Genomic DNA, 56,318 nt, shown 5'->3' with positions numbered 1-56,318 from the left:
CGGAACTGCCGGTTCCGATCAGGGTCGAGAACCCGGCCTGGATGATCTACACCTCCGGCTCCACCGGCACCCCGAAGGGCGTCACCGTCACCCATCGCGGCTTGGCCGACCTGGTCGCCTCCCAGCGCACCGACCTCGCCCTCGACGAACACGCCCGAGTGATGCAGGTGGCCTCGCCGAGCTTCGACGCGTCGATCTTCGAGGCGCTCATGGCCTTCGGCTGCGGCGGCGCCTCGGTGATCGCCCCGCCGGATGTCTTCGGCGGCGCCCCGCTCGCGGAACTGATCGCCGCCGAGCAGGTCAGCCACATGGTGATCACGCCGTCGGCGCTGGCCACCATCGATCCCGCCGACGTGTCGAGCCTGCGGGTGCTCGCGGTCGCGGGTGAGGCGGTCGGCCCCGATCTCGTCGCGCGCTGGTGCGGCGGCGCCGGCGGGCGCACGATGGTCAACCTGTACGGCCCGACCGAATACACCATCTGGGCAACAGGTTCCGCGCCGCTGTCCGCTGCGGAGCCGGTGACCATCGGCGCTCCCGTTCGCGGTGCGTCCGCACTCGTCCTCGACGACCGCCTGCGCCCGGTACCCGTCGGCGTCGCGGGTGAGCTGTACCTCGCGGGCACCGCGCTCGCGCGGTGCTACCACGCGCGGCCGAGCTTGACGGCAGCCCGATTCATCGCCGACCCCTTCGGCCTGCCCGGCGAATGCCTCTATCGCACAGGTGATCTGGTCCGGTGGACTCGCACGAACACCCCGGTACACAGCGTCCGCGCCACTCGGTCCGACAGCCCCGCCCTGTCCGAGAACCCCGCTGGCACGTCTCCAGGATTGGCGCTGGAATACCTCGGCCGCACCGACTTCCAGGTCAAGGTGCGCGGCCAGCGCATCGAGCTCGGCGAGATCGATGCGGTGCTCGGCGCCGTCGACGGTGTCGATCTCGCTGTGACGCTGGGTGTTCCGGGTCCCACCGGCGCCACCGCCCTCGCCGCCTACCTGGTGCGCATGCCCGGCGCCGACCTCGACATCGCACATATCCGCGCCCTCGCCGCCGACACGCTCCCCGCGTACATGGTGCCCGCCGCTTTCGTGGTGCTGGACGAGATCCCCATCAACGCGGTCGGCAAACTCGACCGAAAAGCACTGCCGGAGCCGGTGTTCGTCACCGACGACACCCCGTACCGCGCACCGGAGACGCCGACCGAGCTGGTACTCGCCGAGGTCTACGCCGAACTGCTCGGCCGCGCACGGGTCGGCATCGACGACTCCTTCTTCGCCCTCGGCGGCGACAGCATCCTGGCCATCCAGCTCGTCACCCAGGCGAAGCTGCGCGGCGTGCACTGCACGCCGTTGCAGGTCTTCGAACACCGCACGGTGGCGGCGCTCGGTGCGGCCGTCGATGCCGCCGAGACGGTGGAAGCGCTGGCCGAACTGCCCGGTGGTGGCACCGGTGACCTGCCGCTGACACCGATCGTTCACTACATGGTCGAACGCGGCGGCGACTTCGACCGGTTCGCCCAGACCGCGGTGCTGGAACTGCCCGTCGGCATCGAACGCGCGCAACTCGTCGCCACTGTCTCAGCCGTGATCGACCGGCACGACATGCTGCGAGCCTGCCTGTGGGCAGCCGAGGACGGCTGGCGGCTGCGCGTGGCCGACCCCGGTTCGATCGAGGTCGACGCACTGGTGCACCGCACGGCCTTCGACGCCGCCATCGACCCGATCGAGCTGCGCGAATACGCCCAGACCGAGCTCGACTCCGCGATGAACCGACTGAATCCGGCGGACGGGGTCGTCCTGCAGTTCGTGTGGCTGGATCCGGTCGGCGACGCCGGCGCGCACACCGGGCCCGGACGCCTGATCATCGTCGCGCACCATCTCGCGATCGACAGCGTGTCGTGGCGAATCCTGGTGCAGGACTTGATCGCCGCCTGGGCCCAGGTATCGGCGGGCGCCACCCCGACCCTCCCGGATATCGGCACCTCGATGCGGCGCTGGTCGCACGCCATGACCGAGCAGGCCCGTTCCGAGCGGCGCCGCGCCGAACTCCCGTACTGGCAAGCGGTGGTGCACGGCCCCGACCCGCTGCTCGGCGCCCGTCACCTCGATCCTGGCACCGACCAGGGCCAGACCGTCCGCCGCCTCGACATCGAGGTCGACGACAACACCACCACAGCGCTGCTCACCACCCTGCCCCGCCTGTTCCAGGGCAGTGTCACCGACGCGCTGTTCGCCACCCTGGCCGTGGCGCTGGTGCGCTGGCGTGCGCGCAGAGGCGTGGACGAGCCCTCGGCGCTGCTGCGTCTGGAAGGCCATGGCAGACAGGAAGAAGTCGTGCCCGGCGCCGATCTGTCGCGGACCATCGGCTGGTTCACCAACCTGTACCCGGTGCGCCTCGATCTCACCGACATCGACATCGACGACGCGCTGGCGGGCGGCCCCGCCATGGGCGCGGCCATCCGCCGGGTCAAGCACGATCTGCTCGCGGTGCCCGACAAGGGCATCGGATTCAGCCTGCTGCGCTACCTGAATCCCGAAGCAGCCGAGCATCTTCCGACCCGGCTCCCCGGCCAGATCTGTGTGAACTACCTGGGCAGGCACACCTCGGTCGACACACCGCCCGGCCTGGAAGGTCTCGGCTGGCTACCCACCGACGCGCTCGGTGAGCTCGAGGCGGCCGAGCATCCGGAGGTGCCGATCATGTCGCCGATCGATATCAACGCCATGGTCGTCGGCAACCGGCTACAGGCCGACTTCGGTTACGCGGCACAGCTGCTGGATCGTGCGGACGTCGCCGAACTCGCGCAGCTGTGGGTCGAGGCGCTCGACGCGGCGGCGCGATTCGCCGAAACCCCCGCGGCCCAGCTCGCTTCGGCCGACGAAGCCGCCGCCGTGACCGCGCGCACGGCAGCGGTCGCGGAGCCCGGACCGACCGGACTCGGTCTCGACGTGCTGCTACCGATCCGCCCCGACGGCGATCGACCCGCGCTGTTCTGCGTCCACTCCTCCTCCGGAATGTCGTGGAGCTACCTGGGGTTCGCCGAACAGCTCCGGCCGGGCCGCCCGATCTACGGGCTCCAAGCACCCGACCTCAGCGGCCGTGAACCCTCCGCCCGTTCCATCGAGGAATTCGCGCAGCGCTATGTGCGCGAGATCCGAACGGTGCAGCCGAGCGGCCCCTATCACCTGCTCGGCTGGTCCTTCGGCGGACTCATCGCCCAGGCCATGGCGGTGCAACTGCAGGCGGCGGGCGAGCAGGTCGGCGTCGTGGCACTGCTGGACACCGATACCGCCGACATCGACGGCGACACCATCGAGCGCCTGTCGCCGGGTGCCTTCATCAACACCTTCGGCGCCATCTTCGGCATCGACGACGTGCCCGCCGAATCGACCGCCGAACAAGCGGCCGAGCTCATCACCGCCCGGCTCGGCGGGGTCGAGCTCATCGACGCGGCCACGATCGAGCGCATGGCGGGCTCCTACAACGCCTCCGCGGGCACCCGGACCGGATATCAGCGCCCGGTCTACCACGGCGACGTCGTCTATTTCCGCGCCACGGTCGATCCCGCCGAATGGATGGGCCCCGACGGCTGGCGGCCCTACGTCACCGGCGACATCACCGACCACGACGTCGACGTGACCCACGACGACATGACCAATCCCTACGCACTGTCGATCATCTCGCCACTGCTCGATGACCACTTGGAAGCAGGAGACCGGATATGAGCGTCGAACACACTCTCGTGCAGAGCAACCCGCGCACCGGCGGCGTCGTGGTCGAAGGGATCGAGAAGTCCTTCGGCGACGTGCACGCGCTGCGCGGCGTCGATTTCGAGGCCGCCCCCGGTGAGGTGCTCGGCATCCTCGGCCCCAACGGCGCGGGCAAGACGACGATGGTGAACATCCTGTCCACCCTCGTCACGCCCGACAGCGGGCGGGCGGTGGTCGCAGGCCACGACGTCGTCGCCGACCCCGCCGCGGTGCGCAAACGCATCATGCTCACCGGGCAGTACGCCGCGCTCGACGACATGCTCAGCGGCTACGAGAACCTCGTCATGTTCGGCAGGCTGATGGGGCTGCGCAAACCGGCGGCGCAGGTCAGGGCCAGGGAACTACTCGGCGAATTCGATCTGGAGAAGGCGGCGAATCGGCGCGTCGGCACCTATTCGGGCGGCATGCGGCGCCGCATCGACATCGCGTGCGGTCTCGTGGTGCGACCCGATGTCGTCTTCCTCGACGAACCGACCACCGGCCTCGATCCCCGCAGCAGACAGGGCGTCTGGGATCTGGTGCGCAGCTTCAAGACCGCGGGGATCACCACCCTGCTCACCACTCAGTATCTGGAGGAGGCCGACGCGCTCAGCGACCAGATCATCGTGATCGACCACGGCGTGGTGATCGCCTCCGGCACCGCCGACGAGCTGAAACACCGCACCGGCGGAAGCTACTGCGAGATCGTGCCGCTGGATCTGGAAGGGCTACCCACCATCGTCGCCGCGCTCGGCTCGCTGCTTCCCGCGGAGAACCTGGCCGCGCTCACTCCCGAATCGGATCGCATCACCATCCCCGCGCCCGACGGTGCCAAGACACTCGCCGAGGCCCTGCGGCGACTCGACAACGCCTCGGTCGAACTCGTCGACATCGCCCTGCGCAGGCCCTCGCTCGACGATGTGTTCCTGCAGCTCACCGGTCACCTCGCCTCGACCGAGGACGAATCGGCGGCCACCCCATGACCGCCATCACCTGGAACACCTCCGTGCGCGCGACACCGGAGACGGTGCAGCAGTGGTGGGTCCTGAGCACCCGGCTGATCGTGCCCTCGATCAAAACCGGCGAGTTCCTCGCCTCGGTGCTCGCGCCCGCGGCCTTCACGGCCAGCTTCTACATCCCGCTGAAAACGGTGATGACGTTCTCCGGCAACGGTTTCAGCAGTTACGCCCAATACATGATGCCGCTGGTGATCCTGCAGGCCGCCGCGTTCACCGCCATCTCGGCGGCGTTCCGCTCGGCCACCGATTCCGTGGCGGGCCTCAACCGCCGCTTCGGCGCGATGCCGCTGCGCCCGCTGGTTCCGGTCGCGGCGCGGATGTCGGCCAACCTGTTCCGGCTGCTGATCGCGCTGGCCGCGGGGATCGCCGCGGGCTATGTGATCGGCTTCCGATTCCGGCTCGACGCCGCGCACACCCTCGGCTATCTGGCATTCTCGGTACTCATCGGACTCGCGTTCACCCTCGGCGCGGATGTGATCGGCACGCTGTCCAAGAGCCCCGAAGCCACCTCGCAGGCGCTGCTGCTGCCCCCGTTGATCTTCGGCATGCTCTCGACCGGTCTCGCACCGGCGAGCCAGTTCCCGGAGTGGATCCAGTGGTTCGTGCGCAATCAACCGGTCTCCCAGTTCGCGATCGTGTTGCGCGCGCTGGCCGGTGACACCAAGGGCAACGCCGGGACGGTGACCTGGTCGCTGGTGACCCCGTCGCTGCTCTGGCTGGCCGCGATGCTGGCGATCTGCGCGCCGGTGGCCATCCGGCTGAGCTCCAGGAGGGCCTGATGGCAGAACACTCGGAGACCTCGGCGGTGTCGCTGCTGCGGCACACACTGATCCAGACCGAGCGGCTGCTGGTGCGCTGGGCACGCAACCCGGTCACGCTGCTCGAGACCCTGCTCATCCCGTGTCTGCTGCTGGTGATGCTCAACATCGTGGTGGGCGGTCAGATCGAGAAGTTCACCGGCGACGATGCCCTCTACGGCTCGGTGCCGATGGTCGCCCTCGTCGGCGCGCTGTCCGGCGCCGTCGCGAGCGGCGTGCTGCTCGGGCGTGAACGCGACGCGGGTCTGCTGGCCAGATTCTGGGTGCTGCCCGTGCATCGTGCGTCGGGCCTGATCTCGCGCATCCTCGCCGAGGGCTGCCGGATCCTGCTCGGCACCGTGACGGTGCTGATCGTCGGCTACCTGCTCGGCTTCCGCTTCCACCACGGTCCACTGGCCGGCCTGGTATTCCTGGCGATCCCTGTGGTGTTCGGCCTCGCCTTCGCCACCATGGTCACCGCCGTCGCCGTCTACAGCGCGAAGGCCTCACTGGTCGAGGGCATCACGATCCTGGCCTCGCTGATGATGTTCTTCAGCACCGGATTCGTGCCGCTCGTCGCCTTCCCGACCTGGATTCAGCCGGTGGTGCGCTACCAGCCGATGTCGGTGGCCGTCGACGCGATGCGCGGACTGTCCGACAAGGGTCCCATCGCCGTACCCCTGCTGCTCACCCTCGCCTGGTCCGGCGCCGCGCTCCTGGTGTTCGCCGTGCCCGCCGCCGTCGGCTTCCGGCGCGCGAGCCGCCGGTAGCTCGGCCCGCGGCATTCACGCCGTCGGCTACGCAGTACCCTCGTGCGCATGCTGGCGAGCGTCCGAAACCGCACCCGATTCCGTCGCACCGCAGAGCAGGGCGGGCGCGTCCGCTCACGCGGCTTCGTCGTGGCTGCCGCGTTGCTGTGCGCCGCCGTGTTCACCGCGGGATGCGCGGACAAGCACGATGACGCGAGCACGATCATCCGCACCACCACGAATATCGCCGGTGCGGGCGTGGTCGGGGCCGATCGCGACACCGCGACCGCGTGCCCGTTGCCGAGTGCGCCCGACGCGGGCCCCGGCGGCACCCGAACGGTGACTCACACCGCCGGTACCTCGCAGGTTCCCGCCGACCCGCAACGCATCGTCGTGCTCACCACCTCGGCGCTCGACGCGGCCTGCGCGGTCGGTCTGTGGGAGCGGGTCGCGGGCGCGGTGACCCTCGACGGCGACCGTTCGCAGCCGATGTACCTGGGGTACGGCGTGGTGAAGGTGCCCAGCATCGGACCGATCGGTCAGCCCGATCCGGCTCGCATCGCCGAGCTGAAGCCCGATCTGATCCTCGGCGACGTCGCACCGGCCGCGGGCGGGTACGAGGCGCTGAGCAAGATCGCCCCCACCGTGCTGATCGGTGCGGGCGGCAGCTGGCAGTCCGATTTCGCCGCTTATTCCGCGGGGATGAACCGCAACGATGCCGCCGAAACCGCCCTGCAGAACTACCTCACCGAGGCGCACGACCTCGGCCCCGCACTGAACGCGCGCCAGTCCCAAGCTTCGGTGCTGCGCTTCACCGCCGACACCACGCAGGTCCAGGGCGCCGAAACCTTCGCCGCCCACGTCCTGTCCGATGTCGGCGTCCAGCGTCCGACCGCCCAGCGCGGACCGTCCTTCGACATCACCGAAGCCGACCTCGCCACCAAAGCCGAAGGCGACGTCATCTACGTGATGTTCGACGGCCCGGACGGCGAGAAACACGGCAAACAGGTCCTGCGCTCCGACCAGTTCGAGGAACTGGGCGCCTCGACCGACAAGCGGGTCTTCGCGGTCGACGACAAGATCTGGCACACCACAGGGCTCACCGCCGCCCGCGCGGTCCTCACCGACCTGCGCAACAGCCTCAACGGTTACGTCACCGATTGACTCCCAGCTGACTCCCAGCGTCTTCGCAGTTCCAGCGCAGTCCACCTGCTTAGCGTGGTCGGCAACAAGGCAGCGAAGGAGCAGCTATGGGTGAGCACGATCTGGGACTCGGGCACGATCTTCGAGTGATGTCACGGCGGCGAGCGCTGAGTTTCCTCGGCGTCGCCGGGGTCGCGGCAGCGGCGGCGGGTTGCGCGGCCGCGACCGACAGCTCCGGCACGAGCACGAGCTCGGCCGGCAGTGCCACCTCCGCGTCAGCGCAAACACCCGCCGCGGCACCGCAGGAGACGGCGGGCCCCTACCCGGGTGACGGTTCCAACGGACCCAATGTCCTGATCGAATCCGGTGTGGTGCGCTCCGATATCACCACCAGCTTCGGCGCGTATTCCGGTACCGCCCAGGGTGTTCCGATGACACTCACGCTGAATCTGCGCGACCTCGTGAAGAACGCGGCTGGCACCGGAATGGCGGTGTACGTCTGGCATTGCGACCGCGAGGGCCGGTACTCCCTCTATACCGAGGGCGCCACCGAACAGAACTACCTGCGCGGTGTCCAGGTGGCCGACGACGACGGCACCGTACGGTTCACCTCGATCTTCCCCGCCTGCTACGCCGGGCGCTGGCCCCACATCCACTTCGAGGTCTACGACTCCCTCGCCACCGCGGTCGCGGGCGACAACGCGCGCCTCACCTCCCAGATCGCCCTCCCCCAAGACGCGTGCACCGCCGTCTTCGACGCCGACTCCGGCTACGTGAACAGCACCCGCAACCTGTCCGGCGTGACCCTCGCCTCCGACGGCGTCTTCGGCGACGGCTGGGACGCCGAACTGGCCACCGTCACCGGCACCCCGGCCACCGGCCTGTCCGTCGCACTCACCATCGGCGTAGCAGCCAAATCCCAGAACACCCAGTCCGACAACGGTTTCCCGGGCTCGCCTCCCTCCGGCAACGGGGCGCCGGGCGGCCCACCGCCCGGCGGCCCAGCACCCCGCTGACGAGTCCGCGGGTACTGACGCCGAACGGTCGGGTAGCCGTGAGCCCGCTATCCTCAGGACGCGACTCTGTCGCACCATCGCTGGGGAGGGCCGATGAACAACAGCCGCACTACGTCTTTGCCACGGCTACCGGACTGTTCGCGGCTGGCAACGTCGACCGCAGCCCTCGGTACCGCGGTACTGATCGGTGGCGTCACGCTCGGCCTCTACAGTCGGTTCCTCGCCGCGGCGAACCCGGTCACGCCACAAGACGATGCTCCAGCCGAGCTACCCGATGCCCTGGGAATGTCGGCCATCGTGGTCGGCGGCGCGGCACTGCTCGTCGTCGCTGTCGTTCTCCTGGCGGCGCGACGACTGCGCGCCGCAGGTTTCGGCAACCCCGGCGTGACGATATATCTGGTCTCGGCCGTCGCCATCGGGCGCACAGTGCAACTGCACGTTCCGTCCGTCACGGAGCAGATATTCGAGCACTACACAGCCTTTCCCCGGCTGCCCACCGCGCTCGCCGCCTGGGTTCTCGTGTGCCTCGGCATCCTTGCCCTCTGCTATCCCCTCACCATCGCACCACGTTTCACACCGACGACGCGCACGATCGCGGTGCCTGCCACGATCGGCCTGCTGCTGTGCGCACTTGCCACCAGCGCGGCGCTGTGGGCCGGTGACGACGACCGGTCCGTCGACCATCGCACCGCCGCTTCGGTCGTCGCACCGCCGATCCCGAATCGACTGGGACAGGAGCGATTTCGCATGGACCTGCAGGAAGGAAGCAGCACAGTCGTCGGTGGTCCCGGCTTCGTCGTCGGCACCACAGCCGGCATCACGGCCTATGACGGAGCGACGGGCACTGTCCGCTGGAACTACCTACGGCCGAACGCCGCCGAAAGCGGTGTTTTCCACCGCGCGGAAAACCTGCTGTCCATCCCGGCCGAGAATGTTGTCGTCACCAGCTGGAACCACCTGGGGTGGATCGCATTCGACGCCACCACCGGCGAAAAGCTCTGGACCGAATCCGAATTCGCCGATGACAGCCGATCCGAGATGCGAGTCGCCCGAGGCTTCGGCACCGCCGGCGAAACCGCGCTTGCCTTGGTCGATGACGAACTCTTCGGCGTTTCGCTCGGTAACTTCGCCCGGTACGACGCTCGCACCGGGCGACACATATGGTCCGAACCTGCCCCACCCGAGGGTTGCGCCAAGAAGGGGTCGCAGATCGCGGTCACCGCCCCCGCCGTCTACCACGTCCTGATCTGCCGCAATGCGGAGTCCGCGTGGACCACCGTTCTCGCACTCGATCCCGCTACCGGCACGCAGATCGCGAAGCGGGATCTCCCCAATCCCGACCCGATCGCGCACCGACGGTTTCCGTGCGCAAGGACGCGCTGTCGGTCGACTGGCGCTACCGGAACGCACCGCTCGACCACCTGGTCGTCACCTCTCCCGAACTGCTCAGCATTGCCGCCGTCACAGCCGGCCATGTCGAGGTGATCGCCCTCGATCCCGCGACCGGCACGGTCGTCACCATCTCCGGGGATACCGGAATCACTCTGTCGGAGGGTGGGGATCCAGCTCGGTCACGGGCCGACCCCGTAGCACGATCGGTCAGCCTGAAACCGTCCGACTCGATGCTGCTCACCGCAGAACTGGTCACTGTCAGCGGGGAGCAATTGCGTACCTGGCGGCGAGAAGACCTCGCCGAGAACCCATCCCCGGTACCCCTCGGATCCGGACAGGCTTCCCAGATCATTGCCGCACCCGGCATAATCCTGGTCCCCTTCACCGACAAATCCGCAGGCCGACAGCTGATCGGATTCGCGCCCTGACCACAGGCGCCACACAGCGACCTCAGCGCCCTGAACGGTCCGCGGCGGCGGCCAATCCCAGGTGCACGATCTCGATGAAGGCCGTGAGATCTCTGATCAGGACGTCGATGTCGCCTGTCGCGCCCGCGTCGGTGTGGAGCCAGTCGGCGACGGTTTCGAACAGGCCGCCGATCGCGGAGACAGCGAGGGCGTGCAGGTCGACGCCGATTCCCACGGGGGGCACGAATCCGTATTCGCGCCACAGGGTTTCGAGGAACTGGGCGGCCCAGCGGCGGTTGACGCGCCGCTGCTGTTCAACCTTCGCCGAAATGCCGCTGGCCTCACCGAAAGTCACCTTCGCTACCCGGGGGTCGTCGACCATCGAGTGGGCGAAGGCGCCGATCACGGCGGCGACCACCTCGTCGCGGGTGCCCGGGGATTCCGACAGCGCGGTGGCGACCCTGTCCTGCGCGCGTTCGCTCTGCTGCTGCAGCAGCGCCAGATAGCAGTGTTCTTTGCTGTCGAAGAGCTCGTAGAAGGCCTTGTTGCCGACGAAGGCGGTCTGGCAGATCTGCTCGATCGCGGTGTTGACGTAGCCCTCGGCGGCGATCAGGTCGAAGGCGGCGGCCAGGATCTGTTCGCGCCTGCGCGCGCGGCGCTGTTCGGCGTCCAGGCCCTGGATGCGCCGGGAGCGGACTTGGCTCTTGTCGGTCGACGTCACGCAGCTCAGCCTACAGATTGCCGAATATAAACAAGAACTCTTGTTCCCAACAAGACGTCATGCTGTAATCAGCATCATCTATCGAAGGAGATGCCATGCAGCGCAGCACGGCCACCCGCCGGTCGCCCCGGCTCCGACGGCTCGGCGCCCGAGCCCTGCCCCTGCTCGCGATGACGGCGCTGGCGGCAGGGGGTCCGGCGGGCGCCCAGGATTTCGAACTGCCGCCACTGCCGAACGAGGCGCAGGTGTATCCGGCGGTCGTGCCGATCCCCACACCGCAGCACGACCCCTGGTACGCCGATCCGGCCGACCTCGCCGGCTACGCCAACGGCGACGTGATCCGCAGCCGGGTGGTGCAGACCCACGTGCTCGGCCTCCCGGCTCCCGTCCACACCACCCAGCTCCTGCTCCGCAGCTCCGACGTACACGACAACCCGCTCGCCACCGCCACCACCGTGCTGATGCCGGGCATCCCGTGGCCGGGTCCCGGTGCGCGCCCGCTGATTTCGTATCAGGAGGCGATCGACAGCCTCGGCCGCCAGTGCAATCCGTCCTACACCCTGCGCGCGGGCATCCAGAAGGAGGTGGCCATCATGAGCCAGTTCCTTGCGGCGGGCGCGGCCGTGGTGGTCACCGATTTCGACGGCACAGAGAACACGATCATGTCGCCCAGCGAGGGCCGGATGGTGCTCGACGGCATTCGCGCGGCCCAGCGCGGCGGTCTTGGGCTCGACGCCGCACCGGTGGGGCTGTGGGGCTATTCCGGGGGCGGCAACGCGTCCGCCTCGGCCGCCGAGCAACGCCGCCACTACGCTCCCGAGCTCGACATCAAGGGCAGCGCGCAGGGTGGAATCCCCGGCGACAAGGTCGCGATCGCCCCGTTCGCGATCTCGGGACAGCAGCCGCAAGCCAACTTCACCGGCTGGCTCGCCGTGCTCGGACTGGCTCGCGAATACCCCGAATTCGACGCCCAACTACAGCGATACCTGACTCCGGAAGGCCGCCGAGTGGCCGACGACCTGCGGGAACGTTGTCTCTACACCTCCGTGGCGACCACCCTGCTCCGCCCGATGACGCAGTACCTGACCGATCCGGAGGCCGCGCTGGCCGCCGCGCGACCCGCACTGTCCGCCGCGAGTTTCGGCAGACCCGAGAACACCCCCGATATGCCGCTGCTGATGTGGCATTCGACCACCGATCAACTGCTGCCCGCCGAACTGGCGATCGACAAGATCGCCGCCGACTACTGCGCCCGCGGCGTGAACATGCGGATGATCCGGGTGCCGTTCTCCGAGCACATCAGCGCCGAGATCGTCCCCGAACTGGGCACGGTCGCCTGGTTGCTCGCGGTCACCGCGGGCGCCGACCCGGGGCCGCGAGTATGTTGAGCGCCGCCACGACCTCGCTACGCCAGATCCGCGCCCTGGCACGGGCCGGGATCATCGATCCGCGTCGCCCCGCGCAGATCCTGCGCACCGCCCGCACCATGCGCGCGTTCGGCCCGATCGCCGGTGGAATCCGTTCCTCGGCGCGCCGCGCACCCGACCGCATCGCGCTGATCTGCGACGGCGAGCGGATCAGTTACCGGGAACTCGATCGACGTACCGACGCACTCGCGGCCACCTGGCACGCCGGCGGCCTCGACGCGGGTGACACGGTCGGCGTGCTCTGTCCCGACGGAGTGCGGCTCGTCGAATCCATGGCCGCCACCGCGAAACTCGGCGCTCGACTGGTGCTGCTCAATACCGGCTTCGGCGCGGCGCAGTTGCGTGACGTGCTGGACCGGGAGAGGGTCAGCGCCCTCGTGCTCGACCCCGCCCTGTCGACGATGGCTCAGGATCTACCCGAACGGATAGTCCTGCTGGACAGCGTGATTCGCTCCGACGCCCCACCGATCGGCACCCCCGCACAGCAGGGCGGTTTCGTCCTGCTCACCGGCGGCACCACAGGGACGCCCAAGGGCGCACCACGGCGAGTCGAATCACCCTTGGCCGCCGCACAATTCGTCGACCGGGTCCCGCTTCGACGCGGGCAGACGGTGCTGCTGTGCGCGCCGCTGTTCCACGGCACCGCGCTGTCCCAGTTCATCCTCTCGCTGAATCTGGGGTCGACGATCGTGCTGCACGGCAGGTTCGACGCCACCCGCGCGCTCGCCCAGATCGCCGAGCATCGCGCCGACATGGTCGTGCTGGTACCGACCATGCTGCGCCGCGTCCTCGATCTGGGCCCGAAGTCGTTGTCCACCACCGATACCAGCTCCCTGCGAATCGTGTTCACCGCCGGAGCGGCGTTGCCGTCGGCGTTGGGCACCAGGGCGATCGATACCTTCGGCCCGGTGATCTACAACTTCTACGGCTGCACCGAGACCGGTACGGCCACCATCGCGACCCCGCGAGACTGGATCGACGCACCGGGCACCGTGGGCAAACCCCCGGTCGGGATCACCGTCGCGCTCTACGACGCCGACGGCACCCGGATCACCGAGCCCGGCGCGGTCGGCACCGTCTACGTGGGCAACACCATCGCCTTCGAGGGCTACTCCGGTGGCGGGTCCAAGCAACTCCGTGGCGGTTTGATGAGCACCGGCGATCTCGGTCATTTCGATTCCGGCGGAAGGCTTTTCATCGACGGACGCGATGACGACATGATCGTCTCCGGCGGTGAGAACGTCTTCCCCGGCGAGATCGAGGACCTGCTCTACCGGCACCCGTCGATCACCGAAGCGGCCGTGATCGGTGTCCCCGACGAGGAATTCGGTCAGCGGCTCGCCGCGTTCGTGGTGCCCGCGGGCGAGATGGACGCCGAGACCGTGCGCGACTACGTGAAAACCCATCTCGCCCGTTTCAAGGCTCCCCGCGACGTGTTGTTCGTCGACGAACTGCCCCGCACGCCCACGGGCAAGATCGATCGCCGCGGTCTGGCCGCGCTCGGCTGAACGGACCAGGCGGCGCCGACGAGGGGTCGACGCCGCCGGCTCGATCGAGAAAACCACTGGTAGACGGCCGATTGCTATCATGGCCAGCAGTGCTCCATGACGTCGCGACGCCGCTCGGCCACCCAGCGCCCGAGGAGGAACCATGGCTCAGCATTCCGATGATCGAGTCCCACCCGCATCCGACGACGCCGCCGATCTCGACCTGCCGTGGGCGCCCCGCGACCACCGCCCTGGGACCGCTGACTCAGCGCAGTCCGCGAAAGAACGCGCGGATGTCGCCGACCAGCAGGTCCGGCACTTCCATCGCCGCGAAGTGGCCGCCTCGATCGAACTCCGACCAGTGCACGATGTCGGCGGCGGCGTAGCGCCGGATCGCGATGTCCTCGGCGAAGACCGCGACGCCGACGGGCGTGGTCAGCGGCGTGGTCTCCCTGGAGCGGACGTGGGTGGCCTCGTAGTACAGCGCGGCCGATGAACCCGCGGTGCCGGTGAGCCAGTACAGCATCACGTTGGTCAGCAGCCGATCCCGGTTCACCGCGTCCTCGGGCAGGCCCGCGGCCGGGAACGTCCACTCCTTGAACTTCTCCACGATCCACGCGAGCTGGCCGATCGGCGAATCGTGCAGGCCGTAGGCCAGGGTCTGCGGGCGTGATGCCTGGATCGTGAAGTAGCCGTTGCCCTCGCCCTTGAACCGGGCGAGGCGCTCCAGCCGGGCGAGCTCGGCGGGCGTCATCGTCGCCTTCTCGTCGTCGGAGACCGGGCCGAACGGGATGTAACCGAAGGTCGCGGCATTGACGTGCACGCCGATCACCTTGTCACCGCCCGCGCGCCCCACCTCCGGCGTGACGAACGCGCCCCAGTCACCGCCCTGTGCGCCGTAGCTCTCGTAACCGAGCCTGCTCATCAACTCCACCCACGCCTTGCCGATGCGCGCCGGATCCCAGCCCTCCTCGGCGACCGGACCGGAGAAGCCGAAGCCGGGCAGCGACGGGATCACCAGGTGGAAGGCGTCGGCCGGATCGCCGCCGTGGGCCGCGGGGTCGGTGAGCGGACCGATCACATCGAGGAACTCGACGACCGAACCCGGCCAACCGTGCGTGAGGATCAGCGGCGTGGCGTCGGGATTCGCCGAACGTACGTGCAGGAAATGGATGCGCTGGCCGTCGATCTCGGTGGTGAACTGCGCGAACTTGTTCAGTTCCGCCTCGGCCGCGCGCCAGTCGTAGGAGGTGCGCCAGTATTCGGCCAGCTCGCGCAGGTACGCGACCGGCACACCGCGACTCCACTCGGCGCCGGGCTGCTCCGCGGGCCAGCGCGCGTCGGTCAGCCTGGCCTGCAGACAGTCCAGCTCGGACTGCGGGATGTCGAGGTGAAACGGGATGATCTCGTTGCTCATGAGGACAACGTTATGACCACAAGCGGACACCTTCTGTCCTATAGAACTGGCAGAGTCGAATTCGTGAAAGAAACTTCGGCGCGGCTGCTTCGGCTGCTCTCGCTCCTGCAAACCCGGCGCGAATGGTCCGGCGACGAGCTCGCCGCGCGCCTGGACGTGAGCACCAGAACAGTGCGCCGCGATGTCGACAAGCTGCGCGCGCTGGACTACCCGGTCCGCGCGGTGAAGGGCATCGACGGTGGGTACCACCTCGAGGCGGGCGCGCAGCTGCCGCCGTTGCAGCTCGACGACGAGGAAGCCGTCGCGATGGCGATCGCGCTGCGCACAGCGTCGATCAGCGGAGTGAGCGGCATCGGCGAGACCGCACTCAGCGCGCTGGTCAAACTCGAGCAGGTGCTGCCCGCGCGATTGCGGCACCGGGTGCACGCCATGCAGGTCTCGAACGTCCAGACCCCCGGCCGGGCTCGCGTCGATGTCGATCCGGCGGTGTTGTCCGCCATCGCGGCCGCGTGCCGCGACCGTCAACGCCTGCGATTCGACTATCGCAGCGGCGACCGCGAATCACGTCGCGAGACCGAACCGCACGAACTCGTCACCTGGGGCCCACGCTGGTACCTCGTCGCCTGGGATATCGACCGCGACGACTGGCGCACCTTCCGCGTGGACAGAATGCAGCCCACCATCCCGGTGGGCCCGCGGTTTTCGCCGCGCGAGATCCCCGGTGGCAACGCGGCGCAACACGTGGCGAAAGGTGTCGCCCAACTCTGGCCCTACCGCGCCACCGTGCGGCTACACGTCCCCGCCGACTCCGAACAAGCGCGCTCGGCCGCCACCTACGGCACCATCGAACCGATCGACGCCGACACCTGCCGCCTGGAGATCGGCGCCGACAACCCGCGCGGCCTGACCTTCCTCCTCGGCGCCCTCGACACCGATTTCGACATCGAACGCGGCCCCGAACTGACCGAGCACCTACGCCGGATCGCCGCCCGCTACTCCCGCGCGATCAGCGTGGCGCCGGAGTAGCGATGCGACGAAGCCGGGTCAGCCCGCGATGTCCAGCGCGGCCGCGTCGATCAGATCCACGACCGCGCCGGGCTGCGAGGCCAGCGAGGCATGGCTCGCGGCGAGTTCGATGGTCTTGCGCGGGTTCATCCGCGCGGCCATCCGCCGCTCGTTGTCGGGGTGGATCATCCGATCCTCGGTGGACACCTGGTACCAGGTGGGCTTCACCTTCCAGGCAGGCGCGGTCACCGTGTCACCGAACGTCGAGCCGAGTGGCGCCTTCTGCGTCACGGCCATCACCAGCGCTTCCTCGGAAGTCAGGTCCTGGCAGAAGCTTTCGTGGAACTTGTCCTGCGCGATCCACAGGTAACCGTCGGAGTCCGGCGCGATGTTCGCGAACGCGGCGGGCGGCAACTGCTCGCTGATCGCACCGGGGCTCTCCCCCGCATCGGGCGCGAAGGCCGCGACGTAGACCAGGCCCGCCACGTTGGGCAGATCACCGGCTTCGGTGATCACCGCGCCACCGTAGGAGTGACCGACCAACAGCACCGGGCCGTCGATCTGCGCCACCATTTTCCTGGTGCGCTCGGCATCGTCGGCCAGCGAGGTGAGCGGGTTCTCGACCGCGTACTGCCCCGGATAACCGCGTCGGTTCAATTCCACGATCACCTTCGCCCAGTGCGCGGCGCCACCCCAGAATCCATGGACCAGAACGATTGTCGGCTTGGCAGCCATTGCGAGGCCTCTCTCTCGGTCGGATTTCTCGCCTGCCGGATCGGCCCGATACCGCGGAGCCGATTGACGCGACGAGCACCATTGACGATATTTGGATGATGAGGCAAATACCATGACCGAAGACCCGGTATATTTTGCCGATCAACCGATCGTCGGTGATCCCCTCGCGCGAGACACCACCCTCGACGCCCTGTCGGACATCCTGCACACCGTCCGGCTGCGCGGCGATCGGCTCATCCGCTGCGCACCCCCGGCACCCTTCTCGATCGGGCTGCCCGGCGGCATCCGGCTGCTGCACATCGCCGAACGCGGGGACCTCGAGCTCCGCGTGGGCGGCCGGTCCTACACCCTGCGTGACGGTGATATGGCGCTGCTCGCGCGCGGCGACCCGCACGTGATCTCCGTGGGCACACCCTCGGTGCCCGCACGCGGGCTCACCGCCGCCGACAGCGTCCGCCGCGTCACCGAACTCGCCGATCCGGCGGCGCCACGCTGGGTCACCGGCACCTTCGGCGTCGAGGAGGCTATCGCCGATCCACTGCTGTCGGTCCTGCCGCCGGTGGTACTGATCCGGGCGGGAGGCGACGACCGTGATTGGCTGACGCCGAGTCTGCACCTGCTCGTCGTCGAGATCACCGACGCCAGACCAGGTGCCGCAGTGATGATCTCGCGCATCCTGGACCTACTGTTCATCCACGCGCTGCGGGCCTGGTCCGCCGACGACACGACCGCGCCCGGATGGCTCACCGCCGCCCTCGACCCCGCCCTCGGTCCGGTACTCACCAGGATCCACAACAATCCGGACCGCGCGTGGCCGATCGCCGAACTCGCGGCCGAGGCCGCGATGTCGCGGTCCACGTTCACCGATCGGTTCACCCGGCTGCTCGGGCAGTCACCCGGCGCCTACGTCACCGACCGGCGCCTCGAACACGCGGCCCGCCTTCTCGGCTCGACGGCCGAACCGGTCGGCCGGATCGCCGGCGCCGTCGGCTATCACTCGGAAGCCGCGTTCAACCGCGCTTTCCACCGCCGGTTCGGCATGCCACCGCTGCGGTGGCGCAAACGCGGTCAGCCGAAGACCGCGCCATAGACAACGACGGCGCACCCGAACAGGTGCGCCGTCGTTCACAGTACTGGTGCGCTCAGAACTCCCAGTCCTCGTCTTCGGTGTTGATCGCCTTACCGATGACGTAGCTGGAACCCGAACCCGAGAAGAAGTCGTGGTTCTCGTCGGCGTTGGGCGACAGGGCCGACAGGATCGCCGGGTTCACCTCGCACTCGTCCTTCGGGAACAGGCCCTCGTAGCCGAGGTTCATCAGCGCCTTGTTGGCGTTGTAGCGCAGGAACTTCTTGACGTCCTCGGTGAGGCCGACCTCGTCGTAGAGGTCCTGGGTGTAGTCGACCTCGTTGTCGTAGAGCTCGAAGAGCAGCTCGAAGGTGTAGTTCTTGAGCTCGTCGCGCTCGGCCTGGGAGACCAGCTCGAGGCCCTTCTGGTACTTGTAGCCGATGTAGTACCCGTGCACGGCCTCGTCGCGAATGATCAGCCGGATCATGTCGGCGGTGTTGGTGAGCTTGGCCCGCGAGGACCAGTGCATCGGCAGGTAGAAGCCGGAGTAGAACAGGAAGCTCTCCAGCAGCGTGGAGGCCACCTTGCGCTTGAGCGGGTCGTCGCCGTTGTAGTAGCCCAGGACGATCTCCGCCTTGCGCTGCAGGTTGCGGTTCTCCTCCGACCAGCGGAAGGCCTCGTCGATCTCCTTGGTGGAGCACAGGGTGGAGAAGATCGAGCTGTAGCTCTTGGCGTGCACCGACTCCATGAACGCGATGTTGGTGTACACCGCTTGCTCGTGCGGGGTGATCGCGTCGGGGATCAGCGAGACCGCGCCGACGGTGCCCTGGATGGTGTCGAGCAGCGTCAGGCCGGTGAAGACCCGCATCGTGAGCTGCTTCTCGTCGGGCGTGAGGGTGTTCCAGGACGGGATGTCGTTGGACACCGGGACCTTCTCGGGCAACCAGAAGTTGCCGGTCAGCCGATCCCAGACCTCGGCATCCTTCTCATCGGGCACCCGATTCCAATTGATGGCCGACGCCCGATCGATGAGCTTCATTCCGCCTCCACACCTTTCCGCCAGACCTGTTGACCCGCACCCGCCGCCGTGCGCGAAGCCCTTCACCCACAAACACTACTCGTAGTGGGTGACAACCTCGGGGAGCACTACAGCTTGTGTTGCGGCGCGCGGAACTCGACCCGACCGGCCGAACACCCACACCACACACGCGGCCCCCATTGTGCGGCACGATCGCGAACTCACCACCATCGCATCGCCAGTGATTCGCCACATGTGTGCCGGCACCCGCCGCACCGGTGAGCGCCGCCACTGCCCGGCGCACCCTGGCCCGGTGCGGATCCGGGGCGCCGATTCCGGCACACTGGGCATTCGACAGGGCTCGAACGTGAGCCGGAGGGAGGCGGGAGTCGTCCCGCGCGAGGGGGATTGTCGATGCTGTGGCGTCGTTGCGCGGTGGCCGCCGCTGTCATGATCGGGCTCACCGCCTGCCAGGAGGAGCTGCCCGGGCACCGGCCGGTCACCCCGATCGAGGCGGCGTCCGCGATGCCCGCGTACTGGAAGACGGCGCCGACCTCCGACGATCAGCGCCTCGAACTGCTGCGCCGGCTGCGCGCGATCGACCCGTGTGCGCTCATCCCCCGGACCGACCTGGCGAAGATCGGCACCTTGCTCGCGGTCGAGAACGACGGCCCGAACAAGTGCGAAGCGACGTTCGACTCCACCGAGAGCGGCAAGGGCACCTCGGTCAGCTGGGCGATCGGCGTCGCGCCGACCGGGTACGGCTGGGGACAGTCCCGGCGCGAGGAGGTCGACGGCATCACCGTCGGCGTTCTGCGCGATCTCGACAACGGCCCCCAGGTCGAAGGACAGCTCGACCGAAGTTGTCTCGCCACCGCGGCTTTCGCCAATACGACCACGCTCCCGGTCCACGTGCGAACACCACTGGGCACCGAACCGTGCCCGGCCGCCCAGTCCGCACTGGCCCGCGCGATGGGCGGACTCGCCGCCGAACCAGCACAGGGCACCTCCCCGGACACCCCGCGGACCGCGCTGCACGGCAAGGACCCGTGCGAGGTCGCCACCGCGCTCGACACTGCGGTCACCGTCCTCGACCTACGGATATGGTCCTGCCAGTTCACTTTCCGAGGTGCGGCCATCGATGTGGACTACGGCTACGAGGCGCGCGGCTACGCGGACACCGGCAAGTCCCTCTTCACCGTCAACGGCCACACAGGGTACGGCCCCAGCGACGACACGAGCGAATACGTCTCGTACACAGCGATAGTCGGCCCCAGCCTGCCCGGTCCCGGATCCGAGCTGATGGGCCCCGCCGTCCCCACCATCCGGGTCTTCGGCACGGACCGTGCCGCCCTCGAATCCGTCCTCCGTTCGACCACCGAACTCTTCCCCGCCACCTGACCGGACAAGGAGAACCCCTGTGCGACAGCTCATCCTGATCGCCACCGCAGTGCTGACGATGGTCGCCTGCGGAAGCGAACCCGCACCGGACTCCATGCCCGAGGGTGGATTCTGGTCCACCGCAGCGGTTTCCGACCAGGAGAAGGTCGCGGTTCTGCGCAAGGTCAGGGCGATCGATGTGTGCGCGCTGCTCCCCCGCGTGGCACTGGGCACCCTCGGCACCGTGCGCGACATCGAGAACGTGCATCCGAATCAGTGCCGGCTCAGTATCGCCGTGCCGGGGCATCTCACCGGCATCGACGCGACCTGGAGCACCGGGGTGATGTTCGAGGGCGAGCCGAGCATGGACGGCCCGGTGGACGAGGAGTCGATGGGCGACGTGCGGGTGCTGTTCAACGACGAGCCCGCCGCGTCGGATGATCCGCAGGTGCGCGGGGCCTGTCAGGCGTGGGCGCGGTTCGTGGCGGGCGCCGACCTGTCCTTCAGCGTGCGGGCGCCGCAGGACGCGTGCGCGACGGCGAAGACGCTGGTGCGGATCGCGTTGACCGAGTGGCGCGAGGAGCCGCCCCAGGGTTCCTCGCCGGATTCGGATCGGGCGGTGATCACCGGAGCCGATCCGTGCGCGGTCGCGCCGTTGCTCGGCGTTCGGGTGCCGGTGGCCGATCAACGCGTCACCACGTGCAAGATGAGCGTCGACGGGCACGACGCGATCGTCACCTTCGACTACAACGAGGAACGCTCGATCATCGACGACACCCCGGCCTTCACCGTGGGCTCGCGCCAGGTGTACCGATTCGATACGGCCCAGGCCGACATGGCGTCGCTGTCGGCCGTCGTCGGTCCCGGACTCGCACCGGGACCGACCGACGCCCTGCTCGGTCGGCGCGTGCCGACGGTCTCGGTCACCGCCCACTCGACGATCGCGGAGAAGGTCATGCGCGAAACCTTGCCGTTGGTTCGCTGACACCTGAGCGCCGGTGCGATGACGACAACGTTCTGAGAACGACCTGGCGTGATGTTTGCACGAGAGTTGCCGTCACGGGCAGACTCGGTGGTCGGGCGCGGGTCCGGGCCCGTATCTGTCGAGGACAGGGGTGCCGATGGATCGCAGGATGGCGCTGGCCGCTGCCGCGTTGCTCGTGTGCGCCGGATGCGGGAGTGACGACGCGGGCAACCCACCCGATTACGGGGAGCTGCCGCCGCCGCCCGCACCGGTGATACCCGCCCAGCCCCCCGAGTTCTGGTCGAAGGTCCCCCAGGATTTCGCCCAGCGAGCCGAGGTCGCCCAGGCGACCCGCCAGGTCGATGTCTGCGCGCTGCTTCCGCGCGACACGCTGGCACGGCTCGGCGAGGTCAAGAGCGTGACCGTCGGCCTGGATTCGTGCCGGGCCATCATCGGCAGCGACAAAGCCGGTGAGGGCTCGACCCTGACCTGGCACGCCACCCTGCTGAGCAGCCTGTCGGCCGGTGGCCGGGGCACCACGCGGCAGATCGGCGACGCGAACGTCCGCACGGTCCCCGACCGCGATACGGGTGAACCGCGCGCCTGCGGCGTGACCGCCCAGTTCCCGTCGAGCGCGGCCTTCTATCTCGGCCTTTCCACACCGGGCAAGAACCCGTGCGCGGTCGCCGACGAACTCGTGCCCGGCATGATCGAGCGCTGGCGTCAGTCGCCGAAACAGGGCACCTCCCCCGACACCGCGCCGACGGTGCTGCTCGGCGCGGATCCGTGCACGGTCCGGGGCAGACTGGCCGGCGCCGTCCCCGACGACGAACAGCGACTCACTCAGTGCCTGTTCGGTTATCGCGGCGAGAAGATCACCGTGAGCTACGAGTACCGCGTGCCCGAGTATCTCGCCGCCAACAGCACCGAGGACCACATCAACGGCCGCACCGTGCACCGCTCGGTCTCGGTGTACGACAGCTCGATCCCGATCTACACCGCGGCCGTCGGCCCGGAACTGCCCGCCGAATCCACCGTTTTCGGCAGGCGCATCCCCGTGGTCGAGGTGGTCGCCGCCACCGACGACGTCGCGAAAGACGTCATGGCACAGGCGCTCACGCTCTTTCCGCAGCGTTAGATCCCCAGCACGAGCTTCGCGGTCGTGAAGTAGATGATCAGCCCGGTCGCATCGACCAGGGTGGTCACCATCGGCGCCGACACGACCGCGGGGTCGATCCGGAACTTCTTGGCCAGCAACGGCATCGTGCCGCCGATGGTCGCCGCCCAGCCACAGATGACCACCAACGTGATGGCCACGACGATGGCGATCTTCGGCCCCACGAACACCGTGCCGATCAGCAGCCCGGCCGCGGCCAGCATGCTGCCGAGCACCAGCCCGACCCGGCATTCGCGCCAGATCACCTTGAACAGGTCCGAGACCCGCACCTCGCCGACGGCCAGCGCGCGCACGCACGCCGTCGCCGCCTGCGCACCCGCGTTGCCGCCCGCGCCGATCAGCAACGGGATGAACAGCGCCAGGCTCGCGGCCTGTTCGAGCGTCGTGGCGAACATGTCGGTGACACTCACGGTCAGGGTCGCCGCGAACAGCAGCAACATCAACCACAGCGCCCGATACCGCGCCAGCTGGAACACCTTGGCGGCCATGTAGTGGCCCTCCCACGGCGCCGAACCGGCCTGCTTGGCGACGTCCTCGCTGTCGGCGGCCTCGAGCACCTCCATCGCGTCGTCGATGGTGAGCAGCCCGACCACCCGGTCCTCGCTGTCGACGACCACCAGGTTGATGAGGTTGGTGGAACTCATCAGCCGGGCGGCCTTCTCCGCGGCATCGGTGGCCCGCACGAACGGCGGCTCGGTGACGACGAGCTCGGACACCATCGCGTCCGGCGCGTGCAGCACCAGCTCGCGCAGTTCGACGATGCCGGTGAGGCGGCGGCCGCGATCGACCACGGGCAGCGTGTAGACCGTTTCGGCGTTGGCGCCCTTGGCGCGCACAGAACCCAGCGCCTGCGCGACGGTCAGATTGTCCGGCAGCGCAACGACTTCCGGCGTCATGTACAGCCCGACCGAGCCCTCGGGGTAGCCGAGCAGCGTGGCGGTCATCCGGCGCTCGCGCGGGCTCAGCCCGGCGAGGACCTTCTTGGCGACCTTGGCGGGCGCTTCGTGCAGCATGCGGGCGCGGTCGTCGGGGTCCATCGCCTCGACGAGATCGCGAAAGCTCTTCTCGCGCAGGCCCTGCAGGATCTGCTGCTGGTCGACCGGCTCCAGCTCCTCGAACACGCTGAGCGCGCGCTCCTTGTCGAGCAGCCGGAACACGACACCGGCCTGCACGGCGTCCATGCGGGCCAGCGCGTCGGCGATGACGTGCGGCGGCCGGTTGTCGAGCCAGTCCAGGCCGCCACAGACCCGGTGGGTCTCGACGATGTCGCGTACCGATTCGGACAGGATCGCGAGCGCCTCGGTGACAGCGTGGTCTTCCACCGCCGCGCGGCGTGGTGAAACCACTTCGGGCACAACGGTTTCGGTGGGCACATGACGGGTGGTGACGAGATCGACGTTCGACATGATCGAGTCCTCTGGCGTGACAGCGCGCACGCCTGCGGCACGGACAGCTACAGGATGCGCGAGAAGTGGAACGAGTGACGGTGGTTCACACCGCGGGGCGTCCACCACCGAGGCCGGCACGCACAGACCGGACCGAGCAGGTCAGGATCGGCAGTACGAGGACGAAGGGGTGACGCCGCGCGGCCTTCGACTGGGAGGTTCGTTGCGCATTGCAACCCCACCTCCTCGCAGTCGCCGCGGGTGATCGCTCCGCGGATCGCTTGGAGTACCCACTCGGGCACACCCTTCCACTGATGAGACTACATGCGAGGGCCGATCGTTTCACCTTCAGCTCGCGTACCACTGGTCACAGTGATACCGATCACACCACCGACGGCAGCCCCGCGATGACCGTGTCGACGGCCTGCTCGGCGAGCGGCCACAGTTCGGCGCGGTCCAGGTGCCGCAACGGCCCGCGCAACGCCAGTTCCGCGAATCCGTGCACGGTGGACCAGCAACTCCAGGTCGCACCCGCACGCGCCGCCGGAGCGAGCTCGCCGATGTGCACCATCATGTCGAGCGCGTCGGCGAGGGCGAGGTAGGCGGGCGAGTCGACGACCGACTCGGGCGAGGTGTCACCGGCACCGAAGAACGCGACCGCGAACCAGCCGGGCTCGAGCAGCGCGAACCCGATATAGCCGAGACCGACCGCGCGCAGGCTCGCACGACCGGTCGCGGGGCCGCGCTCCATCCCCTCGGCCATCCTGGACTCGATCGCGTCCGAGACCGCGCGCAGCAGGGCACGCCGGTCGGGAAAGTGCCGGTAGGCGGCGTTCGGTGTGACGCCGACCTGGCGGGTGACCGCACGGATGGTCAAGGCGCCGGGGCCGCCGGCCCTGGTGAGTTCCAGCCCGGCCTCGACCAAGGCCGCCGCGAGGTCACCGTGGTGATAGGCCAACTCTTGAAGCCCCTTTCGCCGGAGTGTACGGTGTGAACATATCAAATGTGCACGCCGTACACATTGAAGGGTGGCTCACCATGACCGCATTGCCCACCATCGTCGATCAGGACGTCTGGCAGGCCGAACTCGATCAGCTCCGGATCCGGGAGAAGGCCGCGACCCGCGAACTCGACGCCGTCGCCGCCCAGCGCCGGCGCATGCCCGCCGTCCGCCTGCCCGACTACACGCTCACAGCCGAAGACGGCAGCGGCGTTTCACTCGCCGAGGTCTTCGACGGACACTCGCAACTGATCACCTATCACCACATGTGGACACCGGGAAACACCTGGCAGTGCCCCGGCTGCACCGGCCTCACCGCGCAGTACGCGCGACTGGACTTCCTCGACGGCTACGACGCGCGATTCGTCATCGTGACGCAGGGGCCGATGGACGAGGCACTCGCCTACAAGAAGCGCGTCGGCAACGCGATGACCTGGTATTCGACCGCCGACAGCCCGTTCGGCGCCGAAATGGGCGCGGGCCCCGGCGCGGGTTTCGCCGTGAACACTTTCCTGCGCGACGGCGACACCGTCTACCGCAGCTGGCACACCGACGGCCGCGGCACCGAACAACTCGCCTACACCTTCGGCCTCATCGACGCGCTTCCCTACGGCCGCCAAGAGGAATGGCAGGACAGCCCCGAGGGCTGGCCGCAATCACCGACCTACAGCGGGTGGCCGAGCAGCAAGGACATCGCCGCGTCCTACGGCGATCCGAGCGTCTGACCTGCGAGATCCGCGCCGACCGCACGCTCGACCGCGGGCCAGTCGGGCGTGTGGGTCAGCCACGACGGGATCGGCCCGGTCTGCGCGCCGAACAAGTACAGCCTGGGCACCAGATCGCGCAGGGTCGCGTGCACTTCGAGCCGGTCGTCGATCATGTGCGTGATGCCGAGTTCGGCGCAGTGCGGCGCCTTGCCCGCGCGAGTTCTGCAGAAGCGCAAGTGTTCTCGGGCAATGCCGGTGCGGGCGGCGAAGTCGTGATGGTCGAGCCATTGCCTGGTGCGCTGTTCGATGCGCGGGCCGCATTTCGAGATCACCCAGGCGTTGCCGTCGAAGCGGCTCACCAGCCGGTTGAGCACCGCGAACGCGTCGGGACCGGGTGGAGTGCTCATTGCTTCGTCGAAGCCGCCCGACAGGAATACGGTGTCCGCGGCGCCCGGTGTGAGCGCGGCCCCCTGAATCACTCGGCCGAAGTCGACGCCGAGGCGGGGTAGCGAAATATTGTTCATACGTCTGCAAGCATGCCCGGGTTTTCCCCGCGTGCCAACTGATTTTCGGCGCATAACGGCCGGTCCAGGGTTCAGCGCGGTGCGCGCACAATAGTTGCCTGAGCGCGTAGAAGTGGAACAGTGGATCTCGACAGCCGCGGCGTGTGGCGCGCCGCTCGAGTTCCATTCACTCCAGGAGAAAACCTGTGCGCTTCGGCATCTTCGTTCCCCAGGGCTGGCGGCTAGATCTGGTCGGTATCGAACCGGCCGACCAGTGGTCGGTGATGCGCGAACTGGCCCAGCGGTTCGACGCGGGCTCCGACTGGGAGTCGATCTGGGTCTACGACCACTTCCACACCACGCCCGTTCCCACCGACGAAGCCACCCACGAGGCGTGGACGTTGATGGCGGCGTTCGCGGCCACCACCTCCCGGGTGCGGCTGGGCCAGATGTGTACTGCCATGAGCTACCGCAACCCCGCCTACCTCGCCAAGGTGGCAGCCACCGTCGATCTCATCTCGGGTGGCCGGGTGGAGATGGGCATCGGCGGCGGCTGGTACGAACACGAGTGGCGCGCTTACGGTTACGGCTTCCCGTCCGCCGGTGAGCGCCTCGGCCGCCTCGACGAAGGTGTCCAGATCTTCCGCGAGGCGTGGAAGACCGGCCGAGCGACCCTGGACGGCAAGTACTACCAGGTCGACGACGCCATCGTGCACCCACGACCGTTGCAGGAGAACGGGATTCCGATCTGGATCGCCGGTGGCGGCGAGAAGAAGACCCTGCGCATCGCCGCCAAATACGCTGACTACACCAACTTCAGCGGCGACCCCGACGAGTTCGCCCGCAAGTCCGACATCCTGCGCCAGCACTGCGAAGAGGTCGGTACCGATTTCTCCGCCATCACCCGCAGCTCGAACTTCAACGCCATTGTTGGTACCACCGAAACCGAAGTGCAGGAACGACTCTCGACCATCGTCGACCGATTCACTCCCTTCCTCGGCGCCGATGAGGCGAAAGCCCGTGTGCACGAACAGTTCGCGACCAGCGCGGCGGTCGGCACCCCGGAACAAATCGTCGAACGCCTCACGAAGGTGAAGAACCTCGGCCTCGCCTACACCATCGTCAACTTCCCGGAAGCCGCCTACGACACCTCCGGCATCGAACTCTTCGAACGCGAGGTGATCCCGGCATTGGCGTAATCCACGGCCGGTCATAAGCGTCGCCACCTACCTTTTCGTCCATGAGCGACCCGGTGACCGTGCGGAACGAGGCGAAGGTTCTCGCCGCCGGATACGAGCGAGATGTTGACGGCCGACTGATCTTCGTTCCCGCGGTCCCCGACAAGCCGGAGCCGAAACCCGAGTTCCCGCTGCTCGCGACGAACACACACGGCAGCTCCACCTGGATGTGGCTCGCGTTCCCCATCGACATGGCACTGCACCTCGCGATCGGCGCCGCTGTCTGGTTCGTGTTCCCGACCCCGGTGGCCTTCGCGTACGGCGCCCTGGCCTGGCTGGCCGCCTCGTTCATCCACCGGACCTTCGTCCAGCGCCTCACCCGAACAACGCTCGGCAAGTCGCTGTTCGGCCTTCGAATCCGCTACGCCGACGGCACCTACCCCACCCTCGGCCGCCTCGTCGCAGAATGGTTTCGCGGCGTCGGTTGCACCATCGAACTCTGCTGCTCGTTCGGCTGAACCCAGTCGGACTCGGCTCAGGCCGGGAAGGTCGGAATGATCGAATCGCCCATGTGGCGCAGGGTGGCGCAGGCATCGGCGGTCTGCTGGGTGGGGTTGTTCACGACGACCATGCGGATGACGCCTTGGGACGCGGCGAAGAGGATGTCGCAGGAGGTAGGGGTGTCGCCGAGGCGACGGCCGGCGCGGCCCGCGACCGTGTAGTCGGTGAAAGGTGTCGGACCTGCTTCCTTCTCGAACTCCGCGAGAGTTCGCGAGGTCGAGAACACCCTCAGGTAGGCGGTGGCGCCGGTCCACTCGCAGGTCTGCCAACCGGCGGACACCGCACCTGCCGCCACCTTCGTCGCGGGGTCGACACCGGCCTTCTGTAGTGCGTCCGCGGTGACTCCGGTGCACGGCTCGAACAATGCCTTCGGTTGCGCGGCCTCGGGCTCCGCGCTCGAGCATCCGACGAGCGTCGCCAACGCCAATCCCCCGGTCGCTACCGCCATGAGCGCGCGCTTCATCCGTTCCCTCTCACCGTGCATCGCAAAACGCGGCCACGTTAACAAGGCTCGCAACCTCACCAGCGATCGTTCGACAAGACTTGGTCCGGTCACCACCTCGCTCACACCACGACTGTGACGAACACCCACACCACGCACCGGCCACAGGCCGAGGGTTACCCCCGTTCACTGCTGGCGTGATCCGACAGCGGATCCGCGATAGCCCAGCCCGCGGCCAGCAGCTCGTCGACAGCGGCGGCGAGGCAGATCGGGCATCGAACACGAAGCGATTCAGGCTCTTTCATGATTGTGGCCTTGACCACATCATGGCGGTCCGGCTATGTTCTCTCGCCAACAGACTTGGACATTTGTTCAGTTGAACGAGCGTCCACCTGGGGATCGAGGACGCAGATGATGAGGACGATGAGGCGGCCGGTGCGCTGGATGACGGCGCTCGCACTCGCAGCCGGGCTGGCTGTGAGCAGCGCCCCGGTGACCGCCGACCCCGCGAGACCGCTGACGCCCCTGCGGGCACAGGGGTCAGCGTTGATCGACGGGTACGGACGCACCGTGCTGCTCCACGGGGTGAACACCGTCGACAAGGACGCGCCCTACCTGCAACCCGGTGACGGATTCACCCTCACCGACGACGCGGCGGCGACACTGGCTCGGCACGGGTTCACCACAGTCCGGCTCGGGGTCTCGTTCGACGGACTGATGCCGACGGCGGGTGTTGTCGATACCGCCTACCTCGACCGGGTCGAGACTGTCGTGGATACCCTTGCCGCGCACGGCATCTACACGTTGCTCGACAATCACCAGGACGGATTGTCGAAGATCTGGAACGGCAACGGGTTTCCCGAATGGGCGATCCGCGCCCGGCCCGCGGACGGTGAGCCGAATCCCGGATTCCCGCTGTACTACCTGATGCCGAGCATGAATGCCGGGTGGGACGAGGTGTGGAACAACACCTACGGGGTGCTGAACCATCTGGGAGTGGCCCTGGGCGCGCTCGCCGAGCGGATGACCGGGCGCGCGAGCGTGCTCGGGATCGAGTTGCTCAACGAACCGTGGCCCGGCTCAGCGTTTCTCACCTGCTATCCCGACGGCTGCCCCGACTTCGACGTGAAATATCAACGGGCGCTGCAACAGCTGACCGATGCGGTGCGGGCACGCAATGCCACGGTGCCGGTGTTCTGGGAACCGAATGTCACCTGGAACGAGACCATGCCCAGCCACCTGGGCAAGAATCCACCGATCACCAGCCCGAACATCGTTTTCTCCCCGCACGATTACTGCATTCCCAGCCAGCTCGCGATCTACCTCGGCCTGCCCGAGGAGCTGCGCGCCCTGTGCCCGCCGCAGCAGGACCGGACCTGGTCGAACATCGACGCGTTCGCCGACCGCACCGACATCCCCACCATGGTCACCGAATTCGGCGACGGCGATCCGACCGTGTTGCGCAACACCACCACCCGGGCCGACGAACGGTTCGTCGGCTGGCACTACTGGCATTACAGCGCCCGCGACGGTGATCCTTTCCGCGGTGAACTCGGGCGCGAACTGGTCCGCACCTATCCACAAGCCACCGCGGGAATTCCCGATGGCATGGTCTTCGACTCCAGCACAGGCGATTTCGCGTATCGGTACCGGCCTCGCCAGGCCTCGGCGCCGACCGAGATCTACGTCTCGGATCTGTTCCATCCGGACGGCTACGAGGTGAAGGTCACCGGCGGCCGGGTCACCTCGGCGCCCGGCGCGCGCATCGTCACCGTGGAAGCCGACGGCACCGACCCGGTCACCGTTCGCATCCACCGCCCCGGCTCGGCGGGAGCGGATCTTCCCTCCGGCGGTGGCACCGGCTCGGCCTCCGGATTCCCCTGGCTGTCATCGGGATCCGCGGGCTGACACCGGCGGTGATCAGGTCGGCAAGGTCGGCACCGGGTGCTTGTTAAGCGGTGTCGACCACGCTGACCTCCATGAGCAACGCAGCACCGTCCCGGCACGCGACGCGGGAGCGCGGATACGAACGTGACGCCGAGCCGATGTTCGTCACATCCGAAACGCGGGAGCGCTCGACAGACGAATTCCCGCTCACCGGACGCACTTCCAGCGGCGACGAGACCGGCGTGATCCCCGCGTTCCTCATCGATATGACGCTGCACGCCGCGATCGGCGCCACCGCCTGGTACCTCGCACCCGGCCCGACAGCCGTCCTGTACGGCCTCCTCGCCTGGCTGAGCGCGTCCTTCCTGCACCGCACGGTCATCCAGCACCTCACCCGGACAACGATCGGCAAGTGCCGGTACGGACTCCGACTGCGCTACGCCGACGGCACCTACCCATCGACCTGGCAGCTCACCGTCCAGTGGTTCCGCGGCGGCTGGTCCTGCTTCGACCTCTTCGACAGTGCCCGCTGACACAAAAGGGGCGGTCTCCCTCGGGAGACCGCCCCTTTTTCGCGCTCAGCTCATAGCATGCAGCTGACGCAACCCTCCACCTCAGTCCCCTCCAGAGCCATCTGGCGCAGGCGGATGTAGTAGAGCGTCTTGATGCCTTTGCGCCATGCGTAGATCTGCGCCTTGTTCAGGTCCCGGGTGGTGGCGGTGTCCTTGAAGAACAGCGTCAGCGACAGGCCCTGGTCCACGTGCTGGGTGGCCGCGGCGTAGGTGTCGATGATCTTCTCGTAGCCGATTTCGTAGGCGTCGTCGTAGTACTCGAGATTGTCGTTGTCCAGGTAAGGGGCCGGGTAGTAGACGCGGCCGATCTTGCCTTCCTTACGGATCTCGATCTTCGACGCCACCGGGTGGATCGAGCTGGTCGAGTGGTTGATGTAGGAGATCGAACCGGTCGGCGGCACGGCCTGCAGGTTCTGGTTGTAGATGCCGTATTCCTGCACCGAGGCCTTGAGCAGACGCCAGTCGTCCTGGGTGGGGATGCGCACGCCGGCGTCGGCGAACATCTGAGCCACCTTGTCGGTCTTGGGTTCCCATGCCTGGTCGGTGTACTTGTCGAAGTACTCGCCGCTGGCGTACTTGGAGTCGGCGAACCCACCGAACGCGGAGCCGCGCTCCTTGGCGATCAGGTTCGAGGCCCGAATCGCGTGGTAGACCACGGTGTAGAAGTAGATGTTGGTGAAGTCCACACCTTCTTCGGAGCCGTAGTGGACCCGCTCACGCGCCAGGTATCCGTGCAGGTTCATCTGACCGAGGCCGATGGCGTGGGACTCGTTGTTGCCCTGCTCGATCGAGGGCACCGAGAAGATGTGGGTCTGATCCGAGACGGCGGTGAGCGCGCGGATCGAGGTCTCGATCGTCTGACCGAAGTCGGGCGAATCCATCGCCTTGGCGATGTTGAGCGAACCCAGGTTGCACGAGATGTCCTTGCCCACCTTGGAATACGACAGATCATCGTTGAATTCCGAGGGGGTGGAGACCTGCAGGATCTCCGAGCACAGGTTCGAGTGGGTGATCTTGCCCTTGATCGGGTTGGCCCGGTTCACCGTGTCCTCGAACATGATGTAGGGGTAACCCGACTCGAACTGCAGCTCGGCGATCGTCTGGAAGAACTCGCGCGCCTTGATCTTCGACTTGCGGATGCGCTTGTCGTCGACCATCTCGTAGTACTTCTCGGTGACGTTCACATCGGCGAACGGCACACCGTAGATACGCTCGACGTCATAGGGCGAGAACAGGTACATGTCCTCGTTCTTCTTCGCCAGCTCGAAGGTGATGTCGGGGATCACCACACCGAGCGAGAGCGTCTTGATGCGGATCTTCTCGTCCGCGTTCTCGCGCTTGGTGTCGAGGAAACGGTAGATGTCGGGGTGGTGGGCGTGCAGGTACACCGCGCCCGCGCCCTGACGCGCACCCAGCTGGTTCGCGTAGGAGAAGGAGTCCTCCAGCAGCTTCATGATCGGGATGACACCCGAGCTCTGGTTCTCGATCTTCTTGATCGGGGCACCGTGCTCACGAATGTTGCTGAGCAGCAGCGCGACACCGCCACCGCGCTTGGACAGCTGCAGCGCGGAGTTGATGGAGCGCCCGATGGACTCCATGTTGTCCTCGATACGCAGCAGGAAGCAGGACACGGGCTCGCCACGCTGCTTCTTGCCGGAGTTGAGGAAGGTGGGGGTGGCGGGCTGGAAGCGGCCGTCGATGATCTCGTCGACCAGGTTGCTCGCCAGCACCTCGTCGCCGGCGGCCAGCGTCAGCGCGACCATGCAGACGCGATCCTCGAAACGCTCCAGGTAGCGCTTACCGTCGAAGGTCTTGAGCGTGTACGAGGTGTAGTACTTGAACGCGCCGAGGAAGGTCGGGAACCGGAACTTCTTGGCGTAGGCCTGCTGGAACAGCTGCTTGACGAAGGGGCGGCCGTACTGGTCGAGCACCTCCGTCTCGTAGTAGTTCTCCTTGACCAGGTAGTCCAGCTTCTCGTCCAGATTGTGGAAGAAGACGGTGTTCTGGTTCACATGCTGCAGGAAGTACTGGTGCGCGGCCTCGCGATCCTTGTCGAACTGGATCTCGCCGTTGGGGCCGTACAGGTTCAGCATCGCGTTGAGGGCGTGGTAGTCGAGCACCTCGCCCGCCTCGCCGCGCACCGCCGACTGCTCTAGGCGTGCTGACTTGCCTGCCGGTGCTGTGGTTGCTGTTGCCAAAACAATCCCAATCCCTCTCGGACGCGCGCGACGTCCTCAGCGGTTCCCATGAGTTCGAAGCGATACAGATACGGCACCCCGCATTTTTGCGAGATGATGTCTCCTGCAACGCAATAGGTATCGCCGAAGTTCGTGTTGCCGGCCGCGATCACCCCGCGCAGCAGCGCGCGGTTGTGTGGGTCGTTGAGGAACTTGGCGACTTGCCGTGGAACGAGGTCCTTGTCGGGACGTTGTCCGCCCATGACGTGCCGACCACCACCGTAGGTGGGGGTGATCAGCACGTAGGGTTCGTCGATCCGCGGCGATTCAGCGGTGGTGTGTAGCGGAAGTCGAGTTGCCGGGAGACCGAGCTTCTCGACGAAACGATGAGTGTTCTCCGAAGCGCTGGAGAAGTAGACCAGCCCGCCCGGAGTCCTCTGCTCGGGCATGGCGCCTCCTTACCGGCGAACCGGTGCGAACTACGCAGCCGCGACGGCGAGCGCCTTGATGCGATCGGGACGGAAGCCCGACCAGTGATCGTCACCCGCGACGACGATCGGCGCCTGCAGGTAGCCCAGCGCCATGACGAAGTCACGCGCCTCGTCGTTCTCCGAGATGTCGATGACGTCGTAGTCCACGCCGACCTTGTCGAGAGCCTTGTAGGTGGCGTTGCACTGCACGCAAGCGGGCTTGGTGTACACGGTGATGGTCATGATGGAAGTCCCTCTCTCCTATGCCTGATCCACAGCCTGTGATCCGTATGCAATGCACGAACGGGTGATGCTGCGCAAACTCCTGGATCTAGCGAAGAAAGCCCTGCTCGCAACCCCTTCCCTTGGGCCCGATCAGTGGTGGCTCCACACCGTCTTCCAGTACGACAGACACTACACCTAGTGTCCGACAGATGGGAACAACACAAGGTGTTGCGAGTCGCACGGATGTAATTCCCACGCGGTAAGTCCCAGGACGGGCCACCGGCCAGCAGGGAAAACAGTGGTTCAGATCACGATTTCATCTACCGGCGAGTCTTCAGCAAACTCGGTGGACAGCGAAAGGGCGTCGCATCCGTGACGGATGCGACGCCCTGCCGAACGACCAGCTTACGCCGTGACCAACGTGCCGTTCACCGCGGCGACCAACTCGTGCACGGTCGCGCCGAGCTGGGTCAGCGCCTCGGCGTCCTCGGCCGGATGGGTCTGCGCGAAACGCTCGCCGATGGTCGCGAACTGCGCATGCGCCGACTCGACGACGACGCCGCCCGCCACGCCGACGGACTTGACGGTGTCGCCGTGTGCCCACGCCGCGGCGTTCGGGCTGATCGACGCGCTCACCACGGCGACCGGCTTACCCTTGATCGCACCGGCGCCGTACGGACGCGAGGCCCAGTCGATGGCGTTCTTCAGCACGGCGGGCAGGGTGCCGTTGTACTCGGGGGTGACCAGCAGGACGGCGTCGGCGGCGGCGACGGCGGCACGCAGCGCCTCGGCCTGCGCGGGCACCTCGCCGGGAACGTCGAGGTCTTCGTTGTAGAACGGAATCTCGCCGAGACCCTCGTAGATGGCGATATCGACACCGGCGGGCGCGGTCTGTACGGCAGCCTCTGCCAGGCGGCGATTGATGGAGCCCGCGCGCAGGCTTCCGACGAGAGTAAGGATGCGGGTCTCGCTCATTGCGACTCCTGGTGTACTCAGTGGAATGATCCAAGTTTCATCCGACATTAACCGGACCCCGGTCCGATTACTTCCCGCGGAGGACGTGTGAGCGGCGTGAGCTATGGCACACCCCAGTCCGACGAGCCGCCCCTGCTGGGGATCGGGCGGCCGCTGCCCGGCAGCGCGGAACCCGTCGAACGTGCCGACGCCGCGCGCAATCGCGCACTGCTGCTCGACGCGGCCCAGCAGCTGGTGCGCGAGCACGGCGTCGACGACCTCACGATGGACGCGCTCGCCAAACGCGCGGGGGTCGGCAAGGGCACGGTCTTTCGCCGGTTCGGCAACCGAACCGGGCTCATGCTGGCCCTGCTGGATCACTCCGAGCAGAAATTCCAGGCCGCGTTCATGTTCGGGCCCGCGCCGCTCGGTCCCGAGGCAGGCCCGGTCGAGCGGCTGATCGCCTTCGGGCGCACCCGGCTGCTCGATATCGAGGTCGAGGGCGATCTGCACCAGGCCGCGGAGAAGGACGGGCGTTTCGGTGGCGGACCCTACGCCCTGCACAAGGCGCACGTCATGCTGCTGCTTCGCGCGATCGGCGTCGACGGTGAGGTTCCGCTGATCGCCGACACCCTGCTGTCCACACTGACGGCGGCGCTGGTCATCCACCAGGTCGAAGTGCTCGGCTACACGCGCGATCAGATCGGCGACAACTGGGAATGGCTCGTTCGCCGGGTCGTTTCGCCTGTCCCCCAAGTAGAGTGAGAACGCATGGGGACACTGCGTGAACAGATCATTGCCGAATTGGGTGTGCTGCCCGAGATCGAGGCGAAGCAGGAGGTCCGGCGGCGCGTCGACTTCCTGAAGGACTACCTGGCCACCACCCCGGCCAAGGGATTCGCCCTCGGGATCAGTGGCGGCCAGGACAGTGCGCTGGCCGGTCGGCTGTGCCAGCTGGCCGTCGAGGAGCTTCGCGCCGACGGTGTCGAGGCGAAGTTCCTCGCGGTGCGGCTGCCCTACGGCGTGCAGGCCGACGAACACGACGCGCAGACCGCCTTGAATTTCATCGACCCCGATCGCACGGTCGTGGTGAACATCCGGCCCAGCGCCGATGCGGTGGGCATCGAGGTGGCGGGCGCGCTCGATCACGAGCGCCTGCGCGACTTCGTGCGCGGCAACATCAAGGCGCGTGAGCGGATGGTCGCCCAGTACGCCCTCGCGGGCCAGGAAAGCCTGCTGGTGGTCGGCACCGATCACGCGGCCGAAGCGGTCACCGGGTTCTTCACCAAGTTCGGCGACGGCGGTGTCGACCTGACTCCCCTCACCGGTCTCACCAAGCGCCAGGGCGCGGCCCTCCTGCAAGAACTGGGCGCCCCCTCGAGCATCTGGTCCAAGGTCCCCACCGCCGACCTCGAAGACGACCGCCCCGCCCTCGCCGACGAGGACGCACTCGGCCTGCGCTACGCCGAGATCGACGACTACCTCGAAGGCAAGGACGTCACCCCCGAGGTGGCCGCCCGCGTGGAGTCGATCTTCACCAACACCCGCCACAAGCGCACCGTCCCGGTGACACCGCTCGACACCTGGTGGCGCTAGGGGCGTGCTCCCGGCCCCACCGGATCAGCAGATCTGGGCGCCTTCACCGGACGCGGTAGCTCGCAGCAGGTCCCGAACCAGCTCGTAGTCCGGTTCTTTGCGAAAGCGCAGGCATCCTTTGCCCATGTCCTGGCTCGCGAGACGGTCGGCGAACGCCGCGCGGACGTCGGAGCGCAGGAGGTAGAAGGAGATGTAGTGCTTCTGGCCGGCGAAGGCGACCTCGCCGGTGCCGTCGCGTTCGTAGGCGGGCATCCCGTAGGACATCACCTCGGTGAAGCCCGGCAGCTCCTGGAGGCACAGGTCGCGCAGCCTGGTGAGCGCCTCGCGGCGATCCGCCGGGACTTCGGCGAGGTAGGTCGCTACGTCGGGGGCCTTGCTCTGGACCACGGCTAGCCGCCCGCGAAAGGCGGGAGAACGTCGACTCGGTCGCGGAGCATGGCCGACGGGTCGCGGGTGAGCTCGTCGCCGATGAGGAAGGCACAGACGCCGACGAGGCTGTCGATGTCGGAGCCGTAGGTGGCGGCGAGAGTGGCGCGCAGGTCGGCGACGGTGGCGCCGTCGGGGAGGTCGAGAGATTCGGTGTTCTTGCCGACCGCGTCGGCGATGGCGGCGAAATAGCGGACCTCAACCACCGATGGCTCCCATCGTGCGTTCCGGGGGGACGAAACCGGCGGCGTCGATACCGTGACCGGCCCATTTCTGCCACATGGCACCGCGCCACAGTTCGGCGACCTCGTCGTCGTCGGCGCCTGCCCGCAGCGCGGTGCGCACGTCGAACTCCTGGTCGCTGAACAGGCACGAACGCAGCATGCCGTCGGCGGTGAGCCGGGTGCGGTCGCAGCTGTCGCAGAACTTGCGCGTGACCGTGGCGATGATCCCGACTGTTGCCGGGCCACCGTCGACCAGCCATTTCTCGGCCGGGGCGGACGGGTCGGCACGGGCGGTGGGGGTCAGGGTGAAGCGCTCGCCGAGGACGTCGAGCAGGTCGGCGGCGGTCACCATGTGATCGCGGGCCCACTCGTGGTCGGCGTCGAGGGGCATCTCCTCGATGAAGCGCAGTTCGCACTGTTCGGCCAGGCACCACGCGAGCAAGTCGGCGGCGCCCGCCAGATTCTGGCGCATCAGCACGGCGTTGACCTTCACCGGCGCCATCCCCGCGTCGCGCGCGGCACGGATGCCGTTGAGGACCGACTCCAGCCGGTCGCGGCGGGTGAGGCGGGTGAAATCTTCCCGGTCGACGGTGTCGAGGGAGACGTTGACCCTGGTCAGACCAGCCGCGGCGAGCTTATGGATGCGATGTTCCAGGCCGACGCCGTTCGTCGTCATAGCCAGCGGGGTGCCGGGCACCGCCGCATGACAGCCCGCGATGATCTGTTCCAGTTCACGGCGCATCAGCGGTTCGCCGCCGGTGAACCGCACCTCCCGCACACCCAGCTCGCGCACCGCCAGCGACACCAGCCGCACGATCTCGTCGGCGGTGAGCAGTTCCTGGCGCGGGATCGGCGGCAAGCCCTCTTCGGGCATGCAATAGGTGCAGCGCAGCGAACACTTCTCGGTGATGGACACGCGCAGGTCGCGAGCGATCCGGCCGAAGCGGTCGACGAGGAACGGCGTCTCGGGCCTGCCGTCCAGGGACGGCCGCTCCGATCGCACGGCGGGTATCCCCATCTCGACCAGCGTCATCTCTACAGTATGACCCGTAAGGCCCGTCACATTCCGTGCGCCGGGCCGATTCTTCGCGAACTCGTCAGCTCACCGTCGCCCACCCACCACCGTGAGCAACGCGACCCCGACCGGCCCCGACACCGACGATTAAGCTGGCAGCATGACTCCCCGGCCCGCTACCGCGTCGGCGCGCAGCGTCGACGAGTACCGCGACACCGTCGCCGCGCTGCTGGCCCGCCTCGCCGACCGCCCGGATGAACAGGTGCCGGTCCCCGAGGCGCTCGGCCGCACGCTGTCGGCCGATGTGGTGTCGCCGATCGATCTGCCGGTGTTCCGTAACTCGGCGATGGACGGCTACGCGGTGCGGGCGGCCGATGTGGCCGTCACCCCGGTCACGCTGCCGGTGGCCGGCGTGGTGGCGGCGGGTAGGCCGGGCACCGACGCGCTGCCCGCCGGATCCGCGGTGAAGGTGATGACCGGTGCGCCGATGCCCCCCGGCGCCGACTGTGTGGTGCCGGTCGAGGATGTGCAGGCGGGCGAGGGGCGGATCGTGGTCGAACGTGGCCGCGGACGTGGCGAATTCGTGCGCGAAGCCGGTACCGATGTGCGCACCGGCGAGCTCGTCGCGCGGGCAGGCACGGTGCTCGCGCCCCGCCATATCGCCGCACTGGCCGCTGTCGGCCTGCCCACGGTGCCTGCCCTGAGCCGATTACGCGCTGTCTGCATCACCACCGGGGATGAACTCCAGCCCGCGGGCGCCGCGCTGGCCCCGGGCCAGATCTACAACTCCAACGGCATCGCGCTGGCCGCCGCGTTGCGGGCCGACGGTGTCGAGGTGGTCGAGGTCGCGCACAGCACCGACGACCCCGCGGTGTTCACCTCGGTACTGCACGCCGCGACCGCCGTCGCCGACCTGGTCTTCACCTCCGGTGGCGTGTCCAAGGGTGACTTCGAGGTCGTCAAGGATGTGCTGGGTCCGCTCGGCGGGACCTTCGGCTCGGTCGCGGTGCAGCCGGGCGGACCGCAGGGCTACACGGTGGTCGACGAGGTCCCCGTGCTCAGCTTCCCGGGCAACCCGGTGAGCACGATGGTGTCCTACGCCGTGTTCGCGCGCCCCGCCGTGCGCGCGCTGGCCGGATTGCCGGAGCTCGTGAGCGGCGAGACCACTCTGCTCACACCGCTTCGCTCCCCCGCCGGTCGTCGCCAATACCTGCGCGGCCTGCTGACCGAGGACGGGGTGGAAGTGATCTCGGGCCCCGGCTCACATCTCATCGCGGGGATGGCCTGGGCCGATGTCCTGGTCGACGTTCCCGCCGAGGTCACCTCGCTGGCCGCCGGTGTCGCTGTGCGAATCTTATCGCTATGAGCGAGTTGTCCCACGTCGACCGCGAGGGTCGCGCGCGCATGGTCGACGTCAGCGCGAAAGCCGACACCACCCGGATCGCTGTCGCCGCAGGCGAATTGCAGACGACCGCGGAAGTGATCGCGTTGGTGCGGGCCGAGGGAATGCCCAAGGCCGATGTGCTGTCCACAGCGCGACTGGCCGGAATCGCCGGTGCTAAAAAGACTTCCGAGCTGATTCCGCTGTGTCATCAGCTGGCGTTGTCGTCGGTGAAGGTGGAGTTCGGGTTCACCGAGACCACCATCACAGTCGAGGCGACGGCGAAGACCAAGGGGCCCACCGGGGTCGAGATGGAGGCACTGACCGCTGTCGCCGTGGCCGGGCTGACCCTGCACGACATGGTGAAGGCGGTGGATCCCGCTGCCGTGATGAACGGGGTTCGGCTGGTCACCAAAGAGGGTGGAAAGCACGGGCATTGGGTGCGGCCCGAGGATCGATCCGACACCGGCACACCGGCGCCCGACCGATCAGCACAGGTGGACGCGAGCGCCGGTGCCGAATCCGCGCTGCCGGCGACCACCGAATCCCAGGACGGCGCTGCGACGGAATCACCTGACGCCCCGATCTTTTCGCGGACCGCGGTCGTGGTTGTCGCGTCTACCGGTACCGCGGCCGGTACCCGCACCGACACCACCGGGCCCGTCCTCGTCGACTGGCTGACCGCGCGAGGTTTTTCGGTGCGTGGGCCACTGGTCTACGCCGATGCCGAGATCGCCGCCGGGCTGGCCGACGCACTCAGCGGGGCGCCGGCGCTCGTCGTCACCACCGGTGGCACCGGTGCCTCGCCCACCGATGCGACACCCGAGGCCACCCGCGCCGTGCTCGATCGTGAGCTACCCGGTGTCGCCGATGCCATTCGGCAGCGTGGGACCGCGAAGTTCCCCCTCGCCGCGCTGAGTCGCGGCGTTGCCGGGCTGGCCGGTGGGACCGTTGTCGTGAACCTGCCCGGTTCGCCCGGCGGGGTGAAGGACGGGACGGCGGTGCTGGAACCGCTGTTGGATCATCTGCTCGCGCAAGTAGCCGGAGGCGGCAACCATGAGTGACTTCGGTGCGGTTCGGCTGGCGACCATCAGCGATCACGACCTCGATCCCCTCGCCGTCGAAAAGGCGGTCGACGGACCGGAATTCGGCGCGGTGGTGGTGTTCACCGGCAAGGTGCGCAACCACGACGGTGGCCAGGCGGTGACTTCGCTGGAGTACTCCGCGCATCCCCAGGCCGAGCGCTTCCTGCACGCGATCTGCGCGGAAGTGGCGCAGGCGAGCGGACTTCCGGTCGCGGCGACGCATCGCATCGGGTCGCTCACGATCGGCGGGCTGGCGATCGTGGTGGCGGTGGCCGCGCCGCATCGGGCCGAGGCGTTCACCGTCTGCGCCGAGCTGGTCGACCGGATCAAGCACGAGGTGCCGATCTGGAAGCGGCAGTTGTTCGCCGACGGGCTTTCCGAATGGGTCAACGCCTGCGGCTGACGCTACTGCGTGGCGTACCGCCACACGCCGAGCATCTCCTGCTCGTCCAACGGCGTCTCACCGTCGAAGACGGTGTCGTCCAAGCGTTTCAACGCCGCGACCGTATCCAGTCCGGCACCGATCAGCACCAGATTCGAGACACGGCGCTCGCCGCGCGCCCAGCTTCCGGGGGTGACGACTACGTGCCTGCCTACCAGGTGGACTTCGAACTTGCGGCGCTCCCCTGCCACCGCGAACGCGACACATCCCTTGGCACGGAACAGTCCTGACGGCGGATCTTCCAGAAAGGCCACCAGCGCACGCGGATTCAACGCGCGCTCGCTCGTGAACGCCACCGAGACGTAGTCGTCGTGAAGGTGGCGATGGTCGGGGTCGTCGTGATCATGGTCGTCGAGCAATGTGTCGAAGCTCAGTTGCTCGGCTTTTTTCAGCTGCTCGGGTGCCCGGTCGTCGAACAGCAGACCGGGGTCGATGCGGCCGTGCGTCGTCGCGTAGACCGGCACCTGCCCGACCCAGTCGGTCAGCTGTGCACGCAAATCGGCCAGCGCCTCGGCCCCGACTCGATCGGCCTTGTTCACCAGCACCAGATCCGCCATCCGCAGATGCGTCACCAGCTCGGGATGTTGCGTGCTGGTGGCGGCGAACTGCTCGGCATCGACCACTTCGACCAGGCCACCGTAGGCGATGCGCGGGTTGGGGTTGGCGATCACCATCCGGATCAGGTTGCGCGGCTCGGCCAGTCCGCTGGCCTCCACCACGATCACATCCACCGCGCTGCGCGGCTGCGCCAGCTGCGCGAACAGATCGTCGAGTTCGGACACGTCCACCGCGCAGCACACACACCCGTTGCCGAGCGACACCATCGCGTCGACCTGCCCCGCCACCAGCATCGCGTCGATGTTCACCGCCCCGAAATCGTTGACCACTACCCCGATCCGGGTTCCCCGATTGTTGCGCAACAGGTAATTGAGCAGGGTCGTCTTCCCCGAACCGAGAAACCCAGCAACGATCACGACAGGAATCACCGCACCCATGCTGCCACCCTGTCACCGCGGCGACGTCGACCGGTCCACCACGCCGGATTCCTCCGTCCGTCCCCATGCAGCACACCACCCACCCCTGCGATCAGAGGTGGGCGGGTCGACGTGCGGCCAACGGCGGTCAGGACTGGCTGAAAACCATGCCTACCAGGGTGTACGCGAGATTGATCAGCTGGCCGGGGATGGTCGACTCGTCCATGCCGAGCGCTTGAGCCAGCGGCATGAGCAGCGTCATGACGGTGGTGATCGGACCGCCGAGCGTGCTCAGATCGAGCTCGGATTCGTTGGGCGTCGCCTGGGTTTTCGGGCTGGTGCCGCGGTTCTTCGGGGTGGTGGTGGACGGTGCGGCGGGAGCCCCGGGTGACGCGGTGCGGGCCGGGGCGCCGGGAGACGCGGTGCGGACGGGGGCTACCGGACCCGGGTTCGCGATCGGGACCCGTTGGGGGATCGGAGCAGCAGTGGCAGGCGCGTTGGCGTCGGCGGGAGCCGGGCGCTCGGACGGTGCCGTCTGTTCGCTCGGGCCGCTGGGAGGTGCGGACGAATCGGCCGGTGCCCGGTCGGGCGCGGGAGCTTGCGCGGGTGCCGGTGTGGGAGCGTGGGCGGGCGCTGTCGCTCCCGGCGTCGCAGTCGTCGAAGCGGGCGACTGGGCCGGTGTGGGTGTCGTCGTGTCGGATTCCGGCGTCGACGCGGTGGTCCCGCTGGGCTTCTTCGACGGCTGCGTGGGCTCGGCCGGATCGGTGGTGGGCGCCGGCGCGCCGTTCGTACCCTCGGTGGGAGTTCCGGCGGCGTTGGGATCCTCGGCCGGGGCGGAAGCTCCGTTCTGGCTCCCTGCCGGTCCGGGCGCGGGTGCGTCGGTGCTGGGCGTGGGGGTCTCGGTCGGGTCGGCGGCGGGTGCGCGCTGGGGTTCCTGTGCGGTCGTCGCGACCGGTATCCGACCCGGCGCGGCGGCGTAGGCGGGAATCGGCTTGTTCAGCAGGAACCCGACGACGCCGGTCGCGATGGCGACGGCGTGCTCGAGCTGGCCTTCGCGCGATTCCAGGCGGGCGGCGTCGCCGACATTGGCGCCGTTGCCCATCTCGACGAACACCAGCGGCACCTGCGTCAGCGCCGGGCCCGCCACATCCTCGCGGGTCTGCAGGCCCGCCTTGACGCCCGCGTAGTTCGCGGGTGAGAAGCCGGCCGCCAGGTAGGCGTCGCGGACCGCGCTCGACACGAGTCGCCCACCACCGGATTGCGCCTTGTCGGCGATCGAGTCGGGGATGGGGAGCTGGGGCACGATCATGTGGAAGCCGTGCTGGTCGGGGCCCGCGCTGTCGGCGTGAATGCTCACCGCCACGTCGGCGCCGGACTGGTTGGCGGCGCGGGCGCGATCGTCGACGCAGCCGCCCCACCCGGTGTCGTCGGCGCGGCTCAGCACCACATCGGCACCCAGTGCCTCCAGAGACGCGCGCACGAGCTGGGCGACATCCCAGTTGATGGTGTGCTCGGGGATGCCGTTGAGCGAGGTCATGCCGGTGGTCTGGCAGTCCTTGGTACCGCCGCGACCGTTGTCGACCTGGCGGCTCAGGTCCTCGGAATGCGCCGTCCCCTGATGACCGGGGTCGAGGAAGATCGTCTTACCGGCGAGCTGCTCGCTGGTCGCTGGTTCAGGGGCGGCGTGGGCGGTCACGGGGACCAATCCCGACAGCGACACCACCACCGCGGCGGAGACGGTAGAGCAGATTCCGGCCTTGATGATGTTTGGTTGCATGTTCGGTCGGTGCTCCGGGACCGGAGCACCCCTCCCTTCCCATTGGTAACACCTGGTAACACCAAACCCAGTGGTTCACTCTTGCAACGTTGACAACCACAGGGCAAGCACAGTTACCGAAATGTAACTGGATAGGAGTATCAAAAGACGCTGGTCGGATGCCCAGATGAGCCGTCAGCGCGCTAAGTCAGGCAACTTCTGGCAATTGGCGCAGCGACCGCAGCGCATAGTGAACCCGGGTCTTCACGGTCCCGATCGGAACGCCGAAATCGGCGGCGACTTCCCGGTAGCCGCGGTCGTGCAAGATCACCTCGGTCACGGCTGCCCGCTGCGGTTCCGGGAGTCGGGCGAGGAGTTGATCGACCAGTAACCCGTCGACCAGTCCGTCGGCGAAATCCGGTTTGCCGCAGACGGACACCTCGGTGATGTCGTCCCAGCCCACATCACCGGGGCGGATGGCTCTGGCCCGCACGATGTCGATGATGACGTTGTGTTCGATCGCCAGCAGCCAGGTCCGCACGCTGCCCTTGCGACCGTCGAAGTCGTGGCACGAACGCCAGCCGCGCAGCAACGTTTCCTGCACCGCGTGCTCCGCCAGGCCCGCGTCGCTGAGACTGCGCATGGCCCGCCAGTGCAGCAGACCGCGATCGGTGGCCAGCACCTCGGCCAGCCCTTCCCTGGTACACAGGCGCGCGCAGTGCGCACCGCAGGAGTTGTCCGTCATATGGGGTTATCGCGGCGGACCGCGACGATGACAACGCCGCGCGTTAAGCGACTCTTCAGGATCCTGCTGGGGCCGTGCCGGAAGGTAGTTCTTGCGAGCCCGGCCGGGCCTGCTCCAGGAGGGGGGAGCAGGGACGCCGGGCTCGTTCGTTTCCGGGCCCGATCATTGCGGGTTCGCGCATTCGAGCGAAGTCCAGCACGATCGGACCGGGGCGACGACAATCGCCCGCGAGGAGCGAACAAGTGGACATCCATGCATATCCGACCGACGCGCAGACGCCGGTCGACCGGGCGGAGGCCACCCGAGTGGCGGCCGAACACCTACCAGCCGACCTGCCGGGTCACGATCGGCAGATCGTCGAATTCGCCGACGGCTTCGCGGTTTTCGCGGTGCAGCCGTTGCACGCGCCACCGGATCGGCCGATCCCGATCGGCGGCTCGGTGTACGTGATCGACAAGGCGACCGGGGCGGTGTCGTTCTGGCCGACCTATCCGACCGGCGTGATCGCCGCGCACTACGCGCTGCTCTTGGCGGCGGGACAGTTGGTCGTCGCCGATTCCTGGCCCGATCAGGACTGATCGAGTAGTTCACGAGGTCTCCTCGGTCGAGTGGCCAGGGCGACGCAGGGCGGCGAGTCCGCAAGCCACAGCCAGTGCGATCGAGAGTGCGCCGAACCAGTCGCCCCAGCGGACGTAGGGAGTGCGATCACCGGCGGTGCGGATGTCGGCCAGCACCGTGTGGGTTTCGGTGATGCCGGTGCGGACCGAGGCTCGAACGGCGCCCTGTGCGTCGACGGCGGTCAGCTCGCCGAGTTGGGCGGGGCGGGCGATGGCGATGCCAGATTCGACGGCCCGTACCGCCGCCATCCGGCTGTGTAACCAGTGATCGACGCTGAAGTCCAGCGCAGGAGCGAGCAGGAGCGTCGCCCCGTCGGCGCGGTTCTGGCGAACGAGGGCCGGGTGGTCGAGGTCGGCGCAGATCGCGAGCGCCCACGGGCGGCCGGGGATCTGGACCGGGGTCGCACCGCGTTGCAGGCCGGACTCGAGCCCGGGGACGAGATAGCGCTTGGCATAGATGGTTTCGCCCGGATAGGCGATGGCGGCGTTGACGGTGCCACCCGGTTGCTCGAGTTCCAGGCCGACGACCACGTGGATGCCACGACGAGCGGCTACGGCGGTGAGCGGGTCGCGCAACAGGAAGAGTTCGGATCGTCGTGCATGCCATGCCTTCTCGGAGAACACGATGACTTCGGCGCCCTGATCGGCGAGTTCGTCGACGGCGGCGACGGCCTCGGCGATCATCCGCGCACCGTCGGGCGACGCGACAGGAACATACATCGGCGGCTGCGCGAGAGCCACCAGCCCCACCCGTGTTACCGGACCGCCGCTCGCCGCCGCGGAACACCACAGACCCGTGCCGATGGCGAAGGTTACGGCCACGGCCGTCACGACCGCTGTCCTCAGCAGGCGGGGCGTTCGGATGCCGGGTGCCGTCATCGTGCCAACGGCACCGGGCACCGCGAGCACGAGGAAGCTGATCCCCCACACCCCGGTGAACGAAGCGACACCCACGATGGGGTCGACCTCGGCCTGGGAGTAGCCGATGCTCCACCACGCGCCGATCCCGCCGACCAGACCGAACAGGAGCTCGACGGCAGTCCATGCGGCGGGTAGTGCGAGCACGGCCCACCCGAACCTGTGCTGTATCAACAGCTTTCGGAAGAGCAGCACACACGCTCCGAAGGTGAGTGCGCTGCCGACCAGCAAGGCGACGGCAGTCACCCTGGGTTGTTCCAGAGTGTCGGTGAAATAGGACCAGTACTCGGCGTTGCCGCCGAGCCAGGACAGCACCGCGGCGGCGTACGCCGCCGCGGCTGAGCGCCGCGGCGCCAGCCACAGCACCGGGAGCGGGGCGAGGAGGGCGACTCCGGGCACCGGGTGCAGGCCGGTGCCGATACTCCACAGCACAGCCGAACTCACGGTGGCGGCCGACCAAGTCGTCAGCTCCCGACCGGGCGATCGTCGGCCGATTCGCCCGGAGAACTCTTCGCGCACAGCCTCTTCAGTAGATGTCACTCGACAATCGTCACGGTGGAGCGGGGCCCCGCACATCGCCCGTGCGAGCGGACTCGTCTCCCTCTCGCGAGTGAGATCACCTCACACCACCCGGCAATCGATTGTCCCCCGGCGCCACCATTCCGGATTCGTAGGCGAAGACCACCGCCTGCGCCCGATCACGCAGCCCCAGCTTCGAAAGAACGGAGCTGACATGGGTTTTCACGGTGTGTTCGGTGACGACCAGCCGCGCCGCGAGTTCGGTGTTCGATCGGCCGGCGGCGAGTTCACGCAGAATGTCGCGTTCCCGCGGGGTCAGCATTGCCAGCTGCGCGGACGCTTCCGGGTGGGCCCGCGCGCGTCCGGCGACCTCGGCGATCAGCCGCCGCGTCACCGAGGGAGCCAGCAGTGCGTCACCAGCGGCGACGACTCTGACGCCACCGATCAATTCGGCCCTGCGGGCGTCTTTGAGCAGGAACCCGCTCGCACCCGCCCGCAAGGCGGCATAGACGTACTCGTCGACATCGAACATGGTGAGCACCAGTACTTTTGCCGCGGTTTCCGCGCAGATCCGAGCAGTGGCCGCCACCCCGTCCAGCCGGGGCATCCGCACGTCCATCACCACCACATCGGGGGTGAGCCGCCGGGCTGCCGTCACCGCTTCCACGCCATCGCAAGCCTCCCCCACCACCTCGATGTCGGGTTCGGACTCCAGGATGAGGCGGAACCCGGCACGGAACAATTCCTGGTCGTCGACAACGAGCACCCGCACCGTCAACTCCTCTGTGCCAGTGGCAGATCGGCCGACACCACGAAGCCAGCCCGCGTCGGCTCCGCCCGTAGCGAGCCACCGCACGCCTGTACCCGTTCGGCCATCCCGACCAAACCGAAGCCCGTCGGGCCTGCGTCCGCCCGCGCATGGTCCACGGCGGTGCCGTCATCGGCGATCCGCACCCCCAGCCGACCCGATGACCAACTCAGCGCCACCTCGACCCGCGTCGCCTTCGCGTGCTTGCCCGTATTGGTCAGCGCCTCCTGCACGATCCGATACGCGGCGGCATCGGCTTGCGGTGAGATCGGCACGCGGGTTCCGTGCTCGGTGAAACGCGCGGCCAGACCCCCGTGTTCGGCGAGGGCGACCAGATCGGCGATAGCCGCTACGCCCGGTTGATGCGGCGGATCGTCCTCGCGGAGCACACCGATACTGTGGCGCAGTTCCCGCAGGGCATCACGCCCACCGTCGGCGATCGCCGCGAAGGCCACGTCGGCATCCGCCCGATCCAGCAGCGGACCGGTTTCGGCGCGCACGATCATCGCGCCGACCGTGTGGGCCAGCCCGTCGTGCATATCCCGCGCGATCCGCAACCGCTCGCGGACCACCGCGGCCTCGCGTTCGTCGTCGAGACGTCGTGTCCGTTCGGCGAGCGCGTCGATCTGCGCCTGCTTCGCGCGCACGCCCGACCCGAGCGCCCATGCCGTCATGAACGACATCGCGGCATAGGCGTACGAATCAGCGGGCTCGCGTGGCACCAGCAGCGACACCAGAATTCCCACCGCGACCAGTACGAAGGTCAGCCGGCGCTGCCGTGCCGAACAGTGCGCCGCGATCGTGTACACACAGACGACCGTGCCGAACGGCAGCACCGGCAACGCGTGTACACAGCCGAGCGCCGTGATCGCCGGGCCGACCACGCACAACACACCCACCGGCGCCCTGCGCCGCCACAGCACCGGTGCCGATGCGAGGACCGACAACCCGACGACCCACCACGACGCACCGACGACGAGCGCGGGCACGACGCTCGCGGTCGTGACGACGGCGGCGATCAGTGCGTCCAGCGGCGACGGATGTTCCCGAGGTACTCCCACGACGTCCCAGTCTGTCCGGAAACAGTCCACCGCACCTCACTCTCGAGAGTGATTCGATGGGCGGCACCACGACCGTACGCTCAGGCATAGGGTGGAATTCGACGCGGCAACATCCGATGACCAGCGACGATCACGCTCGACCAAGAACGAATTGCACACATAGCGATGTGTGCATATGATTGCGACCGATCGGACCGCAGGAGAAGGGGAACGCGATGGGCGCAGGGCACGGGCACGACCACGGGGTATCGGCCGACAGCGATCGACGCTGGCTGGCCGGCGCGCTGGCGGTGATCGTCACCTTCCTGATCGGCGAAGTGATCGTCGGCATCATCGCCGATTCGCTGGCACTGCTCTCCGACGCGGCACACATGACCACCGACGCCGCCTCGATCGCGCTGGCGCTGTGGGCGATCCGGCTCGCGGCGCGACCGGCGACCGGGCGGATGACGTTCGGCTGGAAGCGGGCCGAGATCCTGTCGGCCCAGGCCAACGGGCTGACGCTGCTGCTGCTGGCACTGTGGCTCGGCTACGAGGCGATTCGCCGGCTGTTCGAGCCGCCGGAGGTACACGGCTGGCTGGTGTTGATCACCGCGCTGGTCGGCGTCGCCGTGAACGTGCTCGCGACCTGGATGATCAGCCGCGCCGATCGCACCAGTCTCAATGTCGAGGGCGCCTACCAGCACATCCTCAACGACCTGTTCGCGTTCATCGCCACCGCCGTCGCCGGTCTGATCATCATCCTCACCGGCTGGGTCCAGGCCGACGTCGTCGCGACGCTGATCGTGGTGGCGTTGATGATCAAGGCCGGCATCGGGCTGATCAAGGCGTCGAGCCGGATCTTCCTCGAGGCCGCGCCCGAACATCTCGACCCGGCGCAGATCGGTCGCGACATGGCCGCGCGCGACGGCGTCACCGAAGTCCACGACCTGCACATCTGGGAAATCACCTCCGGCTCTCCCGCACTGTCGGCCCACGTTCTCGTGCGGCCCGGCCATGATTGCCATGCGGTCCGCGAGGACATCGCGCACATGCTCGACCACGACCACCACATCGAGCACGTCACCCTGCAGGTCGACCACGCCAGCCCGAAACTGCTCGACATCGGCAACCGCGACTCCCACCCGTGCGCCGACTCGCACGGCCCCAAGCACGTGCCCGAACAAGCCCCCCACACCCACTGACGAGGGAAGGCCCCACACCCGTCGGGTGCGAGGCCTTCTCGTCGGTCACGCGCTAGCGAGGACCAGGTCGTTTCATCGACCTATGGGGCTGATTCAGCCGCCGAAGGAACCGGTCCACAGGGTGTCGACCAGCCCGTGGAGTGCGGCGCCGAGGGTGTCGAAGAGGCCGCCCAGGGCAGCGCTACCGGTGTCGATGATAACGGGGATCATAGTAATTCCTCTGTTTCTCGCATAGGCCCAGCCGGAGCTGGCTTACGAATGGCATATCGACGCTCAAACGCGACGGGTTACGGAATTTCCGATTTAGTGACACTGGTAACAGTACGGCCACAACACCAGCTCTACCTGGCATTTTCGCGCGATACCCACTGTTCCTTAAATAATTCTGAGAACTCTATGAGATTCATAGTGCGACATCCGATAAGGCCACATTTCCGTTGCCCCGAGAAATAGGGGCACCGCTACACACCGTCACACACAAATGCGGATATTCCGGTCAGGGCGTATCGGTCAGCGCGCCGGGCAGGTGTTCACATAGGCGTGGCCGGGGAGGGCGACCACCCATTCCTCGCGGGTGATCGGGGTGGTGCCGCTGGCGCAGATCCGATCGGCTTCGGCGGCGGCGTCGGTGCGCCATTGCCGCAGGGTGCCGTCGACCGCGGACTCGGTGAGGACAGCGCCGTCCGCGGCGAAGGCCAGCATGGTGGGTTGCCGGTGGCGCAGCCCCCGGGCGATGGTGGCGTAGGCGGTGGGGTGCGCCGGGACGGAGTAGTCCCAGAGCAGGATGGTGCCGCTGACGATGTCGTCGATGGCGAGCAGGGTTCCGTCCGGATCGAACGCCACCGAACCCGCCGAGCCGTTGGCGCCCGCGGGGGCGGCAAGGGCACGCGGCGGGGTACCCGGCGTGCCGAGCTGGTAGACGAAGGCGCCGGTGAGAGTGCCGACCGCGAGTGTGTTGCGCGAACTCAGGGCCAGCGCGATGGTCTGCCCCGGGGTTCGCAGATCGGACAGTTCGGCGATCGGCTGCGCGGTGGAGGTGGTCGAGAAGACGCTGACATTGCCGGTGCGGTGGCTGCCCACGGCGAGCAGGCCGCCGTCCGGGCTGAACGCGAGCGAGGTCGGGTAGCCACGGCCGAATCGGATACTCGACCGCAGTCGGGGCTCGCCGGTGACGTCGAAGATATCGACGGTCTGGGTCATGCTGCGGCCGATGGCCAAGGCACCGTCGGGACTGAACGTGACGGCGCGGATGTCGACGCCTGCCGCGCTGAGCGGCGCGCCGACACGACGCGGAGTCACCGGGTCGGTGATGTCCCATACCTGGATCGTGAATTCGGTTCTGGTCACCGCCCTGGCCGCGTTCGGGGCGATCGCGACGACGTCGATCAGGCCGGCGGGGTCGCCGTCGAGCAGCGCTCGATCGGTGGCGTAGGGCGTTCTGGCCAGACTACGTAAATGGGGGAACAGATCCTGCGGGAGGGCGGGCTGGTCGGGTGGAAACCGGAACAGCGTCAGCGAGCTGGTCGACACGACCGGGCCCGGCAGCTCGAACACATGCACGGCATGGTCGAAACTCGTTGTCACCAGCGATCTTCCACCGCGCAGGAAGCGCGCCCGCGCGACCATGTCGATCGGGAAGGTGACCAGCTCCTCGCCGGTGTCCAGATCGCGAATGCGCGCCCGGGTGTCGCCGCCGACGATCACGGCGGATCGACCGTCCCCGGTCGGTGATACGTCGAGGTATTCGTTGGCGCCCCGCGGCGCGGTGGGCATCGGGTCGAAGCCGCCCGCGCCTACTCGCCAGCGCGCGACCTCGCCCGGATTGAGACCGACGGCCAGCACGGTGCCGTCGCCGTTGAACTCGACCGACCTCGCCTCCGCACCGCCGGGCCGTTCGAGGCGGCGGTCGAACGCCGGTGTCTGCTCCCGGTCGAGGGTCTCGATGTTCCAGGCGCGCACCGTGGTGGTCCAGATTCCGCCGAACAACGACGGCACCGCCGCGACGAGCGTGTGATCACTCAGGGCGACCTCCGCACGCTGCCCCGAACCGGACATCGTCGGCAGGGCGACCGGGTGCGCGGGATCGTCGCCGAGGCGCCAGCTCGCAATCGTCGCGCTGTGGGTGCCGATGGCGACGAACCCGAGGTCGGGACTGAGCGCTGCCGACGAAGGCAACCGGCCGCCGAGCGGGAGCTCGGTCACCAGGCGCGGTGCACCGTGGTCGGCGATGTTCCACAACGCCGATCGCAGATCGCCCGCGACCACCAACCACTCGTGGCCGGCGCTCATCGCGAGACCACGGATGTGCCCGCTCCCGGTGTCGAACCGTGGCCACCGATCGACGCCGGACTCGCTCACCCGCACCAATTCCACGGAGCCGTCGCCCTCGCCGATCGCGATCACGTCACCCTGCGCGGTGGTCGCGATGCGTGGTGCGTCGGGATCGAAGACCACCCCGCGACCGAGCACGACACCGGGACTGATCCGGATCGGCGCGTTCGTGGCGGTGTTCTCCAACAGAGCGGACCGCGCCTCCTCGGTCTCAGCGGTGCGATAGGCGGCAAGGGCGATCTGCTGGGACAGCGCGGGATTGAGATTGCCGCCACCCCGGGCGACGCCGGCGAACAGGCGCGAATTCGATTCCGCGCGGGCGGCCGCGTTCTCGATGCGCAGCTGGACCACCTTGGTCACCGACCCCACCGCCAGCAACACGGCCAGCCCGGCCGCGACGGAAACGATCCACAGCGCGAGGTTGGCCCGTGTGCGGGTCCGGGCGATCGCTTCGGCCACCGTGCGGGCGGCCGAGATGCGGTCGGCGTAATTCTGTGGCGCCTCGTCGGCGGCTTCGCGCAATGCCTCCGACGCGACCACCACGCGCAGCGACGAGCGTTGCGCGGCAGTCAGTTTGCCCGCATAGCCACCGACGGCCGTCAGATTCGACCCGGACAGGCCCGCGGTGACCGCGCACTCGGGGTCGAGTCGACGGGGCCGCAGCTTTCGCAGCAGGGCGTGCCGCGGTGCGAGATCGTCGAGGGCGACCGCGAACGCCGCGCCCATCGACGCGCCGTTGATGTCGTTGGCCGGAGCGCTGCCGTGCGTCGAGACCGACCATCGCACACAGGCGTCGGTGCCGGCCAATCTGCTGATGTGCCAAGCTTTTTCGAGGCTGTCGGTGAAGGCGCGATCGGCCTGGAGGAAGCCCATCCGCGCCGGGTCGGGGTGCAGGCCGCTCGGTCCGCCCCGGACCTGGTCGAGGCGCAGCACGCCCACCTCGCCACCACCGCCGAAGCTGGCGAACAGCACGCTGATCCGGCTGCTGCGCACGACCGGGAGGGTATGTCCGGACAACTCCAGCGCGGCCATGATGGCGTACCCGCGCGCCGCGCGAGCGCCCTGGCCGAGGAGATGGCGCACGATCTCACCGAGCGGAGCATTCGCACTGGTGATCGGAATGCCCGCGGGCAGCAACTGGGTACCCACCGAGGTCAGACCGGCGCGTTCGGCGTGATCGAGAAATGCCGCACACGCGTCGTCGGTGTCGATCGAACCGGTCAATGCCCGCGCCAGCACCGCCATCGCGCGTGCGGCGGACAGATCCGCGGTGATCCGGCGGTCCTGCGCGTCGGGATCTTCGGCTTCTTCCTCGAGCAGATCGTCCGCGGCGAGATCCTTCCAGCGGGCCAGCGACTGCCTCGCCAGCACGCCCGTCTCCCGCCGGTGGTCCAGCAATCGGCGCGCGGCATCCGGCCCGGTCGCAACAGCAGCACGGCACAGCGCAAGCCAGCGTTGCGACGCACCGGTCAGCTCGATCAGCACCGCGTCATCGGACAACAGCGCGTCCGTCGGCTGATCGGTCGATTCGCCTGCCATGTCTCCCCCATCTCCCTCCGGGCAGCACCGGCGACCCTGCCGAGAATGCCCCGATACGATGGAATTCCAGCACACCACCGATCGACCCAGGGGACCACGTTGTCGAGACGACACATCGCCGGACGCACCCTGACCGCCGCGGCCCTGCTCGTCACGATCCCGGTATCGGCGAGCTGCGCCGACGACGCGGACACCAGCGCGAAGCCGACAGCCGTGGTAGCGCAGGAGATTTCCGCACCGCCGCCGCTGCCCAGCGCCGACGAGGTCGAGCAACTGATGCGACGGTTGCTCGACACCACCGTGTCCAACGCCGAGAAACTCGAGCTGATCCAGGGCATCGGGAGCGACCCCGAGCTGCCGAACCGGGTCGCCGACGCGCCCCGCCAGGGCGGCGCCACCATCGCGCTCACCATCACGGGTACGCGCACCGCACCGCCCGGCATGATCGCCGACGGCACGGCTTCCATCAACAACAGCCCGCCGCAGCCGCTCATCGTGAACTTCATCGTCGAGGACGGGAAGTGGAAGGTCGAAAAGGCCTGGTACTGCCAGATCGCGTTCTCGTTCATGGTCGCCTCCCCGGCGTGCCCGACCTGATCCGCGTGGACACCGTCGATGCCGACTGAGCGAACCGCTCCGGGCCGCAACCGCATCTGTGTAGGAGCCGATCGACCCGACAGGAGGCTCCGCGATGCGACATGCTCGACCCGGTACCGCGCGCCACTGTCTGCCCTCGGCCCGGCCTACGGCGCGGGCAGCGTCGAGAAACCGAGCCGTGGTGTGCGCGTCGTCGGCCGAGCGGGGGTGCCGGGTGAGCACTGAGCCCTTGGACGAATGGCTCGGCGCATCCTGGAGCGAGGTCCCCGAACGCCTGCGCCCGGCGGTGGTCGATCACATCTTCGGCGCCGATCTGGTCACCATGTCGACCTATGCGGCAACCAAAGCGCGCTACGTCCTGGATCGGCTCGACCCGGACATGCGCAGCGACTTCGAAGACGTCGCCCAGAACACCATGGTCGAACTCACCGCGACGCTGCCCACCGAGCGGATCCGGCACTGGAAAGCGCTGGTGCTCAAGAAGCTGCAGTGGCAGGTGCTCCAGGACCGCCGCAGTCGCACCGCCGAGAAACGTCACCCCGGCCAGCGAGTCGACTACGAGTCGGCGGTCCTGGTACTCGAGGATCACCGGTGCGGCGACGCCGAGAACCGGCTCGCCGACCGCGCTGTCCTGCGGGACGCACTGGCCTCGATCACGCACGCGGAGACCGCCGCCGTGCTCCGCGCGACCTTCGTGATCGCCGCGGACGGCAGCTATACCGATGTGCAGACCACCGGCGAGGTGGCCGCAGACCTGCGGTTCAGCCAGGAGAAGGTCAAGCGATTGCGCGCGGCAGGCGCCAAGTTGCTGCGCGAGGCCGTGCGCGCGCAGCTCGACGCCCGGGACAACGAGGAGACAGCGTAATGGCGCCGGATCATGACGCGGACCGGTTGAGTCTGCCTGTCGACATCGACGTGCTGATCGCCTTCGCCGCGTCCGACAGCCCGGACGCCGACGCGGAGTCCGCCGCCGCGGGGGCGCGGATCGCCGAGCGACTGTTACGTGCAGGCGCGGTGTCGGGCAGCTCAGCCGCGCTCGGCGACCTCGGTGCGCGCCGGGCCGTGATGACGGTGCCCGGCTGGTCCGTGCAGCCGCTCGCCGCGTCGTCGGACAGCGAGCAGACAACGACTCGCACGGTGCAGAAGCAGCGCGACCGGGAGTTGGGGATCGAATTCACCCGCTCGCCCGCGGGCGCGGAGCAGACGCGAATCTCGGTGCACTCGTTCGGCGCTCGAGCCGCGGCGGGCGACATCGTGCGGATCTCGGTACGCCTCGGCGCCGACCGCACCGAACTGCTGGTCGTCCTCTACGCCGGTGACGACGGCACGCTCACCGGGCAGGCCGTCACCAGGGCGCTCACCATGTCCGAGGATCTCGAGATCTCGCTGTTGGCGGGTGCGGCGCTCGACAGCACGCACGTATCGGCGGTGACCGATGCGGTGCGCTGCTCGCTGACGGCCGGGCGCAACGCTTGGCGGCGGGTGGCCAAGGGCCTCCCTGCCGGTGATCCGGTACGAGCGGCGATCATCGCCGGGTTGAGCTGATCGTCGCGGGTTGTCGGGCAAGGCACGGAACCCGGCTGCCGGAGATGTTCGTCCGGCAACCGGGTTCGGATACGCCCAGGGAGGGCGCGCCGACGGACCGGGTGGAACCCCCCTGCGGCTCCACTCGGCAGCGGCGGCGCGGCCGTCACTCCCAGGGCAGTAGTACTTCACCGACGCCGCCGCAGTGGTGGCGTCGACGTCGGTGAAACCCCTCACCGACACTGATGCCGTGCGAGGGGCAAACGGTTCGCCGCGAACCGCCGCCGGGGCATGGCGCATCTCTGTTCCGACGGCCGGTGCCGGTGCCGGTAGTGAGGAACACGGGGATGACACCTTCGAGGAACGACACGGCGCGGCAGCTCGCCGCGTCGGCCGATCTCGAGGCGGCGCGGCGACAACGAGACACAGACAGCCGAACACGGCGCGACACCGCGGAGTTCGTCGCGCTCCGGCCGCTGCGTGGCGAGGCTCAGCTCACGGCGGCCGCTGCTGACACACCACCACAATCGAGCACGCGTCTCACGGAGTACACCGACTCAGCATTCGACCGCGATCGAGGCATCACCGACCACGTCCGGATGTTCGGCATCGCTGTGACGCAGGCTGGTTCGTTCCGGTGATACCCCACCGATCGGCCTACCTGCCAGCATGCGCAGCGCCAGCCGCACGAACGCGAAGTGCGTACGCAGGGCCCGCGGTGAACGGGCGACGGAGGCAACGGTGCACGTGCCGGTCGGTGCGGGAATTCCAGCGAATCTGTCGGTGAGCCAATCGAGAATCGCCGGGACGATGAGGAATTCGAGTGGCAGGTGCGAACCGCGGCGCACG

Annotated in this window: 54 protein-coding genes (2 of these 54 only partly in view); 30 read left to right on the top strand and 24 right to left on the bottom strand. The window is 68.0% G+C overall.

Features of this window, described 5'->3' with window-relative positions; genetic code table 11:
- The 8 genes from ACWDXS_RS10745 to ACWDXS_RS10710 all read left to right on the top strand — a co-directional run.
- Positions 1-3,722: the 3' end of an amino acid adenylation domain-containing protein gene (locus ACWDXS_RS10745; RefSeq protein ID WP_449964375.1), read on the top strand. The gene continues 9,805 nt to the left of window position 1, outside the view; the window shows 3,722 of its 13,527 coding nt (coding positions 9,806-13,527); its start codon lies beyond the left edge, outside the window; its stop codon occupies positions 3,720-3,722.
- The gene (locus ACWDXS_RS10740) at positions 3,719-4,729 is read left to right on the top strand and encodes an ATP-binding cassette domain-containing protein (protein WP_378633221.1); all 1,011 of its coding nucleotides are present in this window, start codon (positions 3,719-3,721) and stop codon (positions 4,727-4,729) included. The genes ACWDXS_RS10745 and ACWDXS_RS10740 overlap by 4 nt, the downstream gene beginning before the upstream one ends.
- Positions 4,726-5,544, top strand: a complete 819-nt coding sequence (locus ACWDXS_RS10735; RefSeq protein WP_378991522.1) for an ABC transporter permease — start codon at positions 4,726-4,728, stop codon at positions 5,542-5,544. Before ACWDXS_RS10740 ends, ACWDXS_RS10735 begins: the two co-directional genes overlap by 4 nt.
- Positions 5,544-6,332 carry an ABC transporter permease gene (locus ACWDXS_RS10730; RefSeq protein WP_378991521.1) on the top strand — a complete coding sequence of 263 codons (789 nt, stop codon included), beginning with the start codon at positions 5,544-5,546 and terminating at the stop codon, positions 6,330-6,332. Before ACWDXS_RS10735 ends, ACWDXS_RS10730 begins: the two co-directional genes overlap by 1 nt.
- A gap of 48 nt (positions 6,333-6,380) precedes the next feature.
- The gene (locus ACWDXS_RS10725; protein ID WP_379312920.1) at positions 6,381-7,475 is read left to right on the top strand and encodes an ABC transporter substrate-binding protein; all 1,095 of its coding nucleotides are present in this window, start codon (positions 6,381-6,383) and stop codon (positions 7,473-7,475) included.
- 86 nt (positions 7,476-7,561) lie between these two features.
- Positions 7,562-8,470, top strand: coding sequence for a dioxygenase family protein (locus tag ACWDXS_RS10720; protein ID WP_378991519.1), 909 nt, complete (start codon positions 7,562-7,564; stop codon positions 8,468-8,470).
- A 93-nt stretch (positions 8,471-8,563) separates the two neighbouring features.
- Positions 8,564-9,955 (top strand): outer membrane protein assembly factor BamB family protein, encoded by a 1,392-nt coding sequence (locus ACWDXS_RS10715; RefSeq protein ID WP_449964368.1) that lies wholly within the window; start codon positions 8,564-8,566, stop codon positions 9,953-9,955.
- Positions 9,952-10,290: a hypothetical protein gene (locus tag ACWDXS_RS10710; protein ID WP_449964366.1), complete on the top strand. Its 339-nt coding sequence runs from the start codon at positions 9,952-9,954 to the stop codon at positions 10,288-10,290. The genes ACWDXS_RS10715 and ACWDXS_RS10710 overlap by 4 nt, the downstream gene beginning before the upstream one ends.
- A gap of 22 nt (positions 10,291-10,312) precedes the next feature.
- Here ACWDXS_RS10710 and ACWDXS_RS10705 read toward each other — a convergent pair whose 3' ends face one another.
- Complete coding sequence (locus ACWDXS_RS10705) at positions 10,313-10,990, bottom strand: TetR/AcrR family transcriptional regulator (protein ID WP_449964364.1); 678 nt, start codon at positions 10,988-10,990, stop codon at positions 10,313-10,315.
- A gap of 95 nt (positions 10,991-11,085) precedes the next feature.
- Here ACWDXS_RS10705 and ACWDXS_RS10700 point away from each other — a divergent pair, with 95 nt between their 5' ends.
- Entirely contained in the window at positions 11,086-12,378 is a 1,293-nt protein-coding gene (locus tag ACWDXS_RS10700; protein WP_449964362.1) for a lipase family protein, read from the top strand.
- Positions 12,372-13,925, top strand: a complete 1,554-nt coding sequence (locus tag ACWDXS_RS10695) for an AMP-binding protein (RefSeq protein WP_449964359.1) — start codon at positions 12,372-12,374, stop codon at positions 13,923-13,925. The genes ACWDXS_RS10700 and ACWDXS_RS10695 overlap by 7 nt, the downstream gene beginning before the upstream one ends.
- A 244-nt stretch (positions 13,926-14,169) precedes the next feature.
- On the opposite strand, the gene ACWDXS_RS10690 is transcribed toward ACWDXS_RS10695, so the two are convergent.
- Positions 14,170-15,321, bottom strand: a complete 1,152-nt coding sequence (locus ACWDXS_RS10690) for an epoxide hydrolase family protein (protein ID WP_378991514.1) — start codon at positions 15,319-15,321, stop codon at positions 14,170-14,172.
- 63 nt (positions 15,322-15,384) lie between these two features.
- On the opposite strand from ACWDXS_RS10690, the gene ACWDXS_RS10685 reads away from it, so the two are divergent.
- The gene (locus ACWDXS_RS10685) at positions 15,385-16,347 is read left to right on the top strand and encodes a helix-turn-helix transcriptional regulator (RefSeq protein ID WP_449964356.1); all 963 of its coding nucleotides are present in this window, start codon (positions 15,385-15,387) and stop codon (positions 16,345-16,347) included.
- A gap of 18 nt (positions 16,348-16,365) precedes the next feature.
- Here ACWDXS_RS10685 and ACWDXS_RS10680 read toward each other — a convergent pair whose 3' ends face one another.
- Positions 16,366-17,061 (bottom strand): alpha/beta hydrolase, encoded by a 696-nt coding sequence (locus ACWDXS_RS10680; RefSeq protein WP_378991512.1) that lies wholly within the window; start codon positions 17,059-17,061, stop codon positions 16,366-16,368.
- A 112-nt stretch (positions 17,062-17,173) separates the two neighbouring features.
- Here ACWDXS_RS10680 and ACWDXS_RS10675 point away from each other — a divergent pair, with 112 nt between their 5' ends.
- On the top strand, positions 17,174-18,151 hold the full coding sequence (locus ACWDXS_RS10675; RefSeq protein ID WP_449964353.1) for a cupin domain-containing protein: 978 nt from the start codon (positions 17,174-17,176) through the stop codon (positions 18,149-18,151).
- A 52-nt stretch (positions 18,152-18,203) separates the two neighbouring features.
- On the opposite strand, the gene nrdF is transcribed toward ACWDXS_RS10675, so the two are convergent.
- Positions 18,204-19,166: a class 1b ribonucleoside-diphosphate reductase subunit beta gene (gene nrdF / locus ACWDXS_RS10670; protein WP_056812336.1), complete on the bottom strand. Its 963-nt coding sequence runs from the start codon at positions 19,164-19,166 to the stop codon at positions 18,204-18,206.
- A 393-nt stretch (positions 19,167-19,559) separates the two neighbouring features.
- Here nrdF and ACWDXS_RS10665 point away from each other — a divergent pair, with 393 nt between their 5' ends.
- From ACWDXS_RS10665 to ACWDXS_RS10655, 3 genes are all read left to right on the top strand, one after another.
- Positions 19,560-20,546: a hypothetical protein gene (locus tag ACWDXS_RS10665; RefSeq protein ID WP_378991510.1), complete on the top strand. Its 987-nt coding sequence runs from the start codon at positions 19,560-19,562 to the stop codon at positions 20,544-20,546.
- 19 nt (positions 20,547-20,565) lie between these two features.
- On the top strand, positions 20,566-21,510 hold the full coding sequence (locus tag ACWDXS_RS10660) for a hypothetical protein (protein ID WP_449964350.1): 945 nt from the start codon (positions 20,566-20,568) through the stop codon (positions 21,508-21,510).
- Positions 21,511-21,646: 136 nt separating this feature from the next.
- Complete coding sequence (locus tag ACWDXS_RS10655) at positions 21,647-22,627, top strand: peptidase (protein WP_378991508.1); 981 nt, start codon at positions 21,647-21,649, stop codon at positions 22,625-22,627.
- On the opposite strand, the gene mgtE is transcribed toward ACWDXS_RS10655, so the two are convergent.
- On the bottom strand, positions 22,624-24,072 hold the full coding sequence (gene mgtE / locus ACWDXS_RS10650) for a magnesium transporter (RefSeq protein ID WP_449964347.1): 1,449 nt from the start codon (positions 24,070-24,072) through the stop codon (positions 22,624-22,626). The genes ACWDXS_RS10655 and mgtE overlap by 4 nt on opposite strands.
- Positions 24,073-24,433: 361 nt before the next feature.
- Positions 24,434-25,009, bottom strand: coding sequence for a TetR/AcrR family transcriptional regulator (locus ACWDXS_RS10645; protein ID WP_378991506.1), 576 nt, complete (start codon positions 25,007-25,009; stop codon positions 24,434-24,436).
- 80 nt (positions 25,010-25,089) lie between these two features.
- Between ACWDXS_RS10645 and ACWDXS_RS10640 the strand changes: the two genes are divergently transcribed.
- Positions 25,090-25,776, top strand: a complete 687-nt coding sequence (locus tag ACWDXS_RS10640; protein ID WP_449964344.1) for a DUF899 family protein — start codon at positions 25,090-25,092, stop codon at positions 25,774-25,776.
- Here ACWDXS_RS10640 and ACWDXS_RS10635 read toward each other — a convergent pair.
- Positions 25,755-26,282, bottom strand: a complete 528-nt coding sequence (locus ACWDXS_RS10635) for a hypothetical protein (protein WP_378991503.1) — start codon at positions 26,280-26,282, stop codon at positions 25,755-25,757. The two genes, ACWDXS_RS10640 and ACWDXS_RS10635, sit on opposite strands and share 22 nt — an antisense overlap.
- A 185-nt stretch (positions 26,283-26,467) precedes the next feature.
- Here ACWDXS_RS10635 and ACWDXS_RS10630 point away from each other — a divergent pair, with 185 nt between their 5' ends.
- Together ACWDXS_RS10630 and ACWDXS_RS10625 are read left to right on the top strand one after the other, a co-directional pair.
- Positions 26,468-27,460, top strand: coding sequence for an LLM class F420-dependent oxidoreductase (locus ACWDXS_RS10630; protein WP_449964340.1), 993 nt, complete (start codon positions 26,468-26,470; stop codon positions 27,458-27,460).
- Positions 27,461-27,501: 41 nt separating this feature from the next.
- On the top strand, positions 27,502-27,957 hold the full coding sequence (locus ACWDXS_RS10625) for an RDD family protein (protein ID WP_449964337.1): 456 nt from the start codon (positions 27,502-27,504) through the stop codon (positions 27,955-27,957).
- Positions 27,958-27,974: 17 nt separating this feature from the next.
- Here the strand turns inward: ACWDXS_RS10625 and ACWDXS_RS10620 are convergent, their stop codons facing one another.
- Together ACWDXS_RS10620 and ACWDXS_RS10615 are read right to left on the bottom strand one after the other, a co-directional pair.
- Positions 27,975-28,463: a DUF3558 family protein gene (locus ACWDXS_RS10620; RefSeq protein WP_449964334.1), complete on the bottom strand. Its 489-nt coding sequence runs from the start codon at positions 28,461-28,463 to the stop codon at positions 27,975-27,977.
- A gap of 155 nt (positions 28,464-28,618) precedes the next feature.
- Positions 28,619-28,747: a hypothetical protein gene (locus ACWDXS_RS10615; protein WP_449964331.1), complete on the bottom strand. Its 129-nt coding sequence runs from the start codon at positions 28,745-28,747 to the stop codon at positions 28,619-28,621.
- A 118-nt stretch (positions 28,748-28,865) separates the two neighbouring features.
- On the opposite strand from ACWDXS_RS10615, the gene ACWDXS_RS10610 reads away from it, so the two are divergent.
- Positions 28,866-30,350, top strand: a complete 1,485-nt coding sequence (locus ACWDXS_RS10610; RefSeq protein WP_449964329.1) for an endoglycoceramidase I — start codon at positions 28,866-28,868, stop codon at positions 30,348-30,350.
- Between the two features lie 71 nt (positions 30,351-30,421).
- Positions 30,422-30,862 (top strand): RDD family protein, encoded by a 441-nt coding sequence (locus tag ACWDXS_RS10605; RefSeq protein ID WP_449964326.1) that lies wholly within the window; start codon positions 30,422-30,424, stop codon positions 30,860-30,862.
- 50 nt (positions 30,863-30,912) lie between these two features.
- Here the strand turns inward: ACWDXS_RS10605 and nrdE are convergent, their stop codons facing one another.
- From nrdE to ACWDXS_RS10585, 4 genes are all read right to left on the bottom strand, one after another.
- A complete protein-coding gene (nrdE, locus tag ACWDXS_RS10600; protein WP_449964760.1) occupies positions 30,913-33,042 on the bottom strand; it encodes a class 1b ribonucleoside-diphosphate reductase subunit alpha in 2,130 nt (709 codons plus the stop codon).
- Positions 33,043-33,053: 11 nt separating this feature from the next.
- Positions 33,054-33,527 carry a class Ib ribonucleoside-diphosphate reductase assembly flavoprotein NrdI gene (nrdI, locus tag ACWDXS_RS10595; protein ID WP_379318540.1) on the bottom strand — a complete coding sequence of 158 codons (474 nt, stop codon included), beginning with the start codon at positions 33,525-33,527 and terminating at the stop codon, positions 33,054-33,056.
- A 30-nt stretch (positions 33,528-33,557) separates the two neighbouring features.
- Positions 33,558-33,791, bottom strand: coding sequence for a glutaredoxin-like protein NrdH (nrdH, locus tag ACWDXS_RS10590; RefSeq protein ID WP_358063548.1), 234 nt, complete (start codon positions 33,789-33,791; stop codon positions 33,558-33,560).
- 387 nt (positions 33,792-34,178) lie between these two features.
- Entirely contained in the window at positions 34,179-34,748 is a 570-nt protein-coding gene (locus ACWDXS_RS10585; protein ID WP_378991493.1) for an NAD(P)H-dependent oxidoreductase, read from the bottom strand.
- A 96-nt stretch (positions 34,749-34,844) separates the two neighbouring features.
- On the opposite strand from ACWDXS_RS10585, the gene ACWDXS_RS10580 reads away from it, so the two are divergent.
- Both ACWDXS_RS10580 and nadE read left to right on the top strand, forming a co-directional pair.
- A complete protein-coding gene (locus ACWDXS_RS10580) occupies positions 34,845-35,492 on the top strand; it encodes a TetR/AcrR family transcriptional regulator (RefSeq protein WP_387447281.1) in 648 nt (215 codons plus the stop codon).
- A gap of 6 nt (positions 35,493-35,498) precedes the next feature.
- The gene (gene nadE / locus ACWDXS_RS10575) at positions 35,499-36,323 is read left to right on the top strand and encodes an ammonia-dependent NAD(+) synthetase (protein ID WP_378633155.1); all 825 of its coding nucleotides are present in this window, start codon (positions 35,499-35,501) and stop codon (positions 36,321-36,323) included.
- A 24-nt stretch (positions 36,324-36,347) separates the two neighbouring features.
- Here the strand turns inward: nadE and ACWDXS_RS10570 are convergent, their stop codons facing one another.
- The 3 genes from ACWDXS_RS10570 to moaA are packed head-to-tail and all read right to left on the bottom strand — an operon-like array spanning position 36,348 to position 38,006.
- The gene (locus tag ACWDXS_RS10570; protein ID WP_387447182.1) at positions 36,348-36,710 is read right to left on the bottom strand and encodes an iron chaperone; all 363 of its coding nucleotides are present in this window, start codon (positions 36,708-36,710) and stop codon (positions 36,348-36,350) included.
- A gap of 2 nt (positions 36,711-36,712) precedes the next feature.
- Entirely contained in the window at positions 36,713-36,955 is a 243-nt protein-coding gene (locus ACWDXS_RS10565; protein WP_056812377.1) for a MoaD/ThiS family protein, read from the bottom strand.
- Complete coding sequence (gene moaA / locus ACWDXS_RS10560) at positions 36,948-38,006, bottom strand: GTP 3',8-cyclase MoaA (RefSeq protein ID WP_378991486.1); 1,059 nt, start codon at positions 38,004-38,006, stop codon at positions 36,948-36,950. Before moaA ends, ACWDXS_RS10565 begins: the two co-directional genes overlap by 8 nt.
- A 142-nt stretch (positions 38,007-38,148) precedes the next feature.
- On the opposite strand from moaA, the gene ACWDXS_RS10555 reads away from it, so the two are divergent.
- Genes ACWDXS_RS10555 through ACWDXS_RS10545 form a run of 3 tightly spaced genes read left to right on the top strand, consistent with a single transcriptional unit; the run spans position 38,149 to position 40,857 of the window.
- The gene (locus tag ACWDXS_RS10555) at positions 38,149-39,354 is read left to right on the top strand and encodes a molybdopterin molybdotransferase MoeA (protein ID WP_449964318.1); all 1,206 of its coding nucleotides are present in this window, start codon (positions 38,149-38,151) and stop codon (positions 39,352-39,354) included.
- The gene (gene moaCB / locus ACWDXS_RS10550) at positions 39,351-40,433 is read left to right on the top strand and encodes a bifunctional molybdenum cofactor biosynthesis protein MoaC/MoaB (RefSeq protein WP_449964315.1); all 1,083 of its coding nucleotides are present in this window, start codon (positions 39,351-39,353) and stop codon (positions 40,431-40,433) included. The genes ACWDXS_RS10555 and moaCB overlap by 4 nt, the downstream gene beginning before the upstream one ends.
- A complete protein-coding gene (locus tag ACWDXS_RS10545) occupies positions 40,426-40,857 on the top strand; it encodes a molybdenum cofactor biosynthesis protein MoaE (RefSeq protein ID WP_378991482.1) in 432 nt (143 codons plus the stop codon). The genes moaCB and ACWDXS_RS10545 overlap by 8 nt, the downstream gene beginning before the upstream one ends.
- A 2-nt stretch (positions 40,858-40,859) precedes the next feature.
- On the opposite strand, the gene ACWDXS_RS10540 is transcribed toward ACWDXS_RS10545, so the two are convergent.
- The 3 genes from ACWDXS_RS10540 to ACWDXS_RS10530 all read right to left on the bottom strand — a co-directional run bounded on the left by ACWDXS_RS10540 (position 40,860) and on the right by ACWDXS_RS10530 (position 44,371).
- On the bottom strand, positions 40,860-41,891 hold the full coding sequence (locus tag ACWDXS_RS10540; RefSeq protein ID WP_449964311.1) for a CobW family GTP-binding protein: 1,032 nt from the start codon (positions 41,889-41,891) through the stop codon (positions 40,860-40,862).
- Positions 41,892-42,018: 127 nt separating this feature from the next.
- A complete protein-coding gene (locus ACWDXS_RS10535) occupies positions 42,019-43,647 on the bottom strand; it encodes an N-acetylmuramoyl-L-alanine amidase (RefSeq protein ID WP_449964307.1) in 1,629 nt (542 codons plus the stop codon).
- 187 nt (positions 43,648-43,834) lie between these two features.
- The gene (locus tag ACWDXS_RS10530) at positions 43,835-44,371 is read right to left on the bottom strand and encodes a sigma-70 family RNA polymerase sigma factor (RefSeq protein ID WP_449964304.1); all 537 of its coding nucleotides are present in this window, start codon (positions 44,369-44,371) and stop codon (positions 43,835-43,837) included.
- 242 nt (positions 44,372-44,613) lie between these two features.
- Between ACWDXS_RS10530 and ACWDXS_RS10525 the strand changes: the two genes are divergently transcribed.
- Positions 44,614-44,949 (top strand): hypothetical protein, encoded by a 336-nt coding sequence (locus ACWDXS_RS10525; RefSeq protein WP_378991476.1) that lies wholly within the window; start codon positions 44,614-44,616, stop codon positions 44,947-44,949.
- 9 nt (positions 44,950-44,958) lie between these two features.
- Here the strand turns inward: ACWDXS_RS10525 and ACWDXS_RS10520 are convergent, their stop codons facing one another.
- The 3 genes from ACWDXS_RS10520 to ACWDXS_RS10510 all read right to left on the bottom strand — a co-directional run bounded on the left by ACWDXS_RS10520 (position 44,959) and on the right by ACWDXS_RS10510 (position 48,294).
- Entirely contained in the window at positions 44,959-46,446 is a 1,488-nt protein-coding gene (locus tag ACWDXS_RS10520) for a nitrilase-related carbon-nitrogen hydrolase (protein WP_449964301.1), read from the bottom strand.
- 76 nt (positions 46,447-46,522) lie between these two features.
- Entirely contained in the window at positions 46,523-47,203 is a 681-nt protein-coding gene (locus ACWDXS_RS10515; RefSeq protein WP_449964298.1) for a response regulator, read from the bottom strand.
- On the bottom strand, positions 47,200-48,294 hold the full coding sequence (locus ACWDXS_RS10510) for a sensor histidine kinase (protein WP_449964295.1): 1,095 nt from the start codon (positions 48,292-48,294) through the stop codon (positions 47,200-47,202). The genes ACWDXS_RS10515 and ACWDXS_RS10510 overlap by 4 nt, the downstream gene beginning before the upstream one ends.
- A gap of 215 nt (positions 48,295-48,509) precedes the next feature.
- Here ACWDXS_RS10510 and ACWDXS_RS10505 point away from each other — a divergent pair, with 215 nt between their 5' ends.
- Entirely contained in the window at positions 48,510-49,478 is a 969-nt protein-coding gene (locus tag ACWDXS_RS10505; RefSeq protein ID WP_378991472.1) for a cation diffusion facilitator family transporter, read from the top strand.
- A gap of 510 nt (positions 49,479-49,988) precedes the next feature.
- Here the strand turns inward: ACWDXS_RS10505 and ACWDXS_RS10500 are convergent.
- The gene (locus tag ACWDXS_RS10500) at positions 49,989-53,348 is read right to left on the bottom strand and encodes a WD40 repeat domain-containing protein (protein WP_449964292.1); all 3,360 of its coding nucleotides are present in this window, start codon (positions 53,346-53,348) and stop codon (positions 49,989-49,991) included.
- Positions 53,349-53,447: 99 nt separating this feature from the next.
- Between ACWDXS_RS10500 and ACWDXS_RS10495 the strand changes: the two genes are divergently transcribed.
- From ACWDXS_RS10495 to ACWDXS_RS10485, 3 genes are all read left to right on the top strand, one after another.
- Complete coding sequence (locus ACWDXS_RS10495) at positions 53,448-53,945, top strand: hypothetical protein (RefSeq protein ID WP_378991469.1); 498 nt, start codon at positions 53,448-53,450, stop codon at positions 53,943-53,945.
- A 214-nt stretch (positions 53,946-54,159) separates the two neighbouring features.
- Entirely contained in the window at positions 54,160-54,810 is a 651-nt protein-coding gene (locus tag ACWDXS_RS10490) for a hypothetical protein (protein WP_378991467.1), read from the top strand.
- Entirely contained in the window at positions 54,810-55,490 is a 681-nt protein-coding gene (locus tag ACWDXS_RS10485; protein WP_449964288.1) for a hypothetical protein, read from the top strand. The genes ACWDXS_RS10490 and ACWDXS_RS10485 overlap by 1 nt, the downstream gene beginning before the upstream one ends.
- Before the next feature lie 536 nt (positions 55,491-56,026).
- Here ACWDXS_RS10485 and ACWDXS_RS10480 read toward each other — a convergent pair.
- Positions 56,027-56,318: the 3' portion of a lipase family protein gene (locus ACWDXS_RS10480; protein WP_449964285.1), read on the bottom strand. 1,070 nt of this gene lie beyond the right edge of the window; only the last 292 of its 1,362 coding nucleotides appear in the window; the start codon falls outside the window, past its right edge; the stop codon is at positions 56,027-56,029.

The organism is Nocardia sp. NPDC003183 (genome assembly GCF_053590715.1).
Note: the sequence above shows the minus strand (reverse complement) of the source record. Positions and strands in the feature narration are given on the sequence as shown.

Bases quoted from the DNA above. Each gene is read 5' to 3' on its own strand.
- moaCB (WP_449964315.1), top strand. From the start codon at position 39,351: ATGAGCGAGTTGTCCCACGTCGACCGCGAGGGTCGCGCGCGCATGGTC.
- ACWDXS_RS10725 (WP_379312920.1), top strand. From the start codon at position 6,381: ATGCTGGCGAGCGTCCGAAACCGCACCCGATTCCGTCGCACCGCAGAG.
- ACWDXS_RS10485 (WP_449964288.1), top strand. From the start codon at position 54,810: ATGGCGCCGGATCATGACGCGGACCGGTTGAGTCTGCCTGTCGACATC.
- ACWDXS_RS10545 (WP_378991482.1), top strand. From the start codon at position 40,426: ATGAGTGACTTCGGTGCGGTTCGGCTGGCGACCATCAGCGATCACGAC.
- ACWDXS_RS10695 (WP_449964359.1), top strand. From the start codon at position 12,372: ATGTTGAGCGCCGCCACGACCTCGCTACGCCAGATCCGCGCCCTGGCA.
- ACWDXS_RS10625 (WP_449964337.1), top strand. From the start codon at position 27,502: ATGAGCGACCCGGTGACCGTGCGGAACGAGGCGAAGGTTCTCGCCGCC.
- ACWDXS_RS10675 (WP_449964353.1), top strand. From the start codon at position 17,174: ATGACCGAAGACCCGGTATATTTTGCCGATCAACCGATCGTCGGTGAT.
- nrdI (WP_379318540.1), bottom strand. From the start codon at position 33,527: ATGCCCGAGCAGAGGACTCCGGGCGGGCTGGTCTACTTCTCCAGCGCT.
- nrdF (WP_056812336.1), bottom strand. From the start codon at position 19,166: ATGAAGCTCATCGATCGGGCGTCGGCCATCAATTGGAATCGGGTGCCC.
- ACWDXS_RS10740 (WP_378633221.1), top strand. From the start codon at position 3,719: ATGAGCGTCGAACACACTCTCGTGCAGAGCAACCCGCGCACCGGCGGC.
- nrdH (WP_358063548.1), bottom strand. From the start codon at position 33,791: ATGACCATCACCGTGTACACCAAGCCCGCTTGCGTGCAGTGCAACGCC.
- mgtE (WP_449964347.1), bottom strand. From the start codon at position 24,072: ATGTCGAACGTCGATCTCGTCACCACCCGTCATGTGCCCACCGAAACC.
- ACWDXS_RS10620 (WP_449964334.1), bottom strand. From the start codon at position 28,463: ATGAAGCGCGCGCTCATGGCGGTAGCGACCGGGGGATTGGCGTTGGCG.
- ACWDXS_RS10530 (WP_449964304.1), bottom strand. From the start codon at position 44,371: ATGACGGACAACTCCTGCGGTGCGCACTGCGCGCGCCTGTGTACCAGG.
- moaA (WP_378991486.1), bottom strand. From the start codon at position 38,006: ATGACGCTGGTCGAGATGGGGATACCCGCCGTGCGATCGGAGCGGCCG.
- ACWDXS_RS10555 (WP_449964318.1), top strand. From the start codon at position 38,149: ATGACTCCCCGGCCCGCTACCGCGTCGGCGCGCAGCGTCGACGAGTAC.
- ACWDXS_RS10715 (WP_449964368.1), top strand. From the start codon at position 8,564: ATGAACAACAGCCGCACTACGTCTTTGCCACGGCTACCGGACTGTTCG.
- ACWDXS_RS10605 (WP_449964326.1), top strand. From the start codon at position 30,422: ATGAGCAACGCAGCACCGTCCCGGCACGCGACGCGGGAGCGCGGATAC.
- ACWDXS_RS10640 (WP_449964344.1), top strand. From the start codon at position 25,090: ATGACCGCATTGCCCACCATCGTCGATCAGGACGTCTGGCAGGCCGAA.
- ACWDXS_RS10735 (WP_378991522.1), top strand. From the start codon at position 4,726: ATGACCGCCATCACCTGGAACACCTCCGTGCGCGCGACACCGGAGACG.
- ACWDXS_RS10610 (WP_449964329.1), top strand. From the start codon at position 28,866: ATGAGGCGGCCGGTGCGCTGGATGACGGCGCTCGCACTCGCAGCCGGG.
- ACWDXS_RS10665 (WP_378991510.1), top strand. From the start codon at position 19,560: ATGCTGTGGCGTCGTTGCGCGGTGGCCGCCGCTGTCATGATCGGGCTC.
- ACWDXS_RS10720 (WP_378991519.1), top strand. From the start codon at position 7,562: ATGGGTGAGCACGATCTGGGACTCGGGCACGATCTTCGAGTGATGTCA.
- ACWDXS_RS10535 (WP_449964307.1), bottom strand. From the start codon at position 43,647: ATGCAACCAAACATCATCAAGGCCGGAATCTGCTCTACCGTCTCCGCC.
- ACWDXS_RS10680 (WP_378991512.1), bottom strand. From the start codon at position 17,061: ATGGCTGCCAAGCCGACAATCGTTCTGGTCCATGGATTCTGGGGTGGC.
- ACWDXS_RS10655 (WP_378991508.1), top strand. From the start codon at position 21,647: ATGGATCGCAGGATGGCGCTGGCCGCTGCCGCGTTGCTCGTGTGCGCC.
- ACWDXS_RS10730 (WP_378991521.1), top strand. From the start codon at position 5,544: ATGGCAGAACACTCGGAGACCTCGGCGGTGTCGCTGCTGCGGCACACA.
- ACWDXS_RS10690 (WP_378991514.1), bottom strand. From the start codon at position 15,321: ATGAGCAACGAGATCATCCCGTTTCACCTCGACATCCCGCAGTCCGAG.
- nadE (WP_378633155.1), top strand. From the start codon at position 35,499: ATGGGGACACTGCGTGAACAGATCATTGCCGAATTGGGTGTGCTGCCC.
- ACWDXS_RS10700 (WP_449964362.1), top strand. From the start codon at position 11,086: ATGCAGCGCAGCACGGCCACCCGCCGGTCGCCCCGGCTCCGACGGCTC.
- ACWDXS_RS10615 (WP_449964331.1), bottom strand. From the start codon at position 28,747: ATGAAAGAGCCTGAATCGCTTCGTGTTCGATGCCCGATCTGCCTCGCC.
- ACWDXS_RS10500 (WP_449964292.1), bottom strand. From the start codon at position 53,348: ATGGCAGGCGAATCGACCGATCAGCCGACGGACGCGCTGTTGTCCGAT.
- ACWDXS_RS10585 (WP_378991493.1), bottom strand. From the start codon at position 34,748: ATGAGCGAGACCCGCATCCTTACTCTCGTCGGAAGCCTGCGCGCGGGC.
- ACWDXS_RS10540 (WP_449964311.1), bottom strand. From the start codon at position 41,891: ATGGGTGCGGTGATTCCTGTCGTGATCGTTGCTGGGTTTCTCGGTTCG.
- ACWDXS_RS10505 (WP_378991472.1), top strand. From the start codon at position 48,510: ATGGGCGCAGGGCACGGGCACGACCACGGGGTATCGGCCGACAGCGAT.
- ACWDXS_RS10635 (WP_378991503.1), bottom strand. From the start codon at position 26,282: ATGAACAATATTTCGCTACCCCGCCTCGGCGTCGACTTCGGCCGAGTG.